This window comes from Hyphococcus formosus (genome assembly GCF_046736345.1).
Lineage (GTDB): Bacteria > Pseudomonadota > Alphaproteobacteria > Caulobacterales > Parvularculaceae > Hyphococcus > Hyphococcus formosus.
The window spans coordinates 1,638,765-1,696,435 of record NZ_CP157210.1; the positions used below are offsets into that span (position 1 = coordinate 1,638,765).

The following is a 57,671-nucleotide window of genomic DNA, read 5'->3' on the forward strand; positions in this document are numbered from 1 at the left end:
CGCTCGCTCAATCAATTCTTCCCGTCGCGACATTGACATAGTCACGCCCGTTGGCCGTTGACGACTTGGCGTTACATATACGAAATCAGTCTTATCTTTTATATCCTGAACAACGATGCCCTCATCATCGACAGGCGCATAATCAATCGTCGTCCCCTGCATTGTTAACAGCGAGCGCATATCAATTAGCCCCGGGTCTTCGACACAAAAACGTCCGCCCTTCCCCCCAAAAAGCGCCGCAATCAAGCCAAGCGCCTGTTGCTCTCCGGTTGTTATCAATATTTCATCAGAACCCGCTGTAATTCCCCGCCGCGGCAAAAGCTTTGTCCGAATTTCATTTACAAGCATTTCGTCGTCGACATCACCATTATTCGTCGACCACTTTTCAACTTCATTGACCGCCAGGGCCAAACGGCTCGCCTCTCGCCATTCCGCCAACGGAAACAGTGATTTATCATATTGTCCCTCTATGAAGGGGTAGCTAAATTTCTGCCAGTCAGGAGGACACCGAAATGTTTCAACGGATGGCACCTCCAGCTTTATCTTTTTATGGATGCCCGAACGAACTTTGCGCTCACTCCCGCCAGCAACAAATTTTCCTATTTTCCTAGGAAGTGAAAAATTTTTATTGGCAACAAAGACCCCGCTCCGTTCCCGAGAAATAAGGTGCCCTTCGGCAATTAATAATTGATACACGATGAAAATCGTATTGCGCCCGACACCCAATTCACGGGCTAGTTTCCGTGAAGACGGCATTTTCATGCCCGCAGCCAAAGCGCCACGCTCTATTCCATCAATGATGCGGGCACGAAGTTGCGCTTGTAAGGAGCGCTCGCTTTTGTGATCAAGACGCAAAAGTGGTGCAATCGACTTCAGGGACACGATGTTCTTATCTACCATTACATGCTCACCATATTCGACGCTTAACCTATGGGCGAGTTAATAACCATACGGAATTGACACGGAATTTCGTCAACGGATGTAACAACACCCACAATCAAAAAAAAAACGCCGTCGTTAATATGGATAGCCTTACGGGCTCTACCGGCAATTGAAATGCACTCAAACGTGAAAAAGCGTGCACTTCCTCGTACTAGACGAGAACTCTTTTCGCACATAAAATAGGCAAACAGCGACATTTTAGTTCTATACCTATACTTGCTCTTTGTTTGTTACTATGAACTTTTTTGTACAGTTTTCTTCATGGGGGTCAGTAAAGGGTTTTCTTCGATGCGCACCTTCGAATTGTGGCCGCCTCAATCTACGCCGGTCTTTCGCTATTTAAATAGCGCTACTCGCGATTCAATGAGTATTGATATTTCCGTCGCCGATAAAAATGCGGAGATATTCCCCGAAGGGATTGATTCAAACACCGTCTCGAAAAAATTCGTTCATGTCGCATTACAATTTACGGAATCTCAAACACAAAAAACAGCGGAGAAACTCTATTGCACTCTTTGTGCAAATCATTTCCGTAAGGAAATTGTCGAGAAAATCGCAACACAAATCCTCAAAGTGGAGGAAAGGCTTGCGACTCTGTCAGAGTTCTTGACGACAATAGTACCTTCGTCGCCACATTGGGTCGCTGTCAGTAATTCGTTAAAACTCCTTAGAAGCTTGGAATCCCTACCGGATGATGGTCAGATCATTTTCCTTGCACGGAGCTCCCATGACATCCAATTCATACAGGATGTACCCTCAATTCCATCGCACAAAGAATTAGAAAACGACGGTCTCGTTTTTTCGTTGGCGAAGGCCGGTTGCTGGGAAGCACATGAGGAAATCATCGACGGCCTTACATCAGAATGCCCAGACCCTGTAAAAGAATGGGTGCTGCGGCACGGATATGAATCCGTTTCAACTTCCGAAGTATTCGGCGAGAACACCTCTGAATATATATCTTATATTCAAAACCTAATCGAGAATGTTGATATGCGCGGTGCGGTTCGCATGCCATTTATCGACAATGATTTAGCCGTCGGCATACTTCATTTCATGTCAAATATAGCATCCGAAGCTGCCACAGGGGTGGTATGGTCAGACCCAGAATTATTTGCATGCGAGACAGATATTTTATTCCGCCTAATTGATCATTTGGAAGGACGCGAATTAGACACTTCCGCGCTTAATTCATTGGCGCATATCTACGAAGAGTTGCTTTCGCCAGATCGCGGCAAAATAATTCTCCGTTCGCACGAACATGACCTCGACCTCACAATGAAAATATTGGCCATTTTCGACTTTGAACCCAATCGAATCAAAATTGATGCTGCGCTTTCTTCCACGCAGTCTCCCGGCTTCATAGAAGCACTCGCAGTCGCGGTGAAAATTCGTGGGTATTCTAAATTTGATACTTTACTAGAAACGCTTAAAGCCGACTTCCCACAACGCAATTCTACGCCCATTCGAACCGGCCTCATTGCGCAGCTCGCCGACAGCATTCGAAAAAGAAATGAGGCGGAACGAGCCAGCCAATGGTGCATCAACTACTTCCAAATTCACAATGATGGATATAGCGCTTTTTCGCGTGAGCCCGATTTTGGCCAGTTTGTCAGCATCTTGCTGCAGGTCAATGCGCGTTATTCCGGTGTTGCGCCACCATTGGTGCTCGCCGGCCTGAACAATATCGTTGCCACGCGCGCCGCCGCAAATCTATTGCTCGAGTGGGAGGGGAAAGACCATCCCGAAGGTGTGAGCCTATTTATCGAAAACACTATCAATGACCATAAAATGATCGTTGATAAGCTAAGATCGATAAAGGGAATACGAACCAAAACCGTTCTGCACTAGCGTAGCGACGCAAAACGTATCGATCGCCAAACCTACCGATTAATCAGCACCGAACTTTTTCGACGTCGGGAACCCTTTGGGTGCAATACGGCCCGCTTGAGCGCGCTTGCCAACATAGGTTTTCCAATCGTCTACAGTTTGCGTCCGACCAGAACGATCAGTCCACGTCAGCCCCTCTTTTTTCTGGAATATCTTTGCGTCAGAGAGACCGCCGCCTTGGTATTTCTGCAATACAACTCCCTTACCGCGGCTCATCTCCGGTAATTCGCTCGCTTCAAACACCAAGAATTTCTTATTCTCGCCAACCACGGCCAACATATCATTATTGCCGATTTTCGCCGGAGCCGGTCTGCACACTGCCGCTTCCGCGCCTGACGGAACATTCAAAACCTGCTTTCCCTTACGGGTATTCGATAGGCATTCATCCTCTGGCGCGACAAATCCGTGCCCCGACGAAGACGCCAACAAAAATTTCCGGCCGCCCTTATAAATAAACGCCGATACAATAGCATCGTCATTTCCCATATCCACCATCAGGCGAATTGGCTCACCATGTCCACGCCCGCCAGGCAAGCCCGAAACATCAAGCGCATAAAACTTTCCATTTGTCGCAAACAACATAAGCTTATCAGTGGTTTGCGCATGGACGACATATTGCTGTCGATCGCCTTCCTTATATTTTACGGATTTAAGATCTTCTAGATGACCTTTCATCGTCCTTACCCATCCCTTTTCGGATATGACGATGGTGACCGGTTCTTTTTCTACCAAAACAGAAAGGTCGATGTCTTCGAGAACGGGAGCATCCGCAATTTCGGTACGGCGACGGCCCAGTTCGGATTTAGGGTCGAATATCTTACGAACGTCTTTTAGTTCCGTACTAATTTTCGCCCATTGTGCATCATCTGATTTCAACAGGGCTTTAAGTTCTTTTTGTTCCTGTTTGAGTGCTTTATGTTCGGTTTTAATCTCGATTTCTTCGAGCTTGCGCAATGACCGCAGACGCATATTTAGGATGGCTTCGGTCTGCGTTTCGGTCAGCTTGAAAGCCTTCATCAATTCGGCTTTCGGATCGTCCTCATAGCGGATGATCCGAATAACTTCATCAATATTGAGATACGCAATCAGAAAACCATCAAGAATTTCCAATCGCTTAGCGATCTTATCCAGCCTGAACTCGGAACGGCGGCGAAGAACGTCTTTTCGGTGATCAAGGTAGGCCTGCAAAACGTCGCGCAAGCCCATAACGCGCGGCGCACCATCAGCACCAAGAACGTTCATATTCAACGATGCGCGCGATTCTAGGTCAGTCACCTTGAAAAGGCTTTCCATCAACGCGGCTGGGTCGATTGATCCCGATTTCGGCTCAAGAATAAGACGAATGTCCTCCGCGCTCTCATCACGAATGTCCGCCAATATCGGCAGTTTTTTCGCGTGCATGAGTTCGGCGACTTTTTCGATCAATTTCGATTTTTGAACCTGGAATGGAATTTCGGTGACAACGATCTGATAACGACCACGCCCGAGATCTTCGGTTTCCCACCGCGCTCTTACCCGGAAACTTCCTCGCCCCGTTGCGTAGGCTTCTTCCATCGATGCGGCGTCTTCTACACAAACACCGCCTGTGGGAAAGTCAGGCCCCTTCACATGTTTTAGCAGCGTTTCGGTTCGCGCATTCGGTGATTTAATTAGGTGCAATGAAGCATCGATTAGTTCCGCCGGATTATGTGGCGGGATCGAAGTCGCCATCCCCACCGCGATACCGTTCGCACCATTTGCTAAAAGGTTAGGAAATGCGGCGGGCAGAACGACGGGTTCTTTCCCCTCACCGTCATAGGTCTCGCGAAAATCGACTGTATCTTCATCAATACCATCAAGCAGCAGCTGCGCCGCCGCCGTAAGTCGACTTTCCGTGTAACGCATCGCGGCCGCATTATCGCCGTCGATATTACCGAAATTTCCCTGACCATCGACCAATGGCACGCGAACCGAGTAATCCTGCGCCAATCGGACCATCGCATCGTAAATTGCGCTGTCACCATGAGGGTGGAAATTACCCATCACCTCGCCGACGACTTTGGCCGACTTTTTGAATCCACCCGAGGGGCTCAGCTTCATCTGGCGCATCGCGTAAAGAATGCGGCGATGGACTGGCTTCAGCCCATCTCGCACGTCCGGCAGCGCACGGGACGTAATCGTAGACAGCGCATACGCCAAATAGCGTTGCGACAATGCCTCATCAAATGGCTCCAGAAAAATATCTTCTGGCTTCGTGGGCTTCTTCGTTTTCGCGGTTTTGGTCTTCGATCTTTTCATACGCTACGCCATAGCAGAGTCTTCGGCCTTCGCCAGCCTGTGGAAAACATCAAATTTCCCAAATTACGCAAGAAATCCCCTCTGGTTGGCAAGGAAGGCGGATTCGCTAGAATTCCGATCTACTGAACCGGGTCAATTTTTGGCTGAAGGGCCGTCGATGCTTGCTGATCTTTTCGCCTTTTTAGGCCTGTTTTTCGACCTCGCTTGGTCGGCAATGTGGTTTGGCACCTCCGCATTCGTGCGCGCGGCACTGTCGTCGGAGGCCCGAAATACCGCGTTATTAATTGCCTTCTTAGCCGGTGTTTCGGAAATGACCGGCCAAAGCGTGATCCTCGTGATTAATCGGGTTCCCCTTTACCGCTTTCTGGCAAGCCTCGCCTTTACCGGGGTCACCTACATCGTGACGGCCATCATTTGGGCTTTAGCGACGATTATAGTCGCACCACTAACCCGGATCGGCACATTGGCACCATCGGAAATAGCCGCCGCCATCGGCATCATTGCACTGTCGTTTTCCCCTCGGCTTTTCGCATTTCTCTCCCTAGCGCCATATTTCGGGGTCGCTTTAGCAAACTTTCTCGAAGCGTGGGCCATGGCGCTCGTCGTTTTTGGTTTGCATGTGGCGCTTGATATGCCGGTCGGTGCCGCGCTCTTTTGTGGGTCAATAGGCTGGCTTTTATCCTATGGGCTGCGCACCTATCTTGGGCACCTCCTTGCTCGTCCGCTTGGCCGACTTCGCGTCCTGATCTCTGGCTCAGCCCTAGACCGCACACCCGCAAAAATACTCGACGATCTGGCGAAACGCATAAACCCAGAGCGACACTCATGATTTCAAGCATCTTATTGGTGGCGCTGGGTTTTGGATTTTTCGCGCTCATTATTACCGCGGCCCTCTCCCCATTGGAAACGCTTAGTTGGTGGGCCGGGTGGACCGAAGCGGAACTTGATGATCTAAAACCTATTAAAAAACGAGACGAAGACTCTGGACGACAATATGTCGTTTATCTTTCGGGTGTGGCATCGCTTTCCGGAAATTTCCTTTTACCTAGGGAGCGCGCTTTCATCCGACGGCTGAGAAAATCGGTCCCCGATACGGTCATCATAAGCGATATTTTTCCTTATTCACCGCAGGGACTTCCCCTATTGGAATCACCGCGCCTGTTCGACCAAATCTGGCGACGCGTGCAAAAATTGAAACTCGACGGCCGTCAATCGATTTTGTCGGCGCTTATCAATCTAAGAAATATTTTCCAAGTGATGGTATCTGCCGATCACCGCTACGGACCAATTTTCAACCAAGGTGCGGCCTCGGTCATCGAAGATGCGCTCATTAAAGCTGGTTATCCAATTAAGGGCGGGCCGCCGATTACAATCATCGGCTATAGTGGCGGCGCACAGGTCGCTGTGGGGGCAACGTCGTTTCTCACTGCACGATTTTCCGCGCCTGTACGCGTTATTTCGCTAGGTGGCGTAATCGCGTCTGATCCGGGCCTGCAATATGTTTCGAAGCTTCATCATATCATCGGCGATGGGGATAACATCCAGAAATTCGGCGCAATCATGTTTCCTGAAAGGTGGTCAATCGTGCCGCATTCGAACTGGAATATCGCAAAACATGACGGGCGGATAAAGAAATACATCCTGCCCGATATGGTTCACGCTGGTATCAATGGATATTTTGGGCGACCCACGCGAAACGGGATTTCAAACGCGGACCGACTCGTTAAACTCGTCTCGAATATTCTCGAAACTTGAGTTTACCCCTCCGCAGCTGGCGCATTTTCGTCCTCGACAATTGCGGTCAACTTAAACTCGCCTTGCGAAACCAATGTGCGAACGATGGAAGTAACCTGACGTTGTGCCGCTTCGCCATCTGCCTCGGAAGGCGCATCCATTTCCGCCAACTCTTCGCGATATTGCTCGACCATTCGTTTAGAAATATTGGCAAACAGAAACTCTACCGTTTCCGGTGCGTTCGTTTCACCGTGTTTGATCGCTGTCAACAATGTCTCTCGCTCCAGATCACGCAAAACAGTTGGTGCACCGGCGGCTGGCAATCTTGTATGTAGCTCCTCGAATGTCAAAACCGATTTGCGCACCTCTGAGCCAACTTCCGGATCGACATCCTGTAGGTGCGCAAGAAACGCATCACGCTTGGTGGCAGGCAAGAAGTTTATAATCTCACCAACCACAGCACCGGCATTCCCTGCTGAACTTGCCCCCTCTTCTTCGTCGCCCGTACCGCCAACAGGTTTGAGAAGGTCTTCTTCCAATACGTTTGCAATCGCATCAAGCGCCTCTGCCGAAGGCGGCTGTTTCCGCGCAAGCTCCAACAGAATTTTCTTGGCGTAATCCCCCTCAGTGTGATCAAGGACTCTGGCGGTTTTTTCAAAGCTCAGTTTTGAAAGAATTGTAGCGGCTACGGGCAATCTTTGGGCCTGAACGTATTCGGCAACCGTTTTATCTTCAACACGTTCGATCCGTACCCATACAGCCTGCGTGCCACCGCCTGCAAGTTCCGATAAAATCCGATTCGCGCGCTCTTCTTCGGTCATCATACCCAGAACGCGCCGTGCCTCGTCCACACCGCCCGCGAGGTCTTGATCTGTTTTGTTGACCTCCGAAAGAAACTCCTCAGCAATCGCCTGAAGGAGTTGCGGTGATACGGATTTTAGCTCGGAAAACGCCTTTGCAAAAGCGCGCAATTGCGCATCGCTAATGTCGTCGACGATTTCTGCCGCTGTCTCCGCACTTAACGAGGCTAGAATGATGGCCGCTTTATGCGTCTTCGTGAACCAAGTCTCAACATGGCCTTCTTGACGGGATTCAGTTTTTTGAAGTGACGTCGCCATCACGAATATCCTCTAACAAGTGCCCCAGACACGGCAACCCAGCCATTCGTGAGGACAAAAAACGAAACTTTAAAAGGGAGGGAAACGATTGCTGGCGGCACCATCATCATACCCATCGCCATCAAAATAGATGCGACCAGCAGATCAATGACGAGGAATGGCAGCAGCACTATAAAACCAATTTCAAAAGCCCGTTGGATTTCGGACAAAACAAATGCCGGAACAAGCAATGACAAAGGAGTGGAACCATCGACAGGCTGAGCTGTCTCTATTGGTCGGGCGTCACGTAAAATATCCACAGCACCCGGGTCTACTCGAGCGTCCATAAAGAGCCGAAAAGGCTGCATAATTTCTTTAAAGGCAACTTCTTCGCTAAGCGTCCCATTCAATAATGGTTCTACGCCAGCAACCCAAGCCTCTTTGAAAACCGGTTCCATGACAAAATAGGTCAGGAAAATCGCGACACTGACAATAAGCATGTTTGGCGGTGCCTGTTGCAAACCAACGCCCTGACGCAAAATTGACAAAACGATCAACATGAATGGCAAACAAGTCACCATCATCGCAATTCCCGGTGCGAGACTAAGGACCGTCACCAAAACGAAAGTTTGAATTATTCGCTTCGATAGGCCGCCTGCTTCTGCAACGGCGTCGTCAAACGCTTCACCAATTTCCGGTGCATCAGTCGGTGCAATTTCCTGCGCATTTGCAATGCCAGTCATGGCAATGAGCACAAGGATAGTGAGCGACAATAGTAGGCGAAAGCGTTTCATTATTTTTCCTAAGGATCTCGGTCGCTAGTTGCCTAACCCACAAATCTCAACGAGCTTAACACCGATCCCATTTTCATTATCCGTCGCTTCAACGAGTTCGCCGCGAGCAATCAGACGCTCACCAACAAAAATATCAACTGGGTCATCGATCAATGCTTCGAGATCGATGACAGTTTCTTTTTTCAATTCCAAAAGCTGTTGTACGGTCATTTGCGCAGCGCCGACAGAAACTACGATACGAACCGGCAGCTCGAGAATATTTTTATTTTTTGCAGCACCGTCACCACTCAACATATCGGCTACCGCAGCACCAGCTTCAGTCGCCTCTTCGCTAACGATATCGTTTTCTTCACTCATTGATCAGGCTCCTGTGTAGGTGTATCGGTTTCGCCCAAGGCACCGAGAATTTCAGCAATCAAACTATCGGGGTCATGAAACAATCCGCCGCGCGCCCATTTTGCGTCTATCGACGCCGGTGAAGCGTTTTCGTCTGTGTGTAAATGCATCAGCGGATTGTCATCGAAAATTTTGCGTTGAGTGTCGCTTAAATGTTCAATCATCGATGGATGAACATGCAGATTAATTTCAGCATGCGCCCCAAGCACGCGCTCTTCAACAAGCGCCATGATATCCAACAGAGTGGATTTTTTCGCGAGTGTCGGCGCAATAGCAGCGAATAAGCGTTTGACGAGGGCGAGACACTCGTCACGGTATAATGCGTCTATATTTTCCATCGCCGCTTCGACATTGCGGGCGAAGGATTCTTGCACCTTGGCGAGATCAGCTGACTCTGCGGCGATCGAAGCCCGCCCTTCAGCAAATCCCGCTTTATAGGCGTCGCTCGCCCGATCGATATCGGCAGCGGTCGGTTGTTCCGTCGTCAGTGACGGAAACCGCACACCCCGGGTCGAGCTTTGCGGTAAGTTCGAGCGATTGATCGCTTTTGTACTCATCTACGCCGCCCGTTCCGTATCACCTAGCCAGGATTTCAATAGTGTCGCCGTTGCTTCTTTATTGCTTGCGCTCACATCACGGAGTTCTTCGAGCGGTGTTTTTGCCGCCGTCAATTGTGCTGGCGCAGCCTGTGCTTCAGCGTTTTGACCTTCCGACATGTCGGTCAATGCCAATGCGCCCTCACCGCCAGTTACATCTTGGGTCAGAACTGGCTTGAGAACGAACATGCCAAGAACGATGACGACGAGCGCTGGAATTACAATCTGAAGAATCGACATGATGTTTTGCTGAATAAACAGCATCACGCCGCCCGTGGCCTCTGGTGTTTCAACGGCCTCATATTCATGAAACGGCATTGATTTTACGGTGACGATATCGCCCCGCGCTTCATCATAGCCAACAGACGCTGTCACCAGATCACGGAGCGCCTGAAGCTCAGTATCACTACGCGGCGTTGCGGTTTCTCCTTCCGCAGCAGTCGGTTCATTGATCAATACGGCTACATGAACCCGAGAAATCGCACCAGGCATTTTCTCACGTGAACGTTGCACCTCTGAAATATCGAACCGGGTTTGTTCATTTGTCTCTGACCGCGTTGAGCGCGACTCGCCATTTCCAGCCGCGGCGTCACCATCAGGCAAATTACTCGCGACAGTCACAGCGCCGCCTGCAGACCCAGTTTCAGATTGCTGCATATCTGTTGTTTCACGCCCCATCAGGACACGGCTTTCCGGATCAAGAATACGCTCAGAAACAGTTTCCCGCTCCCGGTCAATGTCCAAAGAGACAGTCACCCGCGCATTGCCGGGCCCAACATGGGCCTCCAAGAGATTCAATAAATTGGCTTCAAGCCGCGCTTCGCGGTCCGCACCATCCCCTTCAGCTTGCATCATCGGGTTATCCGTGCCGGGCTTCAGGACCATTCCGTTCACTGAGTCTATAATCGCTACCTGTTCAGGCTCGAGATCCGGGACCGCAAGCGCAATAAGATAGCGCATTGCAGTTGCTTGCTGCACGTCTAGACGTCCTCGCCCCATTGTTACTGTGACCGAAGCACTTGGCGGACGGCGATGGCGCGAGAATGAGGAAGATTTTGGTACGGCGATATGAACGCGCGCTGATTTTACGCCCGGCGTCGACAACATCGTGCGTGCTAATTCGCCTTCTTTCGCGCGCCAATAAGCTGCGTCAAACATTTCCGAAGTCGTTGCAAAGCCATTTAATTCATCAAGAAGTTCGAATCCCGGTTGTCCCTGTCTTGGCAGGCCTTGGCGCGCTAATGCCATGCGCAATGAATCACGCCTTGACTCGGGCACATAGATTGCCTCGCCGCGCACTTCAGCATCGACATCCATCGTCTCTAAGGCGCTGAGTACATCCCCCGCTGCAGATGCGTCTAGCCCGCCATATAGAAAGGCCATACGCGGTTTCGTCGCGACATTCATCACAGCAGAGAATACAATCAGTGTCGCAACTAGCACGCCAACCAGGATTGCTTTTCTCGAGTTAGAGAGTTGGTTCCAGACAGAAGCAAGTTTGAACATTTCGGCCACACCTTCACTGGAAAGTACATTTGGCACCTTCCTGAAATTTCTTGGTTAATTTCTAGTTCTTTGATTAATTTTGGGTTTACGTTTCGCGGTCTATGGTGTGCCGGTAATTGATAGGTGCACAAATCCGTGTCTGACGCGAAAAACAAAAATAACGATGCCAATTCCGCGCCGGAAAATGAGAACGGCGGCGACGAGGCAAAAAGCAAAGGCCTTGGCTTAATTCCCATGATTATTGGGGCCGTTGCTGCCGCCGGCATTGCTGGCGGCGCGGCATTTGTATTTGCCCCGACGACCAGTTCCGATAATGAATATGCAGATGAGACCTTGAGTGGCGAACAGGAAACTGACCCGCATTCAGAGAAAAAAGCTGCTCACGACGACAGCAAAAAGAAGAAAAAAAAGAAATCCGGCAAGGGTCACGGCGATGAAAAAGACGGTGAAAGCGCCGTCAAACCGATCGGTAAAATCCAACATAACGACTTTGCGACATTTCTCGTCCTTGATCCGATGGTCATCTCTGTCCAGCCAATTGGCCGGTCAAAACACGTAAAAATCTCGCTTGTCCTTGAAACCGATGATGATGGTGCCGCGATCATGCTTGATCACGGTTATTATATACAGGATGTTTTGAATACCTTCCTCCGCTCCATCGATTCCTCGGTATTGGAAGATCCCGCATCCATGTCGCGTCTACGCGCGCAAATCCTGCGACGTATTCGAGCTATTGTTCCTGATGCGACCTTGAACAACGTCTTAATCACAGAATTCGTACTAACCTAAGAGGCTCTATCATGGAGATGATCGTCAACTTTATGCTGCTTGCTGCTTCCGGCGCTGCAACATTTTACTGCTTCATTCTGAGCCGCAAACTAGAAGCGCTCAAGAATACAGAAAAAGGTCTCGGAGCCACGATTGCGACTATGTCGCATACGGTCGATCAAGCACGATCAACGGTGACCCTTGCAAAAGAGTCCAGTGCTCAGTCGATCAATGAACTGAAACCGCTGATCGATGAGACCAAAGATATCCTGCCGCAGCTAAGCGAAATGATTGATGTTCTGAGTGAGCTGGCAGAAATCGCAATCCGTGACGTTAACGACGCATCGACCGCTGCAACGGCATCGCTTGATGAACGTCTTGAGAAAGCGCGTGATCTTCAGCAGCGCCTCGACGAACAAATCGATTTTTTCCTAGAAGACGGAACGGACCCTGACGGCCCTGGTACGCCCGCGAATATACCCGCTCAAGAAGACGACAATGTCGCCTATCTTGATGACCCCGCAGAAGAAGAAACACCGCTTCGTGCGTCGTCAAAGGTTTCCACTGCCCTTATGAACGCTCGGAATTCGCGTAAATTAAAAAGGCTTGCCGGTTAAATCATGAAAACCAGAGCGTTACTTGTTCTCGGGGTAATCTTTTTCGGCTCTTTCATTGGCCGAATTGCAGTTCTTGCCTCCGATGTCGCGGAAAAAACGAACGCGAGTGATATGGCTAAGCTTAGTCAGCCAGCAGCCGTAGCCACTTGTGTGGACGGCGAATTGGCATCGGCCGTGAAAGACCGAATGCACGCGCTTGACCAACGCGAAACAGCAATCGCAGACCGCGAAGCTGAGCTTGAAACCTATGAGGCGCAGATTGAAAAGCGATTGGCTGAACTCGATGTCGCTAACAATAAGCTACAGAAAAATATTCAAGCTGTGCAAACTGCCCGAAATGAGGACGTACAGAAACTGGCTGCGATTTATGAGGGAATGAAGCCCGCACAAGCAGGTCAGATCATCAATGAAATGGACGCCAAATTTGCTGCAGGACTTCTCGCTGCGATGAACAACGAACAAGCAGCGCAAGTTGTCGCGAACATGGATTCGCAAAAAGCGTATTTAGTGAGTGTAATTCTCGCAAATCAATCACAACAATCGCAATAAGACTGATCAGTTTCAGCGAAGATTAACCTCTTCCTGCTGTACTCGTTAAACGAGTGCGTAAAATTGTAAATTCTTACTGTGTGGTGACATGGGCCCGATCCTCGGAATAGTAATTACGCTTGGTATGGTCTTCGGCGGCTATATCATTGCTGGCGGCAAGATGGGAATTATTACCCATTCCTTACCCTATGAAATGATGATGATCGGAGGGGCCGCAATTGGTGCCTTCGTCGTCGGAAATAGCTTTACCGTCATAAAACAAGCTGGCGGTGACGTCGTAAAGGCGCTGAAAGGCCCCAAATGGAAACGCTCTGATTATCAAGACCTGCTTTGCTTGATGTACGAACTGTTGCGGGTTGCAAAAGAAAGTCCGGTTCAGGCAGAAGCCCATATCGAAAATCCAGATGAGTCGACGATTTTTGGCCGTTATCCAAAAATCGCGAAGGATCACGAAGCGACCGACATCATTTGCGATACCATACGGTCGATTTTGATGAACTTCGACAACCCCCACCAGGTTGAAGACCTATTGGAAAAGCAACTCGAAGCCCTGCACGAAGAAAGTATGCATGGCGGCCACGCACTTCAGAAAATGGCGGACGCCCTCCCCGCACTTGGCATTGTTGCTGCGGTCCTCGGCGTTATCAAAACGATGGCCTCCATCGACAAGCCACCAGAAGTCTTGGGCCAAATGATTGGCGGCGCATTGGTCGGAACTTTCTTGGGTGTTTTCCTAGCTTATTCGATCGTCGGCCCGCTTGCGGAAAAAATCATGGCCGTGAACGAAGAAGAGCAACGGTTTTACAAACTCATTCGCGAGACGATCGTCGCCCACCTGCAAATGCACACACCACAAATGTGCGTCGAAGTCGCGCGACGGAATATTCCAAGCCACGACCGTCCGGACTTTGCTGAAATAGAAGAAGCGTTGAAGGCGCTAAAGAAAGAAGCCGCGTAAAATGCGATTATTGTTCGCCATAAGTATTTTAATTATGCCTGTTGCCGCTAACGCGGCGCAGACATTGCCCGTTCGTGCGGGTGAACATGGCGAGTATTCACGTCTGGTCATTCCTAATGCACCGGACGATTGGCGTATTGCGACATCTAATCGAAAAATCGAAATTGCATTCCCCGATCAGGACTTTTCATTTGATCTTTCTGAATTGATGGAAAAGCGCAAAGCGCATCGGGTCCTATCAGCAAAAGCCATTACAAACGGTTCTGCCCAATCACTGGTCTTATCGCTTACTTGCGACTGCCCTGTGCGCACATCGAAAAGTTCCGAAAACTCAATCATAATTGATATTTTCAACCCTGGCCCAGTCAACCTGATCGACAATGACGGCGCAATTACTGCGGCATCAGACGAGCAGACTAATAAAGAGAATCCCACGCCTGAGAATTTACGAGCCGCACGGGACCGAATGATTTCCCTCCTCGCCGAAGCTCGGCATCAGGGGGTTGTTCAATTAAAAATTGATGATGAACGTGCTGCGGCGGAAGAAGCTTCAAAAGTAACTGAAATAACACAAGCCAGCTTTGAAACGCTTACGAACGATGTTCCGCTGGTCGACGAAGCACCACTGACGGAACACGCAACAATTGACGCAGAGCCGACCACCTGCATTGATCCTACTCTTTTCGCTCAACCTTCCGCAGATCAAGATCAAATCAGCTACGGCACGATTGCCAATCTGCGGCAGCGTTTTGACATTACTGATAACGAAGACGAACGGCGCGATCTCGCCAATACGCTTGCAATTGCTTATTTACACATAGGCTTTTTTGAAGAAGCGAGTTCTGTTGCGAGTTCTCGCGGTAAAAATGGCGACGAAAACATGATCGTCACTGCCGCCCTTGCAAATTTGGCAACTGGCTCGTCTGCTCGCGCCAAGAAAACACTTGCAAAATATCGCTCATGCGGTCCCCTTTTCGAACTCGCTTATTCTGCTGCAGCCGGTCCCGAAGATGAACTTGCGACAACAATGAGCGAGACCCATGTCGCAGCCCTTGCCGAAGTCACCGAACCACTCCGCGCGCCAATCGCCGAAGTTCTCGCTTTAAATGCATTAGAAAAGAAAAACAAAGGACTTGCGCGCTCGTTTTATGAACTCGCTGTAGGTGCCCGCCATGGCGATAAAACCGCAGCCATCGCCATAATTGAACGTGCGTTAGGCCAAAGCGCGGATGAAAACGCAGTAGACCGCCCTACATCGGTGCAGATCGCTGAAATTGCGCGAACACCGGGTCCACTCCAATCGAAGGCGCTTGCTCTCCTCGCTGATGAATATCGTCAAAAAGCCGAAATTGCTTATGACGGATTACTCGACGACCTTGCGGCACAATCATCTAATAAAGTTGGCACCTTATCTAATGCGCGCGCTGCTTTATCGGGTGCGGAAGCGTTAGTTTCTGCTGGCCGTATTAATGACGGAATTGCGGTTCTGGATAATACCGCCTCCACGGTATTACCAGCAAGGGCAGCAAGTCAGACACTTGCACGTGCCATTATCATGGATGCTCTCCAGAAAGATAACGAAACGCGCCTTTCGGCAGTAAGTGCATATTTTCAGCATAAGGATTTCATCGACGGGCGCGAAGACGAACGCGACTCTGAAGTCAATCTAGCAATCGCGAAAGAGCTTGCGCAATATGGGGCAACCGAACTTGTAACAAAAACCGTCTCTGGCATTGGTGACAAATGGCAGCCCAATATAGACGCGCTTCTGGCACTTGCCGCGCTTAACGGTGACGATGCTAAATTGGCAATCGAGATTGCGACTAAGGGTAATGACAGTACCGAACTTACAGAAATTGCCATCGCAGCGCATGAACGTATCCGTGACAACAACGGTACTAAATCATCGATCAAACAGGCACTCGCAAAGGGCCTGACAAGCGATAAAATTCCCGCCGCCGCCTGGCGCATCAAAGATTGGGCGCTGGCTATCGACGCTTATGAGCGTCTGCCGGACGACGAAAAAACACCGGAGCTGGACGCGCGTGTTGCTCTCGCATCATTGAATGCTGGTGCACGTGAGCTGCCTTCAGGCATCAAGCAGCGTCTTACGAATGATCCAACTCGCCTAGCTGCCTTAACCCACATGTTTGTAACGGCCCCACCCTTCAACATCCGGGCGATTGACGTTCTTGCTGATTATTCAAAGGGCGTCACCAAAGAAACACTCTTTATGCAGACCGGTCTCGGCACCAAAGGAGAAGGCCGATGAGTAATACGAGCTATGTCGCGCTGTCGAAACAAGCCGGCCTCGCAAAAGAACTGACAAGCATCGCGAATAATGTCGCGAACGCCAATACCACAGGCTATCGGCGCGAAGGCTATCTTTTCTCCGAATATGTTCAACGACTAGGTCCCCAAGACCGTAGCATATCGCAAACAAATGTCGGCGGGCATTATTTTGATCCCGCGCCCGGCGGTCTCGTCGAAACTGGCGGGACCTTCGATGTTGCGATTGATGGTGAAGGTTATTTCCTAGTGGAAACACAGCGCGGAGAAAGACTGACACGCGCTGGTAATTTCCTCGTTGATGCCGAAGGACAAATGATTACTCAAGACGGAAACCGTGTCCTTGGCGAAGGCGGAACACCAATCGCAATTCCCGCCAACGCGACCAATGTGACAATTGCACCAGACGGGACAATTGCCGCGGATGGCGCGCCCGTTGGCAGGCTTGGACTTGTGAACGCTGATCCAACAACTCTTGCCCGCGAAGGCAACAACCTGCTTCGCGCGGCAAACGGATATGAAACTCTGGAAACCCCAAGCTTACGACAAGGATTCGTAGAGGGGTCAAACGTCAATACAGTCGTTGAAATTTCACGACTAATCGAAGTTCAGCGTGCTTATGAATTGGGCCAACAATTGCTCAAAGATGAGGACGAGCGAATCTCGAAAACTGTTGACGCAATGAGAAAACGCTAAGGCACGACATAGAAGGAGGGCCGACATGCAAGCACTAAGAATCGCAGCGACGGGAATGGACGCACAACAAAAGCGCGTCGAAGTCGTCTCAAATAATATCGCCAATATGAGCACGACCGCCTATTCCGCGCGCCGCGCCGAATTTGCTGACCTCCATTATCAACAGCTACGCGCGCCGGGCGCAATTTCATCGTCGACTGGGCTCGTTGCTCCATCCGGCATAGAAATGGGACTGGGCGTACGAACATCTGCCGTATCCGTAAATGTAGAACAAGGTTCGCTTCGTCAAACGGGCGGCGATCTCGATCTCGCTATCGAAGGTCGCGGCTACTTTGAGGTGACACTGCCTTCCGGTGACCCAGCCTATACCCGAGACGGTACCTTTAAACGTACGGGCGAAGGATTGATCGTCAACTCAGAAGGCTATCCCCTCGCCGGTAGCATCACGGTCCCTGAAGATGCACGTTCAGTTACGGTCAATACCGATGGCGAAGTTTACGCTTATTTTGACGGCGATGCAGGTGGCCAATTAATTGGCACACTCACTGTCTCAATGTTCGTCAATGAAAAAGGCCTAGAAGCATTGGGCGGAAATATGTTCCGCGAAACTGAGGCGTCTGGTGCCGCGGTTTCGGGCGAACCGGGACTCGATGGTCGCGGCGCGATCCGTCAAGGGTACCTTGAGGAGTCGACCGTTGATGTTGTCCAGCAGATAGCCGATCTCATCGAAGCGCAGCGCGGTTACGAACTCAATTCCAAAGTCATATCAGCCGCTGACCAAATGCTCGGCTCAACAACGCAAATCCGTTAGTAATATGAAAAACTCCGTTGCCAGTCTTGCTTTGCTTGGATTTATCGGCGCTCCGGTTTCGCTATCGGCGGCCGATCATTCTACGCCTTTTGTTGATGGCGCAGATTTGCCGATCATCGCCTCGACCATTGAAGTCGAGAAAGCACCGTCAACTAAAGCGGAGGCTGAAACCCCGGTGAGTCTTCCGGTGGTCAAGGCCGTCAATAATTTGCGCGCGGGTACTATTCTCCACCGGTCGGATTTGAATATCGAAAACGACAACGGATTTATTCTCGATGATTTTGTCGGAAAAGAGATTAAGCGTGCAGTATACGCTGGCAAGACAATCACCAAAAACGATGTAGGCCCCCCGACGATTATTGAACGTAATGCAATTGTTTCGCTCGAGTTCGTCCGCGGCCCTCTCGTCATCACGACCGAAGGCCGGGCACTTGACTCTGGCGCGATGGGCGATGGCGTGCGTGTCATGAATCTCTCATCGAAAATCATTCTTTCTGCGGTCGTAACAGGCCCCAATCAGGCAAGGACACGTTAAATGAATAAAGCACTTTTATTGTCGTTGCCGATTTTGCTGACCGTAACGGGATGCTCATCTCGGCTTGATCACATGATGAAACCACCGTCGATGTCGGCTGTGGGCGAAATGCGTGACCCAGTTCCGGCTATCGCCGCATCGCGCTACAATGTTCCGCCCAAACCTCAGCGCGCGACAGAGGCGCAAACAACGACTGCATCTCTTTGGAGATCCGGACCGCAATCGCTATTCGGGGACCGTCGTGCCCGCGAGCAAGGCGATATTGTTACCGTCGTCATTGAAATTGACGAGGAAGCGGAAATTAAAAATCGTACCGATCGCAAAAGAAGCTCGTCAGATGACCTTTCGGTTCCGACGTTTTTCGGTGTGAATTCACTGGTCGAAAAGGTTCTGCCCGACGGGGCGAATTTGAATCCTGCACTTGAGACTTCCTCAAACACTAATTCGTCTGGTGACGGATCGATCAAACGTGAGGAGCGGATAACACTTCGGGTCGCAGCGACCGTATTGGGCGTTCTTCCAAATGGGCATCTCGCTATTTCTGGTAGTCAGGAAGTGCGTGTGAACTATGAAATGCGCGAATTGCTAGTTGCGGGGGTAATCCGCCCCGAAGATATCTCCCGAAACAACATCATCACCTATGATAAAATCGCCGATGCACGTATTTCATATGGTGGTCGTGGTCAGATTAGCGATCTGCAGCGCGCGCGTTATGGTCAACAAATCATAGATATGGTTTCACCATTCTAATTCAGGAACAAACACTGAATGCAAAAGCTGCTACCAATAATCGTTATTCTTGTTGCCGCTATCGCTGGCGGCGGTGGCGGTTATTTCTTCAAAATGCAATCAGCGTCGAAAACTTCAAATGATTCGTCGGCAGAGCAGATTGCTAGTGACGGCGACGTAAGTCACGGTAATAAAGACAATGCTGGCCATGCTAAAAAGAAGAAGAAAAAAGGCGGGCATGGAGATTCCGAAGAAGGAAAAAGCAGCACGACCTTTATGAAATTTGGCCGTCAGTTTGTTGTGCCCGTTATCAAGCACGGCCAGCCAAAATCTATGGTCATTCTCGATATTAACATCGAGATCGATTCATCTATGGACGAAGCGGTCTATACATTTGAACCCCGCCTGCGTGATGCACTTTTGTCAAAACTTCTTGAACTCGCCGCGGATGATATGCTCCCGCAAATTTTGGAAAATGGTGAGAAAATGGAAGCAACGAAACAGGCGCTTCTTGAGACAAGCCGGACGATTATCGGAGATTCAGCGCGGAGCGTTTTGATACTCGATATTGGAATGCAGAATTACTAGCGATTAAAAATATCCAATAAAAAAAGCCGTGGCGGAATTCCGACACGGCTTTTTTTTTGTAATCAGGTTTTGTGATTAGCCCGAAATACCAAGCCCTTTCACATCGGATGGCTTTACTTCCACACCGCTAGTCAAAACGATTGTAGGCTGATCGCCATTTAATCGAACTTCTCTGACGATACTAAAGGTGCTGGCGACCTCGCTACCGATGCGCTCGCCTTCAGCATCAAAATAAGTAGCCGAAATTGTATAAATTCCTGGAGGAACAGGTTCGCCATCTATTTGACCGTTCCAAGATTGAACTGCGCTAGTGTTCGCGGCATTGATCTGAGCGATCTCATCGCCTGCCTGGTTGAATATAGATGTCGTCATTGTTGCCGCGTCTTCTGACCCGGACAAGCGGAACCGAACAGAGTTCGCGCCATCAAAATATGCCGACGAAGACGAAGTTTCTGCTTCGCGACCAATCCAGCTTGCATATTTATCGAAACCATCGCCAACGATTGAGGAAGCAATTGAATCGAGCTTATCGTTCGCGGACACAAGTTGTTCAACCGACGAAAATTGTGCAAGTTGCGCAACAAATTCGGTGGAATCCGCAGGGTCCAATGGATCTTGGTGTTTGAGCTGAGCGGTTAAGAGTGTCAGAAAATTCTGAAAATCGACAGCCTCGGCGACACCAGAATCTTTGGTCGCGCTATTTGCGCTGTTCGTCTGATTAGTTTGTGTCTGGCTTGCCGCTGGGGTTACTGACTGCATGGTCTAGCTCCAATGAATTAATCCACACCGACTAAAGTCGGCGATCGACACGTCCCGTCTCAATCATCACACCAACGGGATTTTGCCCTTCCACATCATCCGCTTCAGCCAAAGACATATGGTCAGATGACTCAATCGAAGATGGTTTATCGCTTTCTTGCTGACTATCTTGCCGGAACTCCAAGTCCAGTGTTCCCATACCCTGCTCTTCTAACGCCCGTTGAAAGACGTCAGCATTGCGACGCAGTAGGTCTAATGTTTCAGGGGAATCTGCAGAGATAACCGCGCGGACAATGTTATCCGGACCATCACCTTCAAACCCTATCAGTAGCTTCCCCAATTCTGGTGGGTCGAGCCGAACTTCTAATCGCCCCTCACCCTGCCGGTTCGAAACAGCGGCGACAATTTGATCCCGCATCGGATTAATAAACATCGATTTATCATTAGCCGTAGTAACGACATCGGACCTCGCTCCAGACAGCCGGCCTACGCCTTCGACGTCGCCTTCTCTAAAGACAGCCGATGAAATAGTCTGATCTACTAATTCGGCCGCAGAATTTTGTGCGAGTGGAACCATTTGTGAATTCAGTGACGCAGCCAACGGTTTCGTTGCTGGTGTCCGATTGAGCGGAACCCGTAATTCGCTTTCCAACGATTCCGCCAGATCAATATCTAATCCCTCGCCGGCAAGATCGGTACTTTCATTGGATGAAAGCGTTGAATTTATGGTTAGTCCATTGGAAACCGTATTTGAACCATTCGAAAAGAGTGGCTTTACGGCCTGCGCACCTACAGCGCCATCAGAGGATAGAGTTTGGTTTGGCGCGATTGTTAAGGGTGCCGCAATTAAACCAGCCTCCGGATCGGCATTTAATGAAGCTGAGTTTAGGGAATCCGTATCTTCTTGCCCAATAGTATCCATCACCTGCGCCGAGAAACTCTTTGCCGTTAACAGATTGTTATCTGTATCAACCAATGTCGCGATACTCGGCTTTTCATCGTCCGAACTTCGCTGCAATAAATTCTCTAAAAAGGTGAAGAAACCAGGCGCATCGCCCTCGCCTTCCAGCGCGTTAGAAGACTTTTTTGCAAAGCCATCGCCAGCGGCGGTTCCAGTTAATGCGGTCAAAAATGAAAGATGACTATTTTCCATAAGGCTTTTCTACATTTGATAACTTATTTTTTAGTTACGGCGCATAGGGTTTGGTAAATTTATTCTTATCCGGAGTAACTTATGGCTTCGCCCAATTTGTCGATCGCCGTTTCACTGCCCAGTGCCGATCAGGTTAATAAAGCGGCACCTGCCGCAGCCGATAAAGATGCAGCGCTTCGCAAATCCGCAGCAGAGTTCGAATCTGTTTTTATCGCAGAAATGCTATCCCATGCGGGTTTTGATAAAGCCCTTTCTGAAAATTCGGGCTTCGGCGGAGAAGCCTTTTCCCGGATGCTTGTCGAAAGCTATGCGGAAGAAATCACAAATAACGGTGGGTTCGGTCTTGCTGATCAGATTTACCAGCAACTGAAAGGTCGCTCATCATGAAAAATCCAATCGCGCAATTAAAGACCATCCTAAAAGACCTTTCCAAGGTCACCGATGATGAGCGTAATGCAATTTCAAATCGAGCGTTCAATGAAGTCGCAAAATTGATGCTTCAAAAAGAATCATTGCTCGCTCAATTCGAAGAAGTTGCCAGCGCGTTAACCTCAGAACAGTTAACCGATCAACTTATTGGTGACTTAAATTTAATACGTATACGCGCCGAAGAGAACGCGAAAATCCTGAAATCTACTGCAGATGGGGCCCGCGAAGCCAGAAAACGGCTTCAGAAAATTCGCGATGCGGACTTTTCTACAGGCGCATACGGAGCAAATGGTAATAAATTACGCAATCCAAATGCATCAACCGTTACCACAAAAGCGTGACGTTAATTGCTTGTTAGGTCTTGCACTGTAGAGTTTCCAATATACGGCGAAACAACCGAAGCGGAATTGCTTAAATGGCATACCGCGTGTCAAAAAGGCACAAAAATCCTGCCTCAACGCAGGACTCCCGGCAACTCCTTGTGAGGTCGGACCGTTTAAATCAACGATCCAACAGGAGTCTAAAAAATGAGCCTACTTACAAATACAAGCGCGATGACCGCTTTGCAGAACCTTCGTTCAATCAACAAAGATCTTGCGATGGTTCAAGAACAAATTTCGACAGGTAAAAGTGTCAGCAATGCTCGCGACAACGCTGCCTTGTTTGCTATCTCAACAGTTATGGATTCAGACGTGAAAGGCTTTGAGGCGATTTCACAGTCACTTAATCTTGGCAGTTCAGCTGTTTCAGTTGCTCGGGGTGCAGCGGAGCAAATTACTGAACTCTTGACTGACATGAAGGGTCTGATCGTTGGGGCACAAGAAGACGGCGTTGACCGCACAAAAATCCAGACAGACGTTGATCAGCTTCGTAAGCAGATCGACTCGATCGTTAATGCTGCTCAGTTCAACGGTCTGAACTTCCTAAAAGGTACAGATACAACTGACTTCCTGGCGTCACTTGACCGTGATGGCTCGGGTACTGTGACTGCGAGCCCTATTTCCATTACGGCACAAAGCCTGGAAACAACGGCTGGTGCGGCGGTTGCTGGTCTGGCATCAACAACGACTGGCGTTAATGGCGGCGGGAACTCTGCTGCTCAGCTTGTTGCAAACACAAATGTCTTCGCGCTCGATATTGAAGGCACGGCAACCTTCACTGCTGGCGACGTATACGAAGTCAAAATTGACGGCCGTAAATTTGCATATGAAGTTCAGACAGGCGACGACGAAAATGATGTTGGTCAGGCGCTGACAAACCTCATTAATGATGCTGGCCTGACAGGTATTACAGCCGCATTTGTTGCTGGTGACGGCACTACCGATGCGCAAGTAGATATCACCAACAACTCTGGAGCTACTGTCGCAATCGAAGCGAACTCGACAGATGGTTCTGGTGGTGGATTGGCGAGCCTTGCTGGTCTTGACGTTTCGACAGAGGCCGGTGCTGATGCCGCGCTTGTCGCAATTGAAGGCCTGATCCAGACTGCGGTTGATGCTGCAGCTGAATTTGGTTCTGCTCAAAAACGTATCGAAATTCAGGATACGTTCATTTCTGACCTAACTGACGCTTTGAAAACCGGTATTGGCGCACTGGTCGACGCTGACCTTGAAGAGGCATCTGCTCGCTTGCAGTCTCTTCAGGTTCAACAGCAGCTTGGTATTCAGGCTCTGTCGATTGCGAACCAGTCCCCAAACTCGGTTCTTAGCCTCTTCCGCTAAACTAAACTATTCCGCGAAGGCCAATTGGCCTTCGCGGTTTCTACAACACTAAATTGGGTATTCTGGGGTTAAAAATATGACGGTATCGGCACTGGCGCGTAATGCCTATGATCAATCTACTAAAAGTACTGCCGATCCACGAGCCGTCGAACGCCAGCTACTGGCCAGACTGACAAGTGCGATTATCGTCACCGAAAAGAAGCGTGACGAAGACCTTCCATCGTTCATCAATGCGCTAAGTAAGAATCTCGAATTCTGGACTGTTGTTGCGACTGACGTCGTCGGCGAAGGAAATAAACTTCCTGCCGATCTTCGTGCGCAACTTTTTTACCTATTTGAGTTTACAAGAAAGCACACAAACAAAATCCTGAACCAAGATCACAAATTGAGTGCTGAACCGTTGGTAGAGATCAACCAAAACGTTCTTCGTGGTTTACAGGGACAGGCGGAACCAGCGTAAGAAAAGCGGAATGATGACATGACCGGGCTTGTTTTAAAGCTTAAACCGAATGAAAAAGTGCTCGTTAATGGCGTGGTACTCCAAAATGGAGACCGCGCCGCAAGTTTAAGAGTACGGTCGGAAGATGTCTCGATACTTCGCGCGCGCGATGCAATTCGACAAGAAGAAGCGGTAACCCCCCTTACCCGTATTTACTATATCGCCCAACTCGCCATGGCCGGTGAAGCCGATCCGAAACAGGCGGATGCGGAAATCCGTGCGGGCATCGAACCGCTTAAGTCCATTTTCTCCGGAGAAGTAGCGATTGACCTAGCGCGGGCAGAGGAAGCTTCGAAGGAACACAAATTCTTTGTCGTCATGCGCGCTGTGAAGCGGCATTTCGAATTAGAAAAAGCTCTATTGGATCGCGCATCTTCGAATAGTGCGTTAGCATCATGACCTTTACGCCGGCAATTCCACTTGGCGGCTATTTAGGTTGGCGTGTATTCGAAAACAGCGCGGATCGTCAGTTTGAGGCCTTCATAAATACGCCGGAAGTTACGCGCAACATTGAATACTTCACCGAGAATATAAAAAATGCACTGACGGCTGAGGATCTCGTAAAAGACCGAAAGCTTCTCACTGTCGCTCTTGGTGCATATGGCTTGCAGGATGAAATCGACAAGGCCGCCTTCGTTCGAAAAGTTCTCGAAGAAGGCACCGATGACCCCTCGTCCTTCGCCAACCGCCTGAACGACACGAAATGGAAAGCCTTTGCAAAGGATTTTGGATATGGAAATCTCGGCGGGACGCGCGTTCTCATTTCGTCGTTCCGCGAGCAAGTCGCAACTGATTATATGCAACAGGCATTCGAGGCACGCGTAGGCGACGTCAACACAGATATGCGCCTTGCCATGAATTTTCGACGAGAGATCGCCACGATTGCGGAAAATCCGAACGTAGATCGCGTGGGTTGGTATTCAATCATGGGTGACACGCCCCTGCGAACCGTACTCGAAGGTGCCTTTGGCCTTCCCGCTTCTATCGGTACCGCTGATATTGATCAGCAAAAAGAATTATTCGAACAAAAAGCAAGCCAGCTATTTGGCGGTAAGTCACCCGCCGTTTTCAAAGACCCAGCTGTGGTCGAAGACGCTTTGCGCCGGTTCTTTGTTTTCTCCGAGTTAGAAAACGGACCGACTGCGTCAACGCCGGGGTCGGCAGCATTGACGCTTTTATCAGGTCAAAGCGCGAGTTCTCAGGCGCAGAATTTGTTCTTATCTCTCGTTAGCTAAGCGCATTCGCATTTAATGATGCGGATGATTTTTTCGTCGCGCTATGCACAATGCTTTCAAGCAGCTGAAAGCTCTCGCGAACTCCTTCGCGCGGCTTTTCCGAAATAAATTGATCGAGCTTTGGCCAAATTTCCAAGGCGCGATCGATCTGTGGATCTGCGCCATGGGCATAAAGACCTGCACGGACAATGGTTTCGGAGTCTTCATAGGCACGTAAAATTGCCCGCGCTTCGCGAAGCAGCAAATTCTCGTCTTCGGTCGCCGCTTTTGGCAATGACCGCGACACACTACGGGAAACATCAATCGCAGGGAAGCGCCCGCGCTCCGCGATCTTTCGCTCCAACACAATATGCCCGTCCAGAATACCGCGGATCATATCTGCGACGGGTTCGTTATGATCGGACCCTGCAACCAAAACAGAAAAGATCGATGTAATGTCCCCCTGGCCTTCCTCACCTGGTCCTGAACGTTCGACCAATGATGCAATCGTTCGGAAGGTCGACGGTGGAAAAGCGTGTAGAGATGGAGCCTCTCCGGCGGAAAGAGCAACTTCGCGATGGGACTCTGCAAATCGCGTGAGCGAATCGAACAAGAATAAAACTTGCTTATTCTGATTACGAAAATACTCAGCTGTCGCCATTGCGAGATTGGCACCGCGTTTCTTGGCAAGCGGCGATTGATCGGCTGTTGAAGCAATCACGATCGTTTTTTTCATGCCATCAGGTCCAAGCGTGTCTTCAATAAAAGACCGAACCTCGCGCCCACGCTCACCGATCATCGCGACAACCGCAATATCGCAGTCTACTCCCCGGGCTATATCTCCCAGCATTGTCGATTTTCCGACACCAGAACCGGCAAACAAACCTATTCTTTGCCCGCGACAAATGGGCAATAGCGTGTCCATTACACACATCCCGGTTTCAAGGCGTGGACCAAGCATTTTTCGCATCGCTGCATTCGGTGCGGGTGCATCAAGTGGCATTGCAACACTGCCCTGGCGGAGTGGTGCTCCATCAAGCGGCAATCCAAACGGATCGATAATACGACCAATCCAGTCATCGCAGGGAAAAGCCTCGCCATTAATATGATCAAGGCTAGCGATATTCCCGACACTGGCTCCGGTTAGCGAGTCATAAGCAAAACCGGTGATGACCTCACCGTCCATCGCGACAATTTTTGCGCTGACATCGCGTCCACTTTCCGTCGCAATAGACACAGTGTCGCCTAATGCGGCGTGCCCGGCCAATCCCTCAATCTTGAGTGACAGCCCATCGGTAGCGACCACAACACCATAACGATTTGGTCCGGCAGTCTTTAATAGTTTTTCAACTTTTGGCGGCGCGAGAGAACTCATCTTTGGACCAATCGTGGTTAACAGTTCATTCAGCATATAGATGCAAATATCCCTTACGCCTGGTTAAAGCGAGGTATACATGTTTAATGATTTGAAAATTTTGCACACCGCTTCTTTGCTCGCGCGCCACTCCGTGGAACGGCATGCGCAAATTGCCGATAATATCGCGAATGCGGACACACCAGGCTTCAAGGCAAAAGATCTTGAACCCTTTTCCGATGCTTTCGCTCGCAGCGAGCGAGCCGCAACGTCGGATACGGATCAATTCAAAGCCAATAAAATCAATACGCCGGGCGTCGCTTCACCTAATGGAAACACTGTATCACTCGAAGATCAGATGACCCGTTCGACCGCCGCCTCGCGTGACCATGACACAGCTTTGACGATCTATTCAAAAACACTTTCCATGCTGCGATCCAGCTTAGGCCGTAGCTAAGGAGGCGAGAAATGAACCCGTTTGATAAAATATCCTCACTTGCCACATCGGGGATGCGCGCACAGGCGCAGCGCCTGGAAGTCGTTAGCGAGAACATCGCCAACAAAGACACACATGGCTATCAGCGTAAAATGGTTGCGTTCGAAAATGTCTTTGACCGCGATCAAGGTGTAAATAAAGTAGAAATAAGTGACACCTTCATGGACAAAACACCCGGCGAAAGAGTGTTTGATCCTAGCAATCCGTTTGCCGATGAAAACGGTTATGTTGTCATGTCAAATGTAAACATGATGACCGAATTTGCTGACGCACGCGAAGCAACCCGTTCCTATGACGCTGGCCTTGAGGTCTTTCGGCAGGCGCGGGACATGTACAGCTCTCTACTAGACATTTTGAAATCATAAGGGGACGCCATCATGAAACTTCCCGCATATCAAGCAGCGCAAAGCTATAATTTAGCGAAGACCGCTCTCAAATCCGAAGCTAACCAGCCGAAGGCACAAGAAGCATTAGGTGCCGATCAAACACCAGAAACCAACAGTGCCTTCAAGGCGGTACACGAACTAGCCAGTACCATTACCAAAGGTGAACAGGCTTCCATGGCTTATATGACGGGTTCTGCAGATCCGCATTCCGTCGTTGAAGCCCTCGCGGCCGCGGAACTCGCTGTTGAAACTGCTGTCACCGTTCGCGACAAAGTGGTTGAAGCCTATCAGGAACTAATCCGGATGCCGGTTTAATCAGTTAGGTATTTTGTCATGACTGAAGTCGAGATCGCCGATATTTTCCGCCAATTCATGTGGACAGCCGTATGGATGGGCGCGCCAATTATCGGCACTGCACTAGTTGTCGGTATCATTGTTGGTCTTTTCCAGGCGTTGACCTCTATTCAGGAATTGACGCTGACTTTCGCACCCAAACTCCTCATGATGCTGCTCGTTTTCTGGCTAACCGCCGGACATATGGCGCGTCTTCTCGCTAACCTCTTCGATTCCGTCGTAATCACCACAATTGCTGGCGTCTAACCGGACGGCATTTCCCTACCTCAAAAAGGTCAAACATGGATCGCGCGTTAAACCTGAATATTCCCGGCCAGACAACGGTTCTGCTGGCTTTTGGCCTGATGGGAATAATCGTCATGATGGTATTGCCGGTACCGTCAGTGATGCTCGATATCGGTTTGACGCTATCTTTTGCACTCGCGATTTTGATCTTTACAATGACGCTTTTTATAGAGCGTCCACTTGATTTCTCTGCTTTTCCTACGGTCCTTCTCGGCTCGTTGATGTTGCGCTTGTCGCTCAATGTCTCTTCGACGAAGCTGATTATCGGTGAAGGACATACCGGCCCCGACGCTGCCGGAGCGGTCATTCATGGCTTCGCTATGTTTGTGATGGGCGGTAATCTTTTTCTAGGCCTAGTTGTCTTCGGCGTTCTTCTCATCGTGAACTTCATGGTCATCACCAAGGGTGCTGGCCGTATGGCAGAAGTCGGCGCACGCTTCGCTCTTGACGGAATGCCGGGTAAGCAGCTTGCGATCGACTCCGATGTTGCGGCGGGGGCAATCTCCCACGAAGAAGCAAAGGACCGTCGCCGTTTGGAGCAGGACGAAACGACATTCTTTGGTTCGCTCGATGGTGCATCGAAATTCGTCAAAGGCGACGCTATTGCTGGCCTATTAATCACCATGCTTAATCTGGTTGTTGGATTGGGAATGGGGATTGGCGTACATAGTATGTCAGTCGGCGATGCCGTTGCCTCCTACTCTATCCTGACCGTCGGCGATGGTCTTGTAAGCCAGATCCCAGCCGTCATTATTTCAATAGCGTCTGCTTTATTGCTTTCAAAAGGCGGAATTGCTGGATCAGCAGACAAGGCAATGTTTGCGCAGCTCGGCGCAAACCCCTTAGCACTTGGCACGGTTAGCGCCATCATGGCGATCTTTGCGCTAATGCCTGGCCTTCCGTTTCTACCGTTTTCGCTTGGCGCTGCGGTATTCGCTGCCGCCGCTTATTTCATGTTCCAAAAAAAGGAAGAAGAAGCAAAGGCGGCAAAAGCGGTACCCGCAGAGAAACCGGTCGATACGAGAAAACCGCTCGGCGATATTCTTGACGTCGACGAAATTCACGTTGAATTTTCGGGCGATCTTATCCCGCTTGCGCTGGACAATGTGAACGGTCTTGAACCAAGGATCGTTAAAATTCGCCATTATATTGCCGGTGAGTTTGGCTTTATCATTCCGCCAATTCGCCTAACTGATAATCTGGAACTCGGCGCAAACGAATATGTCGTCAAAGTCCAAGGCGTGACCGCAGCGAAAGGAACGCTCTTTCAAGATCGTGTTTTGGTTATCGTTGATGATCTCGCACAGTTGCCGATTCCGGGACAAGATTGTGAGGAGCCGGTCTATGGCGCACCTGCACGCTGGGTCGACAGAAAAGCACGCGATGATGCAATGGCATTGGGCCACGCCGTTGTTGAACCTGCTGAAGTCGTTTCGACCCACCTACTAGAAACGATCAAACAGAATTTTGGCCGCCTTGTAACGCGCCGTTCAGTGCAGCGTATCCTCGATGAGTTTGTAAAGAACTCGGATGCGGAGCGTGCTGCATCAAACCGTCGTCTTTTGGATGAGTTTGTACCGGACAAAGCACCGATTGAATTTGTACAAACTGTATTCCGCCTCTTGCTGGAAGAACGGGTTCCTATCCGCAATCTTCCTGTCATGCTTGAAACAATTGCTGAAGGCCGCACAATATTTAATTCTGCCGAAGAGGTCAGCGAGTTTGTTCGTCAGCGAATTTCAAGGCAATTCGTATACGCACTGCAGAACGAAGATGGTGCCCTACCCCTTATTCAGGTTGGCCTCGATTGGGAAAATACGTTCACCCAACATGAAACCCAAGGCCAAGGGTCACAAACTGACGTTGCCCTTCCGCCCGATGAATTTAACCGGTTGGCGCAATCTGTGGTCGAACAAATCAACAATGCGTCGGCTCGCAACCTATATCCAGCTGTGGTGACTTCGGCCAAACGCCGCCGATTTATTCGCGCCGTATTGCACGCAAAGAAAATCCGTAACCCCGTACTGTCTTACGAAGAAATCGATTCCGGTTTGAAACCGCTTCTCGTCGGGACGGCCTAAGTCATGGATTTTCTGGCCGCGCTCACACCCTTCATAGAAGCGGGTGCGCCTATGGTTTTTCTCATAGGCGGTATTTTTACGCGCGTGTCAGCAATTGCGTTTTTGATGCCGGGCCTCGGTGAAAAAGCCGTACCGGTGCAGGTTCGATTGGCTGCTGCAATTGCAATTACCATTGTTCTGTCGCCTATTATATTAACGCCTGACATGCAGCCACCGGCGACGACCGCAGATGTTGTATCCCTTTATAGTGCAGAAGCATTGTCCGGATTATTGATTGGTTTCGGCCTGCGATTGATGATTTTTATCCTGCAAATCGCGGGCGCAATCACCGCGCAACATCTTTCGCTTTCCCAGCTATTTGGCCCAACAGTTGGTTTCGATTCAGAATCTCCATTTGCCGCGATACTTGTCATGGCGGGTGTCGCCCTCGCGGCAAGCACCGGGATCCACCTTTATCTCGTCAGTGCGCTGGTCGATATTTACCAAACTCTTCCCTATGGGATGTTTCCTGGCGCAGAAGCAGCCGGCGAATGGTCTTCTCGAAGAGTCGGTGAAGCCCTGATGAAGTCTCTCGCCCTCTCCTCTCCGTTTGTCATTCTCGGATTTCTCTATTCTCTAGCTCTAGCCGCGGCGAGCCGGGCAATGCCGCAGTTAATGGCCGCCTTTGTCGGTGCCCCTGCTATTACGCTTGCGGGCCTTGCACTATTTGCCGCCACCGCGCCGATCCTTTTGTTTGATTGGCTGGCTGGATTTCAACGTGTGTTATTTGATGTGTTTGCAGGTGCGATGTGAGTGACAAACCATCAGATGACGGCGCAGAAAAGTCGCATGAACCCACCCCGTCGCGAATTGAGAAAGCGCGGCGGGATGGTGATGTTCCTCAGTCTAAAGAAGCAAACGCAGCTGCATCCTATATCGGATTCTACCTGGCGCTGGTTGCCGCAGGCGGCGGGGCGGTTTCAGCGCTTACTTTTGCGCTAGCCCGGATGCTCGAAAAACCGGACGATTTTTCAAAACAGGCTTTTGGTCCCGATGGATCAATCTTCATCGCAGACATAAGCAAAATTGCGATGCAGGGAATAATGCCATTTCTCGCATTGCCGGCGTTAGGGGTACTGGCGGCATTATTCGCGCAGCGGGCATTTGTTTTTGCGCCCTCTAAAATCAAACCGAAATTATCGCGCCTGTCGATTATATCTAATGCCAAGAAAAAATTCGGCCCCGATGGTATTAGCGAATTCGTCAAAAGCGCGACCAAATTATTGGTCGTTTGCATCATCTTCGGCGTTATTTTTGCGGCCCGCTTCGGCCATCTACCGGCAGAAGCGCGCCTTCCCGCACAATATCTTCCAGAGGCTATTCTCAAAGAAGGTATTATCTTCGCAGGTGCGATCGTCATCTTTTCTGCAGCGATCGCTTTCATCGACCTTCCATGGAGCCGTCACCAACACAATAAGCGCCTGAAAATGACGCTTGAAGAGTTGAAGAAGGAGATGAAGGAACAAGAAGGCGATCCAACCATGAAGCAAAATCGCCGGCAGCGCGGACAGGATATCGCACGCAACCGAATGATGCAGGATGTACCGTCCGCCGATGTTATCATCGTCAACCCGACGCACTATGCGGTCGCGTTGAAATGGGATCGAAATGCAGGCATGGCACCGGTTTGCGTCGCCAAAGGTACCGACGAGATAGCCGCTAAAATTCGTGAAGTTGCAGCCCTTTCAGGCGTACCTATCCGATCAGACCCACCAACGGCGCGTGCAATTCACGCCACCGTGGAAATCGGCGAAGAAATCAAGCGAGATCACTTCGCCGCCGTCGCTGCTGCTATTCATTTTGCTGACGCAATGCGTTCGAAAGTGAAGGGCCATGTCAAACCACAAAACTGATCCGCTAGCGGAACTAAAAGTGATCGCGGCGCTGAAATTCGACCGAGAGCGCCATCGACTTGCCGCGATCAAAGACGAGTTAACAGCACTTGAAGATGAGCGACGACAACTCGACAAAAAAATGAATGCTTTGTCGCAAAATAAACAGTCCGATCCAGCAACGATCATCAACGCTTTTTCTTATCTTCATGCACTTACAGATAAGGCAAGCCGGATCGACCGTGAGCGTGAAGAAGCTCATCAACGCACAATGGCACAACGGCAAAAAATCAAAGAGGCATTGGCTTCGAAAATTCGCGTCGACGATTTAGATAAAGACTAGAAGCGTTCCTTACTTCTCACCGATATAGCGCTTCAATTTTTCGATATCATTATAGCTGGTCCGAATGTCATCGCGCTTCACTGCAAGGCGCATATCCCGCAAAACTTCGAGTGACCGCAACAATACCTCAAGCGGCGGACCACTCGCCGTGACTTGGGTCAGCTTTTCTGCGGGCAATGCCTTGGAAGGCTTTTCTATGAACCGCGTAACTAGCCTGTCATGATGCTGTGCCGCCGTCGCACCATGTAACTTACACACCTCTAGAAACGCACTGGCATTTTCGATGAACCATGGCTCTTTCGCGCTCTTCTCGGCCACATCCAGAAATTGCGACAGCAAAGATCGACGCCGCATACAATCACGCAAACTTGCCTGATCTGCTGGCGGCATAAACAGCATTTTATCGACCAACAATTGCGAATAGTAAGGGTCATTCGCGTTGCAAAGGCCCAACAACATATCAATCTCATTGATGCCGGAAAAATCACCGGCATTTGCGCCACGATATTCATGCCGCCCTACCCGATAGGGTTTATAATAAGGCCTGACCGAGAAGAAGAAACGATCCGTATCAAGCTCATCAAACAGGTAGTCATTATATTTTATGACGTCGCGCAAAGCATTGGCTGCATCATTCAAAAGGGTCAGCGCGACCGGATGAGAAATACCAATAGGCAGTATCCGCGTCAGCGCATCCGACGCCCGCATGAAGGCAAATATACCTCGGGTATTATAATCCAGAAAAAGATACTCATCGTTGAGCGACGTAAAACTCTTTTGTCGCCCATTAATCGCTTGATTATGAGTTGCCAGATGCGCCGTCGAAAAACGCGGGACCATGCCGACCGACGCCGCAATTTGCATACCCAAGGCCGAGGCTTCCGGAAAAGGCGATTTTTCTTCTTTGGCTGGGTTGGTCAGTTCATGCCGCCGAAGCGAGGCCATGTAGAGCCCCAAATCACCCAACAAGTTAAAAGCGTGGTCAAATCCCTCGTCCGTGTTCCCTTCAGCCAAGAGTCGAACCACATATTGATGCCCTTCATCTCGGATTTGGTGCTTTATCGGATCAGCGATACCAACCACATTTTCGCGCGCATCCTGCGCAAAATAGCGGTTTTCGAGTTCTGTATTCATTTCCACGAAGGCAGTACGAAGCCAGCCTTCGAATTCTTCGACATTTTTGCTCATGAGTGCGTTTTCCGCCTAATTGATTCGCTTTTTTCAAAGCTTAACCACATTCTGTTGGCGTGCGCATGACCGCCACCAAATTGCTGCATTGCAAAAACTCTTTTATTTTTGCGCCTTTCAGGTTGTATTTTGCCAAGTAATAGGCATATTCCCCTCTTTGTATGGGTTGCGTGTACCGGAAAATTCCGGATCGGCCCAAAAATCCAGAAATGTAGAGCGCCCTGGCACGCGGGTTCTCCGGAACCCATAGCTGCCCCGCTCGGCTTATCGCTAGCGGCGCACAGAAAGATAGTTTTGACTCAATTTTCCGATTTCGGCCTCGCACGGCCGATCATGCAGGCGCTCGCCGACGAGAAACACACAACGCCAACGCCAATTCAGGCGGAGGCCATACCGGCAATATTACGCGACCGCGACCTGTTGGGCATCGCGCAGACCGGCAGTGGTAAGACGGCCGCGTTTGCTCTGCCAATTCTTCACCGCCTTGTCGATACGCCCCATCAACGCCGCCCCGGAGATTGCCGCGCGCTGATCTTGACCCCTACTCGAGAGTTATCCGCCCAGGTACTAGACCGGTTCCGGGCCTATGGCCGACGGTTAAATTTGCGAATGGGCCTCGTAATTGGCGGTGCCCCAATGGGCAAACAAAAAGCGATGGCGCGTAAAGGCGTTGATGTATTGGTCGCGACGCCCGGTCGATTGGTTGACTTGATTGAACAAAAAGCAATTGACTTGAGCCGCGTAGAGACACTGGTCCTTGATGAGGTGGACCAAATGCTCGATCTCGGATTTATCCATGCCATCCGCTCAATCACCCAAAAACTTCCCACGGAACGGCAAAGCATATTTTTCTCGGCCACCATGCCGCGTGAAATTGCAAAGCTCGCCGGCAGCCTATTGCAGAATCCTGCGCGCGTCGAAATCGCAGCTCAAGAACGTCCAAAAATCGATCAAAGCGTCCGCTTTATCGACAAGGGCGCAAAGGCCACCTCGCTTCTCGAGATTGTTAATGCCGAAGAGTTTACGCGCGGCCTTGTATTTACACGGACAAAACATGGTGCGGATAAAGTTGTACGGTTTCTAGATGCTGCAGGCATACGCGCCCACGCAATTCACGGGAACCGATCCCAACCACAACGCGAACGTGCGCTCGCAGCATTCAGGTCAGGCAAAGCATCCGTATTGGTTGCAACTGATATCGCAGCCCGCGGCATTGATATTCGCGACGTTACCCATGTCGTAAATTACGATCTACCGAATGTTCCCGAAACCTATGTGCACCGTATTGGCCGGACCGCCCGTGCTGGTGCAGCCGGTATCGCTATTTCGTTTTGCGCGAATGACGAACGGCCATATTTGCGGTCTATCGAAAAGCTAACGCGTGAGAAAATCACCGTTACGCATGGCGAGGACATCCCATTTGAGGGGCCTAAACGTGGCGGAAAACCACCACGTCGCCGGAAACCGCGCCCGGGTAAAGGCGCGCCAAAAAAACCATTCAAAAACGAAAAGCGCACTTCGAGCAATGGCCCGAAGGTTGCCGCGAATGACGAAAAGAGGAAAGAGCATGGCGAAAGAGGAACTACTCGAGTTCGACGGAGACGTAACAGAGGCGCTGCCGGACGGAAACTTTCGAGTCACGCTGGATAACGGCCATCAAATTCTTGCTTATGCAGGCGGAAAGATGCGGAAATTCCGCATCAAGACGATTGCGGGCGATCGCGTGACCGTCGAAATGTCTGCATACGACCTAACAAAAGGTCGCATCACGTTCCGACACAAACCCGAAGGGGCGCAAGGTCCGGCCTCAAATAAACAGCGCAGTGCAGCAATTGCACGCAAGCGGCGTTAACACTCGCAAAAGCTTAAAGCAGAAAAGGGTGCCTTTGGAGGCACCCTTTTTCGCATTTACGCACTGACGATAAATAAGCCAGTCTTTTCGCGCCGAAAGTCATCGGAATTGCGATATTATCACAGTGCTGAATATTACAAAATCAGAAAAACTGCCTTTAAGAACAGGTAAAACAAAGAATTTACTTGAATAGACGCCCACGAATAGGCAGTTATATACTGCCAATGATTTCGAGCCGTCTTTTCGGGCTTTGCTACTCGCTTTTGAAGTCTCTCCAAACCATCGGCTTTTAAAAAGAGTTGGGCGTCGCCCACTCAACATCGCCATGTTTGAAGAGGATTAAAAATGGCTACTGGAACAGTTAAATGGTACAATTCGCAAAAAGGTTACGGCTTCATTGCACCTGAGACAGGTGGAAAAGATGTTTTCGTACATGCAACAGCGCTCGAAGCTGCGGGCATCCGCAACCTAGATGATGGACAGTCTGTTACATTCGAAGTTACCGAAGATCGCGGCAAATCTTCGGCGACTGCACTGAAAGTCGCCTAAAAACCATCTTGCCTCGCGGCATTTGACAGCACGGGAAGCCTTGCTTCTCGTGCTTCGCTTTTCGAAACAGACCCAAACGGTTCTCGTCGATAATGTGACAATGATGATACCGTCCTAGAAACACCGAATGAGGAATTTCGTATGGCTGACAATCATCAAATTAGAGCAACAAAACCTACAACCACCTCCCCTGCTAGCCGACGCGCCGCACGCGAACGTGCCGAAGCTGCTGGTCTTGCTCGCATAGAATCCGAAGCACAACAACGTAGATTGCAATCAGAAAAATTACGCCGCCTTCGCCTGGACAAAACTAGAAAAAGCTAAACAGTATTCTGTAAAATTCGTTACCTTACAAATCGGTTGCGTACGGATCACAGAACTGATCAATCCAAACGTTATCCAAGATCCCGCCAGGCCGGCTTTGGCTCTGATCCTGGTAACGCAGTAGCTTCATAAACAGCACGTGCGATTGCGCGGGCTAATGTGTCGGCGGCAATCGCCCCAAGCCGCATGGTCAGAACCGAGCGCCGCATGTCACCCGAAGCTTCGTGATGGCCCGTTGAAAGCGCGAATAGCACATCACCATCAAACGGCGCATGAATTGGCCGGATTGCCCGCGCCATTCCGTCTTGGGCCATTACTGCAATCCGCTGCATCTCCACGCGCGATAACGCAACATCGGTAGCGATGCATGCAATCGTCGTATTCGCCCGGGGCTTTGCCTGCCCTAGTGCATATCCATAGTCCTCTGGGTTCGCATGTAATTCGCTAGTGCCCAGCCCTCCAAATTCTTTCCCGATCTCGACTGGTGCAGCCCAAAACTGCTTCGTACCCGGCGCAATTACCGAACCAAGGCTATTGACTGCAACGATAGCCCCCACCGTATGACCGTCAGCAGTGACCGTCGATGCGGAACCAAGACCGCCTTTTATACCGCCGGACATAGCGCCAAACCCAGCGCCGACTGTTCCGAGGTCAAACTCTTCCGATGCCGCTTCGAGCGCTTTGACTCCTAATTTTCGGTATGGCGGATTTTCACCCCAATTTTTATTGCCGCCATTTGCTAAATCATAAAGGCATGCAGTTGGAACGATTGGAGACGGCGGCACACCCGGCGTATTCCCCATAGAAAATCCGCGGTTCCGTGCACCGAACCAGCTCGCTACCCCATCCGCAGATGCCATTCCGTAGACTGATCCGCCTGAAAGCACGATCGCATCAACTTCCTGTACGAGATTATGCGGTGCCAATGCATCCGTCTCTCGAGTTGCTGGACCACCACCACGTACATCAACCGCAGCGACAGCGGGGCTATCGGGGACGATCACTGTAACCCCAGTTTGTACTTTTTTGTCTTGCGATTGACCAACCTTCAATCCAGCCACGTCGGTAATCAAATTTCGCGGACCGGTTTTCTGTCCGCCCAGCGTATTCGCAGCAATTGATACGCCGCCCGATGTCACGGCAAGCCCCGCCGTCGAAACCGAAACAAGTGATCCAAGCAATTCTCTACGATTCATCGAACTATCCTTTTTAATTCGCCTGTTCAGCTATGTTCTGGGCAGCATCAGCTGCCCGCGGGAGGCCACGAGACTCAAGCGCCCGCTCCAAATTGGGCGCGGCATCAAGAAGTTTGGCCGTATAGGCATGTTGCGGATTAGCAAAGACCGATTCAGTTTCACCCTGCTCGACAATTTCTCCGCTTTGCATCACCAGAACTCGATCCGTGATTGATCTTACTACCGTTAGGTCATGGGTCACAAATAAGTAAGCAACGCCAAGCCGGTCGGAAAGATCAGCAAGCAGATCAAGAATTGTCGCCCTTACGGTTACGTCCAGCGCCGAAACGGCTTCGTCCAAGGCGATGATTGACGGCTCGGTAATAAGTGCCCGAGCGATCGCAATACGCTGTCGCTGACCACCCGAAAATTGATGCGGATAGCGATCGGCGTCTTTTCCAGAAAGTCCAACTTGTTCCAACATGCGCTCGACATGCTTTCGTGCATCGCGCCGAGAAACCGGCGTGTCATTCAAATGAAAATTCTCAGCCACAATCTGCTCAACGCGCCAACGCGGATCAAAACTACCAAAAGGGTCTTGAAAGACGACCTGGATTTTTTTGCGCAGCTCTTTGGTTCTCGCGGCATTCGCGGCGGGGAACTGTTCACCGTCCACTCGAACGCGACCGGCTTGCGCCCGATCAAGACCCAATATCGATCGTAACAGCGTAGACTTACCGCAACCGGACTCGCCTACAAGGCCAACATTTTCATGTGGATGTATTTTCAGGCTAACGCCATTAACAGCCCGGAAAGCCTCAGACTTCCCAAACAGTTTGGGCTTTCCCGAATATTCTCTTACAAGATTCTCGACTTGTAATACCGGCTGGTCCTCACTGCTCGCCTGTGTATTGCGTTTAGGTTTATGGTTTGTGTTCCGAATAAGTTCACGCGTATAAGAATTCTCACTTTTTCGGAAAATTTTTTCGACGCTTCCCTGCTCGACAATCTTACCGTGGCGCATCAGAACAATTCGATCAGCAATCCCCGCAATCACCGCTAGGTCATGGGTGACAAAAATCATGGCCGCGCCGTCTTCGCGCACCAAGCGACACAATAAATCCAGAATTTCGGCTTGCGTTGTGACGTCGAGGGCCGTGGTCGGCTCGTCTGCGATGATCAGTTTTGGTTTAAGCGCCAATGCAATTGCGATCGCAACACGTTGACGCTGCCCACCAGACAAATCATGCGGAAATCGATCTAAGCCGAAGCGCGGTGCAGGCAACCCTACTCTATCGAGTAAATCGCGTGCGATTGATAACGCCTCCTTGCGCGATCGCTTTTGATGCACGCGCACGGTCTCAGCGATCTGATCACCAATTGTCATTAACGGATTTAGCGCCGTCATCGGCTCTTGAAAAATAATGCCTATATCGCGACCACGAATATCGCAAAGCTGTTTTTCCGTAGCGTTCGAGAGCTCTTCCCCATCCAGAGAAATCGTACCGCTTTTTTTTGTTTTGGGCGGCACCAACCCTAAAATCGACATGGCAGTCATGGACTTCCCCGACCCCGACTCGCCCACTAACCCAATAATTTCGCCCGCATCTAATTCTAACGACACAGACTTCAATATCTGTGCAGAACCGATCTCTACGTTAAGATCTTTAATCTCCAGCAGTGACATGAATTAACGCTCCTGCTGGATTCTGGGATCGAGGTAATCACGCAAGCCATCGCCGATGAGCCCAAAGCCAAAGACGACAATCATGATCGCAAGGCCCGGGAAAATCGCCAGCCAAGGGGCAAAGCCGATCATGGTCTGAGCTTCGGCCAACATACGCCCCCAACTTGGCATTGGCGGCTGCGCTCCAAGGCCGACATAAGAAAGCCCCGCCTCTGCAACCACGCCAAGCGCAAACTGAATTGCCCCTTGAACGACTAATAAGCCAAACAAATTCGGCAAAATATGCTCAACAGAAATCAGGAAAGACGACTTACCCGCTGTTCGCGCAGACAAAATAAACTCTCGCGCCCATAAACTAATCGCTGCGCCGCGCGTTACCCGCGCGAATACCGGAATGTTAAAAATCCCGATTGCAATGATTGCATTAATCGCGCCCGGTCCAAATACGGCGGTAATCATTACCGCCATAAGCAAGGACGGAAATGCGAAGATAAGATCATTGGTTCGCATCACGACTTCGCTTACTGCGCCGTGACGCGCCGCGGCCAGCAAACCAAGCGGTGTACCAATGCAAGCTCCGATAACGACAGCAATGAACGCAACAGCCAGAGAATTCCGAGTGCCGACTATAATCATCGAAAGAACGTCACGACCAAAATGATCAGTGCCAAAGGGGTGAGCACCGCTCGGAGGAAGCAGCTTACGCGCTATATCGATTTCCTCAACGTCATAGGGCGTCCATAGAAATGACATTACACCAATCGCAAGGGTAAAAAGGCATAGCGCCAAGCCAATCCATAGACTTAGCGGTATTTTTATTTTCCGCGCCGGTGCCGTAATCGGATCTGTTTCTGTTATCGTATTCATCCTATCCGGCTCCGTAACCGGGGATCGACCACTAAATAAGCGAGATCAATCAGGAAAGTGACCAAAATCACGGCAAAGACGAGAACAAAGACAACACTCTGAACGACCATCAAATCCCTTTGGGTAATGGCTTGGAAAACGAGACGTCCCAGCCCCGGAAGAGAAAATACATTCTCTATGATAATCCCTCCGGCTAAAAGAAACGGAAATTGCAGGCCAATAATAGTCAGCACTGGGATAAACGCATTTCGGAGCGCATGACGCCACAACGCCGCTTCCCAACTCAGTCCTTTTGCTCTTGCGGTGCGAATGAAATCTTCATTCATAACATCGAGCAAGGATGAGCGTAGAACCCGCGCGATAATCGCCGCCTGCGGTGCAGCGAGCGCCACTGCAGGAAGGAAAAGCCCCTTCAGCGCCGAAAAAAAGCCAGCATCCCACCCGACAAAACCACCAGCCGAAAACCAACCGAGTTGAATAGAAAATACAATAATTAGCAGCATCGCAATCCAGAAGTTTGGCAACGCGATACCAATTTGCATGACGGCATTCAGGCCCGTGTCAATTGCGGAACCACGCCGGCTCGCAGCGATCACACCGACAGGAATTGCGATCAGCAGAGAAATGAACATCGCAAGCAATGCGAGCGGCGCAGAAACCTGTAGCCTTTCTGCGATCAATTCACCGACAGGGACTTGATAAGTATAACTCGTGCCGAATTCACCACTGAACACCCCGCCAATCCAATCAAAATATCTGACAATTGATGGCGCATCTAACCCCATTTGCGCGCGCAAGGCACTAATCGATTCAGGACTCGCATTGAGGCCCATCATATAGGCTGCGGGGTCACCAGGTACAATCTGCATAAGAACAAAGATCACGACCGAAGCCGCGAACAATGTTGCCCCATGCGACCCTACGCGTCCCAATAGATAAACTAGTCCCATCGAACGAATGACTGATACGGCTATAAAAATTGCTACAACAATTGCCGCGAGAACCCAGACAAAATTATTGCCTCGTTTCACCTCGCCTTGTGACGAAACGCTTGCCTGCGATCCGGTAAAAAATGCATTGGCCGCAATATTTGCAGGTATTGGCGTATCGACCCACAATCCATTTAGATCCGCACGCCAGATGCCGACGCGGGCTGACTGCAACAAATAGCCGTTAACGGCATCATCCGCGAGTATTCGTTGAATTTCACCAATGATCTCTGCACGGCGCTTTTCGTCAACTTCGATTTCATATCGCGCGACCAGTGCGTTATATTCAGGGTTTGAATAACCGAAATAATAATCGTCACGCGCATAAATGCCAAAATCCATGGGCTCGATATGTTCGACGATAGTAAGATCAAATTCATGCCGCTTGAAAACTTGATCGAGCCATTGCGCCCACTCAAGATTTTCGATTGTCACATCGATACCAACCTGAGCAAGCTGTGCCGCGACGATTTCGCCAGCCCGGCGCGCATAAGGCCGTGGCGGCAATCGAAGCGATAAAGCGAAGCCATTCGGATAGCCCGCGTCGGCTAATAATGATTTCGCTTTTTCGATGTCGTTAGGGTACCGGTTAACCAAATCGACATAACCGGGGCTTTGGCGCGTATAGTGACTACCAATAGGAAAGCCAAAACCAAACATCGCTCCGTCTATGATCGCTTCGCGATCAATCGCATGAGAAATTGCGCGGCGTACATTCCGATTTGCGAGGGGGGAATTGCGATTATTAATCGCGAGAATTACCTTACCTTCCGAAGCGCCGGCAATGACCTTAAATCTCGGGTCATTTTCAAATTCTGCAACATTCTCCGGTGCTGGATAATTCGGGTAAGCATCAATATCCCCCGCTTTCATCGACGAAAAAGCCGCGGCCGCATCCCCAATGAACTTGAAAACGACGCTATTTATTTGCGGCTTACCGCCCCAATAATTTTCGTAACGCGTAAGCGTTAGCGAATCGCCACGACGCCATCGAGCATACTTAAACGGTCCCGTCCCCACGGGATTCATAGCATTCGTAGCGGCACTTTCTTCGGCGACAATGACCGCATCACCCCAGCCTAGATAATAGGGCAAGTCACTCGACGGGCGACGGAGATTCAACCTCACCGTAAACGGATCAATGACATCAACAGCACTGATTGGACTTAACAACGCCTTTTGTGCGTTCGACGATTCTGGTGCTAGCGCACGGTCAAGAGAGAATTTAACGTCATATGCATCAAATTCGGTTCCGTCATGAAAGGTTACGTCTCGCCGCAAATAAAAGACGTATGACAATCGATCAGGTGCCGCATCCCAAGATTCGGCAAGTGCTGGTGCAACATCGCCAGTTTGCGTAATGCGTGTAAGGCCTTCAAAAATATTCCCGTACACAACGGCGTCGACCGCCGCAGCCGCACCTGACGTTGGATCAAGATTCGGCGGCTCCAGCGGCACGCCAAGGACAAGCTGATCCTTTGCGAAAGAATTTGAGAGCAACGCAACGAAAAGCGCACCGACGATTAGGATCAATCGGAGTGCTGACCGCTTGTTTCCAAAAGTGGTAACGCTAGCATCACGAAACATGATACTCGCACCGCGCGTACTAAATCGCATCTAGTCTCTATTCTTTCGCGTGATAAAAAACTATATCGAATGAAACGTCATCCGAAACATACTCTATGCTGGCGCGGTGTTCCATATAAACAGAACAACCGCGCCGTTATTGGTTCTAAGTTTTAAATATCTGCGCTTAGGCGAATACCAAAGGTACGTGGACGCCCAGGCTGGGCAATATCAGCACTTGTGAAAAAGTTACGGGTCAAATCATATTCTTTATCGAAGACATTTCTGACCCAGACACCTAGCGACCATGGGCCATTCGCCGGTGAAATGCTCACGCTTGCATTTACCAGCCAATAGGCATCAACATCGTAAGTACTACCTAACCATGATGGGTAGAAATCACGTCGGCTATAATTTGTTTCCGCGATAACACCATACTCGCCAAGATCAATCAGATAGCTGGCAGAACCGCTATAGCTGAAATCCGGAAACGGTAATGCCTCCCCTGCACGGTCGACATAGACCGCCATATCTGCTGCACGTGACGCAGGAACATCGAGATCGAAGAACTCGACATACTCGCCTTCTTTATATCCAAACGCTTGAATTATATTTAGGTTCGGCAATGGCTGCCATACCAACTCCAATTCTGCACCATAAATCTTGGACTGTGGCGCATTCGCAAATCGACCGACAGGACCGTTTTCTCCGTACACCGCCGATAGAACCTGTTGATTTGAATAATCGTAATAGAACGCCGCGCCATTTACCGTTAGGTTGTCGATGACATCAGTCTTGAATCCGACCTCGTATGCCCAGAGAACTTCCGGCGCAAATGGCTGAATAGAACTTTCCTGCCCCGTATTATAGGTGGTGAAGCCGCCAGACTTTGTTCCTCGACTGACCGACGCATAGAGCAATATGTCTTCCGTAGGCGTATATTCGATCCCCGCCTTTCCGGTTAACGGTTCCATTGCTGTGGTAACATCGGTTGGTGGTAAAGCTGTTGCACCACCAAACGCAGTACCAAAACCTTCGAGGAAACGGTCTTCGCTTTCAAGGCGTAGCCCCGCGATCAAATTGATCTGATCTGATATCGCATATTCCGCCTGCCCAAAGATCGCGACGGATTCCACGGTCTGGTCATAATTTACACGGCCATAGGTACCGAAAATGTCGATAAAGTCAGAGAAATATCGCTCATTAAGGTCCTGCTTTGAATAATAAAGGCCAACCTGCCATACCAGAGCGCCTTCGCCATCGGATGACAAACGTACTTCTTGGGAGAAAACGGAAACGTCACTACCGAAGAATGTGTCGGCTTCGATGGACGCGGACGAATCCCAATCCCCTAATTCGGAACGGTCAAGGGACTCATAGCTGGTAATGCTATTTAAGATGGCTCCGCCAAGATCCAGCGCACCATTAAGAGAGACGCCCCAACCGCTATTATCGCGCCCTGGTTTCCGATCTGGTGACGCGCCAATATCTGCCAATAAAACCGGAGACACGCCCCAACCTGTTTTCGAACGATCTGCATCGGCCGAAATGGTCGGTCCAAACCCGCCCTGCGTCGTCAGGTCATTAATCAGATATAGTCCCTGATTTTCAGAATTGTCCCAGCTATAATGCGCATCAAAGAGAAATTCGAGATTAGACGTCGGTTCAAACTCGAATAGTCCTCGAACACCACCGCGGTCGGCATCACCAATCTCCTCGCCGGTATCACGGTTATGCTGCCATCCGCCACCTTGTTGAGTCGATGCAGAAATCCGTGCACGCAATGATTCTGTAATTGGTCCGGAAATATAACCTTCTGTTTTAAACTCGTTGAAACGGCCATATTCAGCAAAAATGCCCGCTCCGAATTCCTCTGTCGGCTTTTTGGTAATGAAGTTGATGGCACCACCGGTCGTATTGCGGCCATAAAGCGTACCCTGTGGCCCGCGAAGAACCTCAACGCGCTCGATGTCGTAGATCAGCCCCTGCGTCATGACCGGGACCGGGAATGCAACTTCATTCACATATACACCAACCGTGGGTGCGTTGTTCGTTGCATAGTCCTGAAAGCCCACTCCGCGCAGACGAAACTGAGCCGCGCCGCCGCCAAATGCTGGTTCGACCTCAAGGTTCGGCGCAGTATTTTGGAGCTGATTAATATTGGTGACGCCTTGATCCTTAAGCTGATCACCAGTCACCACCGTAACGGCGACGCTGACGTCTTGTAGTGATTGCTCACGACGCTGCGCTGTCACGACGATTTTATCTTCATCGTCTACACTCGTCTGTGCATAGCTTGCCGGCGCAACAGAAACCGCGCTCGCTAATACACTACTCGCCATTAAAAGATTGAATTTAAGTCTACTCATAATATGGCCCCTCCTATTGCCCGGCCATCGACCGAGCTTTATGCCTAATTACCGAAATTGACTGGAAAAATTTATCGAGTGTGGATCAACTTCCCTAAACAGAACAACACAAACTCTTTGCTCAACTTTAGTCCCTCACTCATTCTCTAGTGGGCATTACCCGTCCCACCAAACTCTTTGTCACGCTATCGTCATAAATTTTGACGGCTATTGCGCAAACGCACAAGCCACAAATGCAATAAATTTGCTGCGATATCCCATTTGCACAATTATTTCTCCCGTGAGAAATTTTCGTTCAACATAATTCGAGTACAGCGCATCCGTAAGCAACAAACCGTCAGCTGTTACTCTACGCATCACAATTATTATTATCGTAGCGCCAAAAATGGCCCTATCGATTTTACTTTACCGCACCTAATAACCTTGCGGTTGTCAGTGCCATGACCTTCGCCGCGGCCACCATATCGTCGATACCAACCCACTCATCCGGCTGATGGGCAAGATCAAGAACACCCGGGCCATAGGCGATACAGTCTTTCAGCTTACCAATTCGGTCCACATGTTTCTGATCATAAGTACCCGGAGAACAAACGAATTCCGCTTCGCGCTTTAGAACATCGCGAATTGCAGCGGCGGTCGTCGCAGCAACTGGCGCGTCTTTGTCCGCAAGGCTCGGCTCAACGGCAAAAAGCTCGCGCATATCAAAACGGAAATCGGGACGAGTTTCAGACAACTTCTCAAGAATAGATCGAATTTCGCCCCGCACATCATCGATGTCCTCTTCGATCAGGAAGCGCCGATCAATAATCATACGGCATGAATCCGCTACGCAAGGTGCCGGAAGCCCTTCATGTCCCTCTTCCTGCCCCCCGTGTAAGGAGTTGATGTTCATCGTCGAACTACGTGCACCATCGGGAACAACCGGCATATTCGACTGGCGTGCCTCCAACGCCGGATAGAGATCATTTTCGAAACGTTCGAGAACCGCAGACATATGCCGAATTGCGGAATCTCCTAGGAATGGCATCGATCCATGCGCAATCCGTCCTTTGGTTTCGATCTCCGCCCACCATACGCCCCGATGCCCAATACACACCCGGTCGACATTTAATGGCTCCGGAATAATAACGTGATCGACGCGCGGTTTTGAAAACCACCCACGCTCGGCGAGATATGCAACCCCACCATAACCGCCTGACTCTTCATCGACTGTACCTGAGATTTCGATCGCACCCGGAAAATCCGGCAGTGTGTCGATCAAGGCTTCCGCCGCAATAATTGCAGATGCGATACCGCCTTTCATATCGCACGCGCCGCGGCCATAGACTTTACCGTCTTTTACAATTCCCTCGAATGGATCAAGCGTCCAACCGTCACCAACTTCAACAACATCGATATGACCATTGAAATGCACACAAGGACCCGGCTTTCCGCCCTCCTTCCGTGCAACAACATTGGTTCGTGGATACCGATCACTATCACCGGGTGTACCGACGCCGCGAACATACTCAACCGTAAAGCCGCGCTTCTTTAAACGCTCGCCAATATATTCTGCACATGGCCTATAGGCCTCGCCCGGCGGATTGATAGTAGGAAAGCGGATAAGGTCCTGCGTTAGCGCGACCAGATCTTCGACGCGACCGTCAATTGTTTCGTTTACGCTATCCATTACTGACGACACGTTATGCTTCCCTCTTTAAACTTAAATCATTCAACCTAGACAAAATCGCGTCGGTCATACCCGCCGAACTAACCGTCTTCTCACCAGGCGCGGCAATATCCGGCGTACGAATACCGCCTGAGAGCGCCAACCGCACAGCCTCTTCGAGTAATGCTGCTTCCCTTGATGCATCAAGGGATATCCGCAGACACATCGCAAAGGACAGTATCGTTGCAATTGGGTTTGCAATCCCTTTTCCTGCGATATCCGGCGCAGATCCGTGAATTGGTTCGTACACACCAAATTTTTGGCCAGCGGCACCATGAGCAATTGTAGCCGACGGAAGCAAACCCAGCGACCCCGTAAGCGCCGCGGCTTGATCAGACAGAATATCACCAAACAGATTATCCGTCACAATGACGTCGAACTGTTTTGGCGCACGCACCAATTGCATGGCACAATTATCCGCGTACATATGCGAAAGTTCGATGTCTGGATTCTGATTTCCGAATTCGGTTGTCACCGCGCGCCACAACGCACCGGTTTCCATGACATTTGCCTTATCAACCGAGCATACGCGACTATTGCGCGCCCGCGCGAGCTCGAATGCGACTTCGCACACCCGCTTTATCTCATTTTCATGATAAGCCTGAGTGTCAGTTGCAGCGCGCGCCCCGTCAGCGCTCGTTACGATACCACGTGGCTCACCAAAATAGACTCCCGCTGTACTTTCGCGAACAATTAAAATATCCAAATCTCTGACAATTTCGGGCCGCAACGCTGACGCGCCAAGTAACGCGGAGAAACTTATCGCAGGGCGAAGATTGGCATAGAGATCGAGACCTTTACGCAGTCTCAAAATTCCCATTTCAGGTCGCGAAGCACGCGGTAGCGCATCCCATTTGGGGCCGCCAACCGCACCAAAAAGAACAGCATCCGATGCTTTAGCTTTGGCGAAGACTTCATCCGACAACGGGACGCCGCAATCGTCAATCGATGCGCCACCGGCTAGGCCGTAATCAATTTCAATAGTGAGCCCGGCATTTTCAGTAAACCAATTTACAACACGCAACGTTTGGTCAACGATCTCAGGACCGATACCGTCACCGGGCAGAACCAATAACTTCATTGCACTGTCGTTTTTCACGTTAGATACACCGTCCACCATCAACTTCAAGCGCGACACCAGTGATCATTGATGCATCATCAGAGCACAAGAAACTCGCCGCCGCGCCCATATCCTCCGGCGTTGAAAAACGTCCGATAGGGATAGAAGCCAAAAACTTTGCTTTAATTTCTGGCGTATCACCGCCCATAAATGTTTTTAAAAGCGGCGTATCACCGGCAACCGGGCTTATTGCATTAACGCGGATTCCGACCGCAGCAAGTTCAATTGCCATTGCTTTTGTCGCAGTGATCATCCAGCCTTTTGATGCATTATACCATGTAAGATTAGGACGCGGACTAACACCGCCGGTCGACGCAACATTCAATATCGCTCCGCCACCAATCTTCTTCATCTGTGGGATAAGGTTTCTCGCGGTCAGATAAACCGACTTCATATTCACCTGGAAAATCTTGTCGAACATTTTTTCCGGCAAGGTTTCCATGGTTTCCGGTATATGACCGATGCCCGCATTGTTCACCAGAACATTAACGGTACCAAATGTTTTTTCGGCCTCTCTCACAAGCGCGGCAACGGAACTGCCATCGGACACATCCGCTTCTATACCAACAGCTTGCTCGCCCAACTCATCCGCCAATTCCTTTGCGGCATCACCGTTTAAATCTGCGATCACTACGCGCGCGTTCTCATTTACGAATCGACGAACAATGCCTGCGCCAAACCCCGACGCACCACCCGTTACAATCGCAATTTTTCCGTCTAATTGCATTACTTTTCCTCAACCATGCAGCGCGGCTACTGTCTTCAGTGTTGTGAAACCATAAAGTGCCTCGAAGCCTTTTTCGCGCCCATGCCCCGAGCGACCGACGCCACCAAACGGAAGCTCAACCCCGCCGCCCGCACCATAATTATTGATAAAGACCTGACCTGCCTTAATCTGACGCGCCATTCGCATCTGACGCCCGCCGTCACGGGTCCAAACACCGGCAACTAATCCGTAATCAGCGTTATTTGCAATTTGCACTGCCTCCTCTTCTGTATCGAAAGGAATGGCAACGACAACTGGCCCAAAAATCTCTTCGTTCGCAAGCTTATGATCTGGTGGAACATCCGCAAAAAGTGTTGGACAAACAAAATACCCACCGGACGGAGCACCATCTATTATTGTACCTTGTGCAACGACTTCGAGGCCGGTTTTTTCCCCGTGTTCAACAAAATCAGTGACGATCGCCTTTTGTCGCCCTGAGACGAGCGGGCCAACCTCAAGATCTTCGATCGCCGGCCCTACGCGCAGTGATTGAAACCGTTCGGCTAAGCGTTCCAAGACTTGTTGATAAACACCTCGCTGAATCAATATGCGCGATCCCGCAGAACAGGTCTGCCCGGCATTTTGAACGCCGGCATTTACGAGAAATGGAATTGCCGCCTCAATACTTGCATCGTCGAAAACAATTTGTGGCGATTTTCCACCAAGCTCCAATGTGACGGGCGCGGTATTTTGCGCCGCGGCAGCCTGAACGGAGGTGCCCACCGCCGTCGACCCGGTAAATGAAATATGATTGACGCCCGGGTGAGAAGCCAATGCGGCACCGACAAGTTCACCAGTCCCCGGTACAACATTTAATGCGCCCTTCGGCAGGCCAACAGTTTCCGCAATACGCGCAAAGGCTAATGCTGTGAGGCAAGCCTCTTCCGCAGGTTTCAAGACGGCCGCATTGCCCGTCGCGAGCGCCGCAACAACGGACCGGCCGATAATCTGCATTGGATAGTTCCAGGGGATAATGTGCGCTGTGACCCCGTGGGGCTCACGCAAAGTATAGACCGTATAGTCATTGCCATACGGAATAGTTTCGCCATGAAATTTGTCAGCGCATCCACCGTAAAACTCTAAATACCGAGCAAGTGCAATCGCATCGGCTTTGGCCTGCTTGAGAGGTTTTCCAACATCAAGGGCTTCCATCTGCGCAAGCTCATCAACCTGTTCGGTGACGACCTGCCCCATTTTCGTGAGCAATCTTCCGCGGTCAACAGCGCTTAATTGTCCCCAATCTCCATCGAGCGCGGATTGCGCAGCGTCCACCGCTTCATCCACATCCTCTTTCTGAGAAGCCGCGATTTCACCAATTGAAGTACCGGTAGAGGGATTTTCAATTTCTATGGTGCCTGCGCCAGTCGGCTTTCTCCAACGACCATCAATAAATATCTCGTTGGTACACAACACCATTATACACCCTCTTTAAATTTACCACCTCTAACACGAGGCTAAGTCAGAAAAATCGTGATGACAATCACGCTCTTAGCAAATACTTCTGACAAATACAGTTTCTTTGAATTATCATTGCTATGCCAGCCTATTGGCCAACATATATAGTTACGACCGACACGGATCAGTTATTCTATGCGTAACACGCCCACAATCTAGCGGCGCATGGAGCTTTTAAATTGCCACTTTAGCGAATCACTTAGCGGCCGCTTTACTTGCGCCCTGAATATTCTTGTCCCCTCGGAACAGAAACTCGGCAACGTCCCGAATGATTTTGACACGTGCTGATTGATCGAAATCAGGTGCGACGATCCTGCGAATACCAATTCCCTGAAGAATAGCGACAAACACTTCTAATCGCGCCTCGATGTCATCAACATCGAGTTGTTTCTCAAGCGCGCTAACAACTCGTTTTTTGATTTTTGCGTCATTATATTCAAGGGTAGATGCAATTTCGGGACTTCTCGTAGCTTCCGAAAAGATCTCCAGCATCAATGTCGACCAAAATGGATCGGAGTTTGTCTCGATACTCTCTTCGCAATTATTGATCATATAGTCGACGATTTCATCACCGGCTCTTTCGATATCCTCGACCATTTCCACTTTCTCAGCGAAGTGCGTTCGGATCAATTCCTCGATGATCTGACCTTTGCTCTCGAAATAGTGATAAATATGACCAGGGCTCATTCCGGCTTCTTTAGCGATTTGCGCCATTCGCGCACCATGGAATCCACTAGCCACAAAGCTACGTTCTGCAGCGTTTAGCACGCAATTTCGCCGTTTATCGGCGTTTTTCACTGGCTTTTCCGCCATTCTATGACCTCCACATACTAACGCTAAGCCGGCTATTGAAATTTGTGCAGCGCACCATACTTTGCTCGCAATCGCCTTGACTTCGTAACGATATAGTTAGAATAAACGTTCATTCTATTCAAGTCGCCCAACTCCGGGCCCCGTCCTCACGAGCAGAAAAACGGAATTCGCAATGAAGCGCCATCACTTTCCACACCGCTCCCAAATTCCCACTCTCTTTCGCACTTCCGCCACCATTGGTGCCGCGGCACTCTTTCTAGCGGCCTGCGGCGGCGATGCCAGCCAAAACGCTGGCGGAACCCCGCCGCCGCCGGAAGTGGCCGTTCACACTGTAACAACCGAGACCACCGAATTGTCCGTTACCCTTCCGGGTCGAACTTCAGCATTCAGAATGGCGGAAGTCCGGCCGCAGGTTTCCGGCATCATCCAAAAACGCCTGTTTGAAGAGGGCGAAGTGGTCGAAGTCGGGACGCCACTCTACCAGATTGACGATGCTTTATACAAAGCAGCCCATGATAGCGCCGTCGCATCTCTCGCTCGCGCGGAAGCAAATGCTGTCGCCGCGTCTAACCGAGCAGAACGTTATAAGAAACTCGCGAAGGTCAATGGCGTCAGCCAGCAAGACTATGATGACGCGGAAGCAGCGGCTCGTCAGGCCCGTGCAGATGTCGGCATTGCGCGTGCAAACCGGGACACCGCCAAAGTAAATCTCGACCGGACCGTCATCAAGGCCCCTATCAGTGGCACGATTGGCCGGTCGCTTGTTACTGATGGTGCGCTTGTTACTTCCGGCCAAGCACAAGAACTCGCGGTCATCAATATGCTTGATCCGATTTTTGTTGACCTCACGCAATCAAGTACAGAGCTGCTTCGATTGAAACGTAAATTGGCAAATGGCGAACTTCAGACTCTGGACAATGATCAGTTGTCGGTGAGCCTTACCCTAGAAGACGGCACCACTTACGAACATCAAGGTTCACTTGAATTAACCGAACCCTCGGTCACACCAGAAACAGGGTCGGTGGTTCTGCGCGCGCAATTCCCCAATCCGGATGGGCTTTTAATTCCTGGCATGTTTGTTCGCGCAAACATCACCGAGGGCAAAAAAGCCGACGCCATTTTAGTCCCTCAACAGAGCGTAACGCGCGATGAAAAAGGGAACGGCATCACCTATGTCGTCAAGGACGATAACAGCACGGAGATCCGCATGGTCAAAACCGATCGTGCAATTGGAGATCAATGGTTGATCGCCGACGGATTGGAAGCTGGCGAGCGTATCGTTTACGAAGGATTTCAGCGCATCCGGCCCGGTACGCCGGTAACACCCGTCGAAATAGCCCTCGCTGACGCGGAACTCAAAGTATCAAGCAATGCGGGAGCCGCTGGCTCCCGCTAACGGTTAGCCGTCATCCCATCTTAGAAGGTATTACGCCGTGGCGAATTTTTTCATCTCGCGTCCGATTTTTGCTGTCGTATTGGCGATCATTGCGATGCTCGCCGGTATAATCAGCCTACTGAACCTACCGGTCGAGCAATATCCTGACATCGCACCTCCAGCGGTAACGATCACCGCCACCTACCCCGGCGCATCAGCAAAAGCGGTGGAGGATGCTGTCACGCAGGTTATCGAACAACAAATGAAAGGTATCGATAACCTCCGCTATATATCCGCAAGTTCAAGCTCTGATGGTGCCATGTCGATGACATTGACCTTTGAGTCTGGAACTGACCCTGATATTGCGCAGGTACAAGTTCAGAACAAACTCGCTCTTGCAACTCCGCTTTTACCAGCAGAAGTGCAGCGTCAAGGCGTCATCGTGGACAAGGCACAAACCGGCTTCCTGATGATCGTCGCTCTTTCGAGTGAAGATGGCTCATATTCGCAAACCGATTTGGCGGACTACATCGCGTCGAATATGCAAGATCCATTAAGCCGCGTACCCGGTGTCGGTGCGATCCAGCTCTTTGCGTCACAATACGCAATGCGAATTTGGCTGGACCCGTTTCAACTGGCGAATTATGGCCTATCCCCGAATGATGTCGTTGCAGCCGTTCGTGCACAGAACACCCAGGTAACCGGCGGCGAAATTGGCGGCGGACCAATCGTTGAAGGCCAACAGTTAAACGCGACAATCACCATTCAATCATTGATGCAGACTCCAGAGGAGTTTCGCGCGATCGCGCTTCGCACTCTCGAAGATGGCTCACAGGTGACTGTTGGGGATGTTGCAACCGTAGAACTCGGCAGCGCAAATTATACCCGCTTTGGTGAATTTATGGAGAGACCAGCCGCGGGTATGGCAGTCCAGCTAGCCACTGGTGCAAATGCATTGGAAACGGCCGAAGCGGTCAAAGAGCGTGTTGCGGAACTTGCTGAATTCCTTCCGCCAAAAATGACCGTTGTAAGCCCTTATGACACCACTCCTTTCATTAAGGAATCGATCAAAGAGGTTGTAAAAACCCTGATCGAGGCGGCGATATTCGTTTCGATCATTATGTTCTTGTTCCTACAGAACATGCGGGCGACAGCAATCGTCATGATCACTGTTCCCGTCGTGCTTTTAGGCACGATGGCAATTCTTCTTGCCCTTGGATTCTCGATTAACACTCTTTCAATGCTCGCGATGGTTCTTGCAATCGGACTTCTAGTCGATGACGCGATCGTCGTAATCGAAAATGTCGACCGCATCATGGAAGAAGAGAAACTCCCGGCGAAGGAAGCAACCCAAAAAGCCATGGGAGAAATCTCGGGCGCATTGGTCGGTATCGGTGCGGTTCTTTCCGCGGTGTTCATACCTATGGCATTTTTCGGCGGAACTGCCGGGGTCATCTATCGCGAGTTTTCGGTCACGATTGTATCGGCAATGGTGCTTTCGGTCATTACCGCCATCATCCTGACCCCTGCCCTTTGCGCCGTCCTGTTAAAACCAGTCGACAAAGAACTTCATGCACAACCCGGCACACTAAAATATGCGCTTTCATTCCCACTCCGCTTGTTCAATCGCGTATTTAATGCGGGTGCAGAGAAACATCTGAGCGGCACGAAAACTTTCATACGCCGTGCGCCACGTTTCTTGTTCATTTTCATCGCGCTTACGGCAGTTACCGGCTTTTCCTTTACGCGGCTTCAAGGCGCATTTTTACCGAATGAAGATCAAGGCATCATGATGGTGATGACACAGCTTCCGGCCGGTGCCACATTTGAGCGGACAATGGCCGTTAATGATCAGGTCGAGGACTATCTTCGTGAAGGTGAAAAAGAAACCGTCGAGACTTATTTTACACTCGCGGGAATGAGCTTTTCCAGTGTCGGTCAGAATGTCGGCCTCGCCTTTATCAATTTGAAAGATTGGGAGGAACGTAAAGGCGCGGACGAGCATGTTCAGGCTGTTATTCAACGCGCCATGGGAGCATTTCAGGGTATTCGCGACGGCCAAGTATTTGCCTTTTCGCCGCCTGCTGTTCCCGGTCTTGGCCAAGCGGAAGGTTTTGACTTTTACCTGCAAGATCGCGGCGGAAAAGGTCATGCAGCGCTCATCGAGGCACGTAATCAACTGCTCGGCATGGCCGCGCAAAACCCCACCCTTGTTGGGGTACGCCCAAACGGTTTGAATGATGTTCCGCAATTGAAGATTGATGTCGATCAGCAAAAAGCTCAAGCAATGGGCCTGTCGATTGATACAATCAATTCATCAATCGCAACCGCTATGGGAAGTCTGTATGTCAATGATTTCCTTGATCGTGGGCGGATCAAACGGGTCTACATTGCGGCGGATTCAAAATTCCGCAAAACGCCTGAAGACCTGAATTTGTGGCGTATTCCAAACGCATCCGGCGAATTGGTCCCGTTTTCGGCATTCGCAGATGTGTCTTGGACAAAGGGGTCGCCCAAGTTAGAGCGCTATAATGGTGTTTCCGCGGTGCAAATTCTTGGTGCCGCAGCAGCGGGCATCAGTTCCGGCCAAGCGATGAATGAGATTGAAAAAATCGCCGCCGCGCTCCCGGATGGGTTTGGCATTGAGTGGACTGGTGTTTCCGCAGAGGAACGCGAATCCGGTGCCAAGACACCGATGCTTTATGCGCTCTCTATTTTGGTCGTATTTCTTTGCCTTGCAGCACTCTATGAAAGTTGGAGCATTCCGATCTCGGTTCTCATGGTCGTGCCATTAGGCGTCATGGGCGCGACCTTTACCGCCCTGTTCTCAGGTCTTGCCAACGATATCTTTTTCCAAGTTGGCCTACTGACCACCATTGGATTGTCCGCGAAGAATGCAATCTTGATTGTGGAATTCGCAAACATTCTTGAAGAGCGCGGAAGAACCGCAGTTGAAGCAGCGATTGAGGCCGCGCGTACGCGCCTTCGCCCGATCTTGATGACCTCATTTGCATTCGGCTTGGGCGTAACGCCACTGGCCCTCAGTTCAGGCGCAGGTGCCGCGGGCCGTAATGCAATCGGCACCTCAGTTCTGGGCGGTATGATTGCGGCTTCATTGCTAGGATTGTTCTTCACCCCACTATTTTACGTATTGGTCCGCCGGTTTTTCGGTGGTGCCAAGACGCAAACCGCAAATACCACTGAACCTCAGGAAATATAATCATGAGCCACTCGATCAAAATTGGCTTTGGCCTGTTCAGCCTGCTCTTCGCTAGTGGATGTGCAACGATGGCCCCGGATTATAACCGCCCGGAAAGTGTCGTGAACGATGTCATTTCCTATTCCGAGGGTGGTGACATGATCAATCAACTTTATGACTGGAAGGCAGTGTTCCCCGACCCGACGTTGCAGCGATTAATCAACGTTGCCCTGAAGAATAATCGCGATGTTCGAATTGCGACGCTCAATGTCGAGCGCGCGCGCGCAGCCTATCAAATTCAGCGTTCGGATAGCCTGCCATCGATATCTGCAAATGGCACCTACACCCGCCAACATTTCGGCGAGAATGCTTCCGCAAATGGCACGGCGTTCTCATCAGGTAGTGAAATCGATATTGAACAATTCTCCGCAAACGCCGGGGTCAGTGCATATGAGCTCGATTTATTTGGCCGGGTTCGCAGTTTGAACCGACAGGCGCTAAACAATTATCTTGCCACCGATGAAGAACGCAAAACGGCCGAAATCCTCCTCGTCTCAGAGGTCGCAAACGCCTATTTGCGTTTAATTTCCGACCGGGAGCTTTTGCAAATTGCGAAAGACACCGCAGATAGTCAGGAAGCCTCACTAAACCTCACAGAACTCCGTGTTGAAAACGGCATCGGAACAGATCTCGACGTACAGCGGGCGATCACGTCCATTGAACGCGCAAAAGCAGACGTGGCAATTCTGGAAGCGCAGACCGCACGCGACGTAAATGCGTTGCAATTGTTGCTAGGCGTGTCAGAGCTACCATCGCTTAATGCTGACCGACGTCTTGAAGATATTGCGATCGCCCGGTCATTGCCTGATGGGGTCCCGTCAGGTGTGTTGCTGTCGCGTCCCGATGTCATTGCTGCGGAAAATCGTTTGATAGCGGCTAACGCAAATATCGGCGCTGCGCGCGCTGCTTTTTTCCCACGCATCCTCTTAACTGCGAGTGCCGGTTCATCGACGGCGGAGCTGTCTGACCTGTTCGCGAGTGGGACTGGCGTCTGGAATTTTTCACCGTCGATTTCGCTACCCATATTCACCGGCGGCCGAAATCGCGCTCAATTGAAAAGTGCCAAGATAGATCGCGACATCGCCCTTTCCGAATATGAAAAGGCGATTCAGACAGCCTTCCGTGAGGTCGCCGATGCCTTGGCGACGCGTAACACGATCGATGCGCGCCTCTCCGCGACGAAAAAACTGGCACAGGCATCAGCGAACACGTTTTTCTTGTCGAATAATCGATTCGAAAACGGTGTTGACGATTATCTTGCCGTACTGGATGCGCAGCGCGCGGACTATGCAGCACGACAAGAACTCGTGGCGGCTCAGTTAGCGGAGGCAGTGAATGTAATTGAAATTTTCCGTGCGCTCGGTGGGCCAGTCAAACTATCGTCAGATCTGTCCTCGTAAAGCTGGCGAGCGGGCTTGCCGATCGAGCCGGTCCGCCGCACCGAACAATGCGGCATGATCACGAATAATCAGACGGATCGGAATTGGTTCCATATAGCTCCGCATGGTGCCTTTTCCGCAAAAACGATCCGTAAATTTGCTCGCTAGCAGGAGTTTGGTGATATTGGGTAAGATCCCGCCCGCAAGGATAACCCCGCCCCGCGCGCCGGTAGACAACACTGCATCTCCAACAACTTGCCCCAATATCTCAAAAAAGAGATTCAAACTATCCATCGCCGCTTGGTCATGCCCCTCTTCTGCCGCTAGCGTAATCGCTTCCCCGCTATGAAGGGGCGATGATGACAATGATCGGTAAATTTCTACGAGGCCATTCCCGGACAAAAGGCGTTCAACCATTATATCAGGATTTGACACCTCCAAAGCCGCAACGAGTTTCTTCTGACGTTCGCCCACGGGGGCAAAGCGGACGTGGCCGCCTTCCGTCGCGATCACTTC

55 protein-coding genes (2 of these 55 cut by a window edge) are annotated in these 57,671 nt (G+C 50.4%); 33 read left to right on the forward strand and 22 right to left on the reverse strand.

The genetic code is table 11. From position 1 onward, the window contains the following. Window positions 1-900 carry the 5' portion of a PLP-dependent aminotransferase family protein gene (locus ABFZ83_RS07395; RefSeq protein WP_411815909.1) on the reverse strand. 948 nt of this gene lie to the left of the window's left edge, so the window shows 900 of its 1,848 coding nt (coding positions 1-900); the start codon lies at window positions 898-900; the stop codon falls past the left edge of the window. Window positions 901-1,305: 405 nt separating this feature from the next. Here ABFZ83_RS07395 and ABFZ83_RS07400 point away from each other — a divergent pair, with 405 nt between their 5' ends. Then, window positions 1,306-2,790, forward strand: coding sequence for a hypothetical protein (locus ABFZ83_RS07400; protein WP_411815910.1), 1,485 nt, complete (start codon window positions 1,306-1,308; stop codon window positions 2,788-2,790). A 39-nt stretch (window positions 2,791-2,829) separates the two neighbouring features. Here the strand turns inward: ABFZ83_RS07400 and parC are convergent, their stop codons facing one another. Next, complete coding sequence (gene parC / locus ABFZ83_RS07405; RefSeq protein ID WP_411815911.1) at window positions 2,830-5,106, reverse strand: DNA topoisomerase IV subunit A; 2,277 nt, start codon at window positions 5,104-5,106, stop codon at window positions 2,830-2,832. Between the two features lie 157 nt (window positions 5,107-5,263). Here parC and ABFZ83_RS07410 point away from each other — a divergent pair, with 157 nt between their 5' ends. Next, window positions 5,264-5,935, forward strand: a complete 672-nt coding sequence (locus ABFZ83_RS07410) for a hypothetical protein (protein WP_411815912.1) — start codon at window positions 5,264-5,266, stop codon at window positions 5,933-5,935. After that, window positions 5,932-6,861 (forward strand): hypothetical protein, encoded by a 930-nt coding sequence (locus tag ABFZ83_RS07415; protein WP_411815913.1) that lies wholly within the window; start codon window positions 5,932-5,934, stop codon window positions 6,859-6,861. The genes ABFZ83_RS07410 and ABFZ83_RS07415 overlap by 4 nt, the downstream gene beginning before the upstream one ends. A gap of 2 nt (window positions 6,862-6,863) precedes the next feature. Here the strand turns inward: ABFZ83_RS07415 and ABFZ83_RS07420 are convergent, their stop codons facing one another. From ABFZ83_RS07420 to fliF, 5 genes are read right to left on the reverse strand one after another with little or no spacing between them, the layout of a single operon-like run. Continuing rightward, window positions 6,864-7,958: a FliG C-terminal domain-containing protein gene (locus ABFZ83_RS07420; RefSeq protein ID WP_411815914.1), complete on the reverse strand. Its 1,095-nt coding sequence runs from the start codon at window positions 7,956-7,958 to the stop codon at window positions 6,864-6,866. Then, entirely contained in the window at window positions 7,958-8,731 is a 774-nt protein-coding gene (gene fliP / locus ABFZ83_RS07425; protein ID WP_411815915.1) for a flagellar type III secretion system pore protein FliP, read from the reverse strand. The genes ABFZ83_RS07420 and fliP overlap by 1 nt, the downstream gene beginning before the upstream one ends. A 24-nt stretch (window positions 8,732-8,755) precedes the next feature. Continuing rightward, window positions 8,756-9,088, reverse strand: coding sequence for a FliM/FliN family flagellar motor switch protein (locus tag ABFZ83_RS07430; protein ID WP_411815916.1), 333 nt, complete (start codon window positions 9,086-9,088; stop codon window positions 8,756-8,758). Continuing rightward, entirely contained in the window at window positions 9,085-9,684 is a 600-nt protein-coding gene (locus ABFZ83_RS07435) for a hypothetical protein (protein ID WP_411815917.1), read from the reverse strand. Before ABFZ83_RS07435 ends, ABFZ83_RS07430 begins: the two co-directional genes overlap by 4 nt. After that, window positions 9,685-11,229 (reverse strand): flagellar basal-body MS-ring/collar protein FliF, encoded by a 1,545-nt coding sequence (gene fliF, locus ABFZ83_RS07440; RefSeq protein ID WP_411815918.1) that lies wholly within the window; start codon window positions 11,227-11,229, stop codon window positions 9,685-9,687. Window positions 11,230-11,364: 135 nt separating this feature from the next. Between fliF and fliL the strand changes: the two genes are divergently transcribed. The 10 genes from fliL (at window position 11,365) to ABFZ83_RS07490 (ending at window position 19,769) form a co-directional block, all read left to right on the forward strand. Next, complete coding sequence (gene fliL, locus ABFZ83_RS07445; RefSeq protein ID WP_411815919.1) at window positions 11,365-12,018, forward strand: flagellar basal body-associated protein FliL; 654 nt, start codon at window positions 11,365-11,367, stop codon at window positions 12,016-12,018. An 11-nt stretch (window positions 12,019-12,029) separates the two neighbouring features. Beyond that, complete coding sequence (locus ABFZ83_RS07450) at window positions 12,030-12,614, forward strand: hypothetical protein (RefSeq protein WP_411815920.1); 585 nt, start codon at window positions 12,030-12,032, stop codon at window positions 12,612-12,614. A gap of 3 nt (window positions 12,615-12,617) precedes the next feature. Then, window positions 12,618-13,163, forward strand: a complete 546-nt coding sequence (locus ABFZ83_RS07455) for a MotE family protein (protein WP_411815921.1) — start codon at window positions 12,618-12,620, stop codon at window positions 13,161-13,163. An 88-nt stretch (window positions 13,164-13,251) separates the two neighbouring features. After that, a complete protein-coding gene (gene motA, locus ABFZ83_RS07460) occupies window positions 13,252-14,121 on the forward strand; it encodes a flagellar motor stator protein MotA (protein WP_411815922.1) in 870 nt (289 codons plus the stop codon). Between the two features lie 34 nt (window positions 14,122-14,155). Then, window positions 14,156-16,393 (forward strand): hypothetical protein, encoded by a 2,238-nt coding sequence (locus tag ABFZ83_RS07465; RefSeq protein ID WP_411815923.1) that lies wholly within the window; start codon window positions 14,156-14,158, stop codon window positions 16,391-16,393. After that, on the forward strand, window positions 16,390-17,106 hold the full coding sequence (locus tag ABFZ83_RS07470; protein WP_411815924.1) for a flagellar hook-basal body complex protein: 717 nt from the start codon (window positions 16,390-16,392) through the stop codon (window positions 17,104-17,106). Before ABFZ83_RS07465 ends, ABFZ83_RS07470 begins: the two co-directional genes overlap by 4 nt. Window positions 17,107-17,131: 25 nt before the next feature. After that, a complete protein-coding gene (gene flgG / locus ABFZ83_RS07475) occupies window positions 17,132-17,917 on the forward strand; it encodes a flagellar basal-body rod protein FlgG (protein WP_411815925.1) in 786 nt (261 codons plus the stop codon). A 4-nt stretch (window positions 17,918-17,921) separates the two neighbouring features. Then, complete coding sequence (gene flgA, locus ABFZ83_RS07480; protein ID WP_411815926.1) at window positions 17,922-18,452, forward strand: flagellar basal body P-ring formation chaperone FlgA; 531 nt, start codon at window positions 17,922-17,924, stop codon at window positions 18,450-18,452. Beyond that, a complete protein-coding gene (gene flgH, locus ABFZ83_RS07485) occupies window positions 18,453-19,202 on the forward strand; it encodes a flagellar basal body L-ring protein FlgH (RefSeq protein WP_411815927.1) in 750 nt (249 codons plus the stop codon). Window positions 19,203-19,220: 18 nt separating this feature from the next. Beyond that, the gene (locus ABFZ83_RS07490) at window positions 19,221-19,769 is read left to right on the forward strand and encodes a hypothetical protein (RefSeq protein ID WP_411815928.1); all 549 of its coding nucleotides are present in this window, start codon (window positions 19,221-19,223) and stop codon (window positions 19,767-19,769) included. Window positions 19,770-19,844: 75 nt separating this feature from the next. Here ABFZ83_RS07490 and ABFZ83_RS07495 read toward each other — a convergent pair whose 3' ends face one another. Together ABFZ83_RS07495 and ABFZ83_RS07500 are read right to left on the reverse strand one after the other, a co-directional pair. Continuing rightward, a complete protein-coding gene (locus tag ABFZ83_RS07495; protein WP_411815929.1) occupies window positions 19,845-20,528 on the reverse strand; it encodes a flagellar hook assembly protein FlgD in 684 nt (227 codons plus the stop codon). A 31-nt stretch (window positions 20,529-20,559) separates the two neighbouring features. Then, complete coding sequence (locus tag ABFZ83_RS07500) at window positions 20,560-21,681, reverse strand: flagellar hook-length control protein FliK (protein WP_411815930.1); 1,122 nt, start codon at window positions 21,679-21,681, stop codon at window positions 20,560-20,562. A gap of 81 nt (window positions 21,682-21,762) precedes the next feature. Here ABFZ83_RS07500 and ABFZ83_RS07505 point away from each other — a divergent pair, with 81 nt between their 5' ends. The 6 genes from ABFZ83_RS07505 to ABFZ83_RS07530 all read left to right on the forward strand — a co-directional run bounded on the left by ABFZ83_RS07505 (window position 21,763) and on the right by ABFZ83_RS07530 (window position 25,565). Next, complete coding sequence (locus ABFZ83_RS07505) at window positions 21,763-22,068, forward strand: rod-binding protein (RefSeq protein ID WP_411815931.1); 306 nt, start codon at window positions 21,763-21,765, stop codon at window positions 22,066-22,068. Then, the gene (locus ABFZ83_RS07510) at window positions 22,065-22,451 is read left to right on the forward strand and encodes a hypothetical protein (protein WP_411815932.1); all 387 of its coding nucleotides are present in this window, start codon (window positions 22,065-22,067) and stop codon (window positions 22,449-22,451) included. Before ABFZ83_RS07505 ends, ABFZ83_RS07510 begins: the two co-directional genes overlap by 4 nt. Before the next feature lie 186 nt (window positions 22,452-22,637). Beyond that, window positions 22,638-23,831 (forward strand): flagellin, encoded by a 1,194-nt coding sequence (locus tag ABFZ83_RS07515; protein WP_411815933.1) that lies wholly within the window; start codon window positions 22,638-22,640, stop codon window positions 23,829-23,831. 76 nt (window positions 23,832-23,907) lie between these two features. Next, window positions 23,908-24,291 (forward strand): flagellar biosynthesis regulator FlaF, encoded by a 384-nt coding sequence (gene flaF, locus ABFZ83_RS07520; protein ID WP_411815934.1) that lies wholly within the window; start codon window positions 23,908-23,910, stop codon window positions 24,289-24,291. 18 nt (window positions 24,292-24,309) lie between these two features. Continuing rightward, a complete protein-coding gene (locus tag ABFZ83_RS07525) occupies window positions 24,310-24,729 on the forward strand; it encodes a flagellar biosynthesis repressor FlbT (protein ID WP_411815935.1) in 420 nt (139 codons plus the stop codon). Next, window positions 24,726-25,565: a DUF1217 domain-containing protein gene (locus ABFZ83_RS07530; RefSeq protein WP_411815936.1), complete on the forward strand. Its 840-nt coding sequence runs from the start codon at window positions 24,726-24,728 to the stop codon at window positions 25,563-25,565. Before ABFZ83_RS07525 ends, ABFZ83_RS07530 begins: the two co-directional genes overlap by 4 nt. Here ABFZ83_RS07530 and ABFZ83_RS07535 read toward each other — a convergent pair. Continuing rightward, entirely contained in the window at window positions 25,558-26,955 is a 1,398-nt protein-coding gene (locus tag ABFZ83_RS07535; RefSeq protein WP_411815937.1) for a FliI/YscN family ATPase, read from the reverse strand. The genes ABFZ83_RS07530 and ABFZ83_RS07535 overlap by 8 nt on opposite strands. A gap of 43 nt (window positions 26,956-26,998) precedes the next feature. On the opposite strand from ABFZ83_RS07535, the gene ABFZ83_RS07540 reads away from it, so the two are divergent. Genes ABFZ83_RS07540 through ABFZ83_RS07575 form a run of 8 tightly spaced genes read left to right on the forward strand, consistent with a single transcriptional unit; the run spans window position 26,999 to window position 32,714 of the window. Next, window positions 26,999-27,355 carry a FlgB family protein gene (locus tag ABFZ83_RS07540; protein ID WP_411815938.1) on the forward strand — a complete coding sequence of 119 codons (357 nt, stop codon included), beginning with the start codon at window positions 26,999-27,001 and terminating at the stop codon, window positions 27,353-27,355. An 11-nt stretch (window positions 27,356-27,366) separates the two neighbouring features. Beyond that, window positions 27,367-27,759 carry a flagellar basal body rod protein FlgC gene (gene flgC, locus ABFZ83_RS07545; RefSeq protein WP_411815939.1) on the forward strand — a complete coding sequence of 131 codons (393 nt, stop codon included), beginning with the start codon at window positions 27,367-27,369 and terminating at the stop codon, window positions 27,757-27,759. A 12-nt stretch (window positions 27,760-27,771) separates the two neighbouring features. Next, window positions 27,772-28,095, forward strand: a complete 324-nt coding sequence (locus tag ABFZ83_RS07550) for a flagellar hook-basal body complex protein FliE (protein ID WP_411815940.1) — start codon at window positions 27,772-27,774, stop codon at window positions 28,093-28,095. A gap of 18 nt (window positions 28,096-28,113) precedes the next feature. Further along, a complete protein-coding gene (locus ABFZ83_RS07555; protein WP_411815941.1) occupies window positions 28,114-28,380 on the forward strand; it encodes a flagellar biosynthetic protein FliQ in 267 nt (88 codons plus the stop codon). Window positions 28,381-28,415: 35 nt separating this feature from the next. Next, window positions 28,416-30,500: a flagellar biosynthesis protein FlhA gene (flhA, locus tag ABFZ83_RS07560; RefSeq protein ID WP_411815942.1), complete on the forward strand. Its 2,085-nt coding sequence runs from the start codon at window positions 28,416-28,418 to the stop codon at window positions 30,498-30,500. A gap of 3 nt (window positions 30,501-30,503) precedes the next feature. Beyond that, the gene (locus tag ABFZ83_RS07565; RefSeq protein ID WP_411815943.1) at window positions 30,504-31,292 is read left to right on the forward strand and encodes a flagellar biosynthetic protein FliR; all 789 of its coding nucleotides are present in this window, start codon (window positions 30,504-30,506) and stop codon (window positions 31,290-31,292) included. Continuing rightward, entirely contained in the window at window positions 31,289-32,392 is a 1,104-nt protein-coding gene (gene flhB, locus ABFZ83_RS07570; RefSeq protein ID WP_411815944.1) for a flagellar type III secretion system protein FlhB, read from the forward strand. Before ABFZ83_RS07565 ends, flhB begins: the two co-directional genes overlap by 4 nt. After that, on the forward strand, window positions 32,373-32,714 hold the full coding sequence (locus tag ABFZ83_RS07575) for a hypothetical protein (protein WP_411815945.1): 342 nt from the start codon (window positions 32,373-32,375) through the stop codon (window positions 32,712-32,714). Before flhB ends, ABFZ83_RS07575 begins: the two co-directional genes overlap by 20 nt. A 9-nt stretch (window positions 32,715-32,723) precedes the next feature. On the opposite strand, the gene ABFZ83_RS07580 is transcribed toward ABFZ83_RS07575, so the two are convergent. After that, window positions 32,724-33,902, reverse strand: a complete 1,179-nt coding sequence (locus ABFZ83_RS07580; RefSeq protein WP_411815946.1) for a PrnB family protein — start codon at window positions 33,900-33,902, stop codon at window positions 32,724-32,726. Window positions 33,903-34,196: 294 nt separating this feature from the next. Between ABFZ83_RS07580 and ABFZ83_RS07585 the strand changes: the two genes are divergently transcribed. The 3 genes from ABFZ83_RS07585 (at window position 34,197) to ABFZ83_RS07595 (ending at window position 36,303) form a co-directional block, all read left to right on the forward strand. Further along, window positions 34,197-35,552 carry a DEAD/DEAH box helicase gene (locus tag ABFZ83_RS07585; RefSeq protein WP_411815947.1) on the forward strand — a complete coding sequence of 452 codons (1,356 nt, stop codon included), beginning with the start codon at window positions 34,197-34,199 and terminating at the stop codon, window positions 35,550-35,552. Next, a complete protein-coding gene (gene infA, locus ABFZ83_RS07590; RefSeq protein ID WP_369314762.1) occupies window positions 35,470-35,754 on the forward strand; it encodes a translation initiation factor IF-1 in 285 nt (94 codons plus the stop codon). The genes ABFZ83_RS07585 and infA overlap by 83 nt, the downstream gene beginning before the upstream one ends. A gap of 345 nt (window positions 35,755-36,099) precedes the next feature. After that, complete coding sequence (locus tag ABFZ83_RS07595) at window positions 36,100-36,303, forward strand: cold-shock protein (protein WP_411815948.1); 204 nt, start codon at window positions 36,100-36,102, stop codon at window positions 36,301-36,303. A gap of 395 nt (window positions 36,304-36,698) precedes the next feature. Here ABFZ83_RS07595 and ABFZ83_RS07600 read toward each other — a convergent pair whose 3' ends face one another. From ABFZ83_RS07600 to ABFZ83_RS07645, 10 genes are all read right to left on the reverse strand, one after another. Further along, on the reverse strand, window positions 36,699-37,823 hold the full coding sequence (locus ABFZ83_RS07600) for a P1 family peptidase (protein ID WP_411815949.1): 1,125 nt from the start codon (window positions 37,821-37,823) through the stop codon (window positions 36,699-36,701). A 13-nt stretch (window positions 37,824-37,836) separates the two neighbouring features. After that, window positions 37,837-39,489 (reverse strand): ABC transporter ATP-binding protein, encoded by a 1,653-nt coding sequence (locus tag ABFZ83_RS07605; protein WP_411815950.1) that lies wholly within the window; start codon window positions 39,487-39,489, stop codon window positions 37,837-37,839. Between the two features lie 3 nt (window positions 39,490-39,492). Further along, window positions 39,493-40,356, reverse strand: coding sequence for an ABC transporter permease (locus ABFZ83_RS07610; protein WP_411815951.1), 864 nt, complete (start codon window positions 40,354-40,356; stop codon window positions 39,493-39,495). After that, a complete protein-coding gene (locus ABFZ83_RS07615; protein ID WP_411815952.1) occupies window positions 40,353-42,962 on the reverse strand; it encodes an ABC transporter substrate-binding protein in 2,610 nt (869 codons plus the stop codon). Before ABFZ83_RS07615 ends, ABFZ83_RS07610 begins: the two co-directional genes overlap by 4 nt. A 122-nt stretch (window positions 42,963-43,084) precedes the next feature. After that, on the reverse strand, window positions 43,085-45,280 hold the full coding sequence (locus tag ABFZ83_RS07620; RefSeq protein WP_411815953.1) for a TonB-dependent receptor: 2,196 nt from the start codon (window positions 45,278-45,280) through the stop codon (window positions 43,085-43,087). A gap of 400 nt (window positions 45,281-45,680) precedes the next feature. Further along, entirely contained in the window at window positions 45,681-46,949 is a 1,269-nt protein-coding gene (locus ABFZ83_RS07625; protein WP_411818813.1) for an acetylornithine deacetylase/succinyl-diaminopimelate desuccinylase family protein, read from the reverse strand. Between the two features lie 13 nt (window positions 46,950-46,962). Beyond that, the gene (leuB, locus tag ABFZ83_RS07630) at window positions 46,963-48,087 is read right to left on the reverse strand and encodes a 3-isopropylmalate dehydrogenase (RefSeq protein ID WP_411815954.1); all 1,125 of its coding nucleotides are present in this window, start codon (window positions 48,085-48,087) and stop codon (window positions 46,963-46,965) included. A gap of 1 nt (window position 48,088) precedes the next feature. Continuing rightward, window positions 48,089-48,835: a glucose 1-dehydrogenase gene (locus ABFZ83_RS07635; RefSeq protein WP_411815955.1), complete on the reverse strand. Its 747-nt coding sequence runs from the start codon at window positions 48,833-48,835 to the stop codon at window positions 48,089-48,091. Window positions 48,836-48,844: 9 nt separating this feature from the next. Further along, entirely contained in the window at window positions 48,845-50,290 is a 1,446-nt protein-coding gene (locus ABFZ83_RS07640; protein WP_411815956.1) for an aldehyde dehydrogenase family protein, read from the reverse strand. 234 nt (window positions 50,291-50,524) lie between these two features. Next, entirely contained in the window at window positions 50,525-51,142 is a 618-nt protein-coding gene (locus ABFZ83_RS07645; protein WP_411815957.1) for a TetR/AcrR family transcriptional regulator, read from the reverse strand. A gap of 172 nt (window positions 51,143-51,314) precedes the next feature. On the opposite strand from ABFZ83_RS07645, the gene ABFZ83_RS07650 reads away from it, so the two are divergent. Genes ABFZ83_RS07650 through ABFZ83_RS07660 form a run of 3 tightly spaced genes read left to right on the forward strand, consistent with a single transcriptional unit; the run spans window position 51,315 to window position 57,176 of the window. Further along, on the forward strand, window positions 51,315-52,538 hold the full coding sequence (locus ABFZ83_RS07650) for an efflux RND transporter periplasmic adaptor subunit (protein WP_411815958.1): 1,224 nt from the start codon (window positions 51,315-51,317) through the stop codon (window positions 52,536-52,538). Between the two features lie 37 nt (window positions 52,539-52,575). Beyond that, entirely contained in the window at window positions 52,576-55,737 is a 3,162-nt protein-coding gene (locus ABFZ83_RS07655) for an efflux RND transporter permease subunit (protein ID WP_411815959.1), read from the forward strand. A gap of 2 nt (window positions 55,738-55,739) precedes the next feature. After that, window positions 55,740-57,176: an efflux transporter outer membrane subunit gene (locus ABFZ83_RS07660; protein WP_411815960.1), complete on the forward strand. Its 1,437-nt coding sequence runs from the start codon at window positions 55,740-55,742 to the stop codon at window positions 57,174-57,176. Here the strand turns inward: ABFZ83_RS07660 and glk are convergent. After that, window positions 57,159-57,671, reverse strand: partial view of a glucokinase gene (gene glk, locus ABFZ83_RS07665; protein WP_411815961.1) — the 3' portion only. 453 nt of this gene lie beyond the right edge of the window; the window shows 513 of its 966 coding nt (coding positions 454-966); its start codon lies beyond the right edge, outside the window; its stop codon occupies window positions 57,159-57,161. The two genes, ABFZ83_RS07660 and glk, sit on opposite strands and share 18 nt — an antisense overlap.

Excerpts from the sequence above, each read along its gene's own strand:
- ABFZ83_RS07540 (WP_411815938.1), top strand. The coding sequence starts at position 26,999 with ATGTTTAATGATTTGAAAATTTTGCACACCGCTTCTTTGCTCGCGCGC.
- fliP (WP_411815915.1), bottom strand. The coding sequence starts at position 8,731 with ATGAAACGCTTTCGCCTACTATTGTCGCTCACTATCCTTGTGCTCATT.
- ABFZ83_RS07640 (WP_411815956.1), bottom strand. The coding sequence starts at position 50,290 with ATGGTGTTGTGTACCAACGAGATATTTATTGATGGTCGTTGGAGAAAG.
- ABFZ83_RS07565 (WP_411815943.1), top strand. The coding sequence starts at position 30,504 with ATGGATTTTCTGGCCGCGCTCACACCCTTCATAGAAGCGGGTGCGCCT.
- flaF (WP_411815934.1), top strand. The coding sequence starts at position 23,908 with ATGACGGTATCGGCACTGGCGCGTAATGCCTATGATCAATCTACTAAA.
- fliF (WP_411815918.1), bottom strand. The coding sequence starts at position 11,229 with ATGTTCAAACTTGCTTCTGTCTGGAACCAACTCTCTAACTCGAGAAAA.
- ABFZ83_RS07615 (WP_411815952.1), bottom strand. The coding sequence starts at position 42,962 with ATGCGATTTAGTACGCGCGGTGCGAGTATCATGTTTCGTGATGCTAGC.
- flgH (WP_411815927.1), top strand. The coding sequence starts at position 18,453 with ATGAATAAAGCACTTTTATTGTCGTTGCCGATTTTGCTGACCGTAACG.
- flgC (WP_411815939.1), top strand. The coding sequence starts at position 27,367 with ATGAACCCGTTTGATAAAATATCCTCACTTGCCACATCGGGGATGCGC.
- ABFZ83_RS07600 (WP_411815949.1), bottom strand. The coding sequence starts at position 37,823 with ATGAATCGTAGAGAATTGCTTGGATCACTTGTTTCGGTTTCGACGGCG.
- ABFZ83_RS07415 (WP_411815913.1), top strand. The coding sequence starts at position 5,932 with ATGATTTCAAGCATCTTATTGGTGGCGCTGGGTTTTGGATTTTTCGCG.
- ABFZ83_RS07645 (WP_411815957.1), bottom strand. The coding sequence starts at position 51,142 with ATGGCGGAAAAGCCAGTGAAAAACGCCGATAAACGGCGAAATTGCGTG.
- ABFZ83_RS07455 (WP_411815921.1), top strand. The coding sequence starts at position 12,618 with ATGAAAACCAGAGCGTTACTTGTTCTCGGGGTAATCTTTTTCGGCTCT.
- parC (WP_411815911.1), bottom strand. The coding sequence starts at position 5,106 with ATGAAAAGATCGAAGACCAAAACCGCGAAAACGAAGAAGCCCACGAAG.
- ABFZ83_RS07470 (WP_411815924.1), top strand. The coding sequence starts at position 16,390 with ATGAGTAATACGAGCTATGTCGCGCTGTCGAAACAAGCCGGCCTCGCA.
- ABFZ83_RS07400 (WP_411815910.1), top strand. The coding sequence starts at position 1,306 with ATGAGTATTGATATTTCCGTCGCCGATAAAAATGCGGAGATATTCCCC.
- ABFZ83_RS07430 (WP_411815916.1), bottom strand. The coding sequence starts at position 9,088 with ATGAGTGAAGAAAACGATATCGTTAGCGAAGAGGCGACTGAAGCTGGT.
- flhA (WP_411815942.1), top strand. The coding sequence starts at position 28,416 with ATGGATCGCGCGTTAAACCTGAATATTCCCGGCCAGACAACGGTTCTG.
- motA (WP_411815922.1), top strand. The coding sequence starts at position 13,252 with ATGGGCCCGATCCTCGGAATAGTAATTACGCTTGGTATGGTCTTCGGC.
- ABFZ83_RS07410 (WP_411815912.1), top strand. The coding sequence starts at position 5,264 with ATGCTTGCTGATCTTTTCGCCTTTTTAGGCCTGTTTTTCGACCTCGCT.
- ABFZ83_RS07650 (WP_411815958.1), top strand. The coding sequence starts at position 51,315 with ATGAAGCGCCATCACTTTCCACACCGCTCCCAAATTCCCACTCTCTTT.
- ABFZ83_RS07535 (WP_411815937.1), bottom strand. The coding sequence starts at position 26,955 with ATGCTGAATGAACTGTTAACCACGATTGGTCCAAAGATGAGTTCTCTC.
- ABFZ83_RS07495 (WP_411815929.1), bottom strand. The coding sequence starts at position 20,528 with ATGCAGTCAGTAACCCCAGCGGCAAGCCAGACACAAACTAATCAGACG.
- ABFZ83_RS07420 (WP_411815914.1), bottom strand. The coding sequence starts at position 7,958 with ATGGCGACGTCACTTCAAAAAACTGAATCCCGTCAAGAAGGCCATGTT.
- ABFZ83_RS07610 (WP_411815951.1), bottom strand. The coding sequence starts at position 40,356 with ATGAATACGATAACAGAAACAGATCCGATTACGGCACCGGCGCGGAAA.
- ABFZ83_RS07450 (WP_411815920.1), top strand. The coding sequence starts at position 12,030 with ATGGAGATGATCGTCAACTTTATGCTGCTTGCTGCTTCCGGCGCTGCA.
- ABFZ83_RS07595 (WP_411815948.1), top strand. The coding sequence starts at position 36,100 with ATGGCTACTGGAACAGTTAAATGGTACAATTCGCAAAAAGGTTACGGC.
- ABFZ83_RS07625 (WP_411818813.1), bottom strand. The coding sequence starts at position 46,949 with ATGGATAGCGTAAACGAAACAATTGACGGTCGCGTCGAAGATCTGGTC.
- ABFZ83_RS07500 (WP_411815930.1), bottom strand. The coding sequence starts at position 21,681 with ATGGAAAATAGTCATCTTTCATTTTTGACCGCATTAACTGGAACCGCC.
- ABFZ83_RS07580 (WP_411815946.1), bottom strand. The coding sequence starts at position 33,902 with ATGAGCAAAAATGTCGAAGAATTCGAAGGCTGGCTTCGTACTGCCTTC.
- infA (WP_369314762.1), top strand. The coding sequence starts at position 35,470 with ATGGCGAAAGAGGAACTACTCGAGTTCGACGGAGACGTAACAGAGGCG.
- ABFZ83_RS07575 (WP_411815945.1), top strand. The coding sequence starts at position 32,373 with ATGTCAAACCACAAAACTGATCCGCTAGCGGAACTAAAAGTGATCGCG.
- ABFZ83_RS07510 (WP_411815932.1), top strand. The coding sequence starts at position 22,065 with ATGAAAAATCCAATCGCGCAATTAAAGACCATCCTAAAAGACCTTTCC.
- flgG (WP_411815925.1), top strand. The coding sequence starts at position 17,132 with ATGCAAGCACTAAGAATCGCAGCGACGGGAATGGACGCACAACAAAAG.
- ABFZ83_RS07550 (WP_411815940.1), top strand. The coding sequence starts at position 27,772 with ATGAAACTTCCCGCATATCAAGCAGCGCAAAGCTATAATTTAGCGAAG.
- ABFZ83_RS07505 (WP_411815931.1), top strand. The coding sequence starts at position 21,763 with ATGGCTTCGCCCAATTTGTCGATCGCCGTTTCACTGCCCAGTGCCGAT.
- ABFZ83_RS07635 (WP_411815955.1), bottom strand. The coding sequence starts at position 48,835 with ATGCAATTAGACGGAAAAATTGCGATTGTAACGGGTGGTGCGTCGGGG.
- ABFZ83_RS07525 (WP_411815935.1), top strand. The coding sequence starts at position 24,310 with ATGACCGGGCTTGTTTTAAAGCTTAAACCGAATGAAAAAGTGCTCGTT.
- ABFZ83_RS07490 (WP_411815928.1), top strand. The coding sequence starts at position 19,221 with ATGCAAAAGCTGCTACCAATAATCGTTATTCTTGTTGCCGCTATCGCT.
- flgA (WP_411815926.1), top strand. The coding sequence starts at position 17,922 with ATGAAAAACTCCGTTGCCAGTCTTGCTTTGCTTGGATTTATCGGCGCT.
- ABFZ83_RS07530 (WP_411815936.1), top strand. The coding sequence starts at position 24,726 with ATGACCTTTACGCCGGCAATTCCACTTGGCGGCTATTTAGGTTGGCGT.
- ABFZ83_RS07435 (WP_411815917.1), bottom strand. The coding sequence starts at position 9,684 with ATGAGTACAAAAGCGATCAATCGCTCGAACTTACCGCAAAGCTCGACC.
- ABFZ83_RS07620 (WP_411815953.1), bottom strand. The coding sequence starts at position 45,280 with ATGAGTAGACTTAAATTCAATCTTTTAATGGCGAGTAGTGTATTAGCG.
- ABFZ83_RS07605 (WP_411815950.1), bottom strand. The coding sequence starts at position 39,489 with ATGTCACTGCTGGAGATTAAAGATCTTAACGTAGAGATCGGTTCTGCA.
- ABFZ83_RS07465 (WP_411815923.1), top strand. The coding sequence starts at position 14,156 with ATGCCTGTTGCCGCTAACGCGGCGCAGACATTGCCCGTTCGTGCGGGT.
- ABFZ83_RS07555 (WP_411815941.1), top strand. The coding sequence starts at position 28,114 with ATGACTGAAGTCGAGATCGCCGATATTTTCCGCCAATTCATGTGGACA.
- ABFZ83_RS07660 (WP_411815960.1), top strand. The coding sequence starts at position 55,740 with ATGAGCCACTCGATCAAAATTGGCTTTGGCCTGTTCAGCCTGCTCTTC.
- ABFZ83_RS07515 (WP_411815933.1), top strand. The coding sequence starts at position 22,638 with ATGAGCCTACTTACAAATACAAGCGCGATGACCGCTTTGCAGAACCTT.